The sequence below is a fragment of the Methylobacterium oryzae genome (genome assembly GCF_036441375.1).
GTDB lineage: Bacteria > Pseudomonadota > Alphaproteobacteria > Rhizobiales > Beijerinckiaceae > Methylobacterium > Methylobacterium oryzae_A.
In genome coordinates, this window is record NZ_MLCA01000001.1 from 1,152,573 (window position 1) to 1,207,076 (window position 54,504).

Sequence of the window (54,504 nt, forward strand, 5' to 3'; positions counted from 1 at the left end):
AGAGGCCGATGGGTCGGAACAGGCTCCGGAACCGGCGCCTCGTGACCGATCCTGTCTGGCCGAGTTCGGTTAACGGACGCTTGCGGGAAGCGGTCCGGGCGGGAGCCGCCGGGCGCGAGCCGCAATCAGGCCCGCTGGGCTGACGGGGAGAGAGACGTGTCGAAGCGCAAGCCGCTGGTGGTCGTGACGCGGCGCCTGCCGGATGCCGTCGAGACGAGGATGCGCGAGCTGTTCGACGTCCGGCTCAATTCCGAGGACGCGCCGATGGCGGCGGACGCGGTGGCGTCGGCCCTGCGCGAGGCCGACGTGCTCGTCCCCACCGTGACCGACGAGATCGATGCCGGGCTGATCGCCCAGGCCGGCCCGAACCTCCGCCTGATCGCCAATTTCGGCAACGGCGTCGACCACATCGACGTGGCGGCGGCGCTGGAGCGCGGCATCACGGTCACGAACACGCCCGGCGTGCTGACCGAGGACACCGCCGACATGACGATGGCGCTGATCCTCGCGGTGGCCCGCCGGGTCACCGAGGGCGCGCGCATCATCCCGGACGACGAGTGGACCACCGGCTGGTCGCCGACCTGGATGCTCGGCCGGCGCATCACCGGCAAGCGCCTCGGCATCGTCGGCATGGGCCGGATCGGCCAGGCGCTGGCCAAGCGCGCCCGCGCCTTCGGCCTTCAGGTCCACTACCACAACCGCCGCCGGGTGCCGGCCGCCATCGAGAGCGCGCTGGACGCGACCTACTGGGAATCCCTCGACCAGATGCTGGCGCGCGTCGACATCGTGTCGGTGAACTGTCCGCACACGCCCGCGACCTACCACCTGCTCTCGGCGCGTCGGCTCAAGCTGCTTAAGCCCGAGGCCATCGTGGTCAACACCGCCCGTGGCGAGGTGATCGACGAGAACGCCCTGGCGCGCCTGATCGAGGGCGGCGATGTCTCGGCGGCCGGACTCGACGTGTTCGAGCAGGAGCCCGCGGTCAGCCCGCGGCTGGTCAAGCTCGCCCGCCAGGGCAAGGTCGTCCTCCTGCCCCATATGGGCTCGGCGACCTACGAGAGCCGCACTGACATGGGCGAGAAGGTCATCATCAACATTAAGACCTTCATGGACGGCCACCGGCCGCCGGACCGCATCCTGCCGAGCATGCTCTGAGCGGCGGACGGCGGCGCCTCACAGCGCGTCGCCGGTCACCGCCTGGGGTTTGGCCATGCCCTGCACGCCCTGGAACAGGCGCTCGCTGGTCAGCTTGAGGAAGTAGAACCCGAATTCCGGGTTCTGGTAGTAGAGCTGCTTCACGTCCGAGTAGGACACGCACAGCGCGTGCCCCGCCTCGACGCAGACCAGCGAGGCGGTGCGGGCGTTGCCCGGCGACAGGAGGCCCAGCTCGCCGACGATGCCGCCCTGGCGCACCTCGAGATCGACTTCTGGGATCCGGAATACACCGCTCTCGATGTAGTACATCTCGTTGGCGAGATCCCCCTTGCGGAACACCACCTCGCCGATGCCGAACGGGCGTCGGGAGCCGAAGGGCCGCAGCCATTCCAGGGACAGGTCGTTGTCGGCGGCCGTCTCCACGTCGCGGACGAGGCGCAGCATCTGCCAGAGGCGGTAGGCGTTGAACGGCATCTGGATCAGCTCGGTCAGCACCACCGGCATGCTGCCGATCATGATGCCGTAGGTGATCACCGCGCAGCTCGCGCAGAGCGAGATGATCCGCAGCGGGATCATCGTGCTCATGGCCGTCGCCGAGATGGTCAGCGCCGTCCCGAGATAGCCGATGCCCTCGACCCAATCCATCGCCGCCCCCTGAAGCGTTTCGGCCGGGGGATGCCCGTCTTGTCCGGCGGCGGCAAGCGCCCGGGCCGATTCACCGGCCCGCCCGCCTCAGCCTGTGCCCGCCCGGATACGTTCCGCGGCGCCCCTCGGCACGAGGGCGGACACGGCCTCGGCGGCCCGGACGCCCTCCTCGTAGGCGCCGCCGACCGTGCCCCATTGCTCGCGGGACAGGGCTTCGCCGGCGAACCAGACCGTGTCGGCGACGGAGCCGCGGAGGGCTTGCCGCGCCGGCGCGTGGCCCGGCGGGACCACGGCCCACGAGCCGCGCGACCACCGGTCGTGGCGCCACGCGCTCACCGCCGGGATCGTGAGGTCGCGCAGCCGCGACCGGCCGAAATGCGCGGCGAGGACGGCGCGGACGTGGCGGCGCACGCCGTCCGCGCCGGACCCGGCGGCGTCGATCGCCGCGGCCTCGTGCAGGTCGAGCTCGTAATAGTGGAACGGCGTGTCGTCGATGCGGGTGAGAAGGCCCGGCGGCGCGTGCCGGCCGCCGTGGATCGCCGCCAGCCGGTCGCGGCCGCGGAACGGGCTCGACGGCCAGTGCAGCACCGCGTGCTCGTAGATGCCGGTGGTGAAGCCGTCGATGGCCGCGCGAATCGCGTCCGGCAGCGGCGGCGTGAAGGTCGGCCCGTCCCGGAGCACCATCATCGGCACCGTCACGATCACCGCCCGGGCCGCGTACTCGATCCCGTCCGCACCGGTCGCGCGGACGCGGCCGCCCGACCAGTCGACCCGCGTCACCGGCGTCGCCAGCGCAACCGGGAGCCCGTCCGCGAGGCGGGCGAGGTAGCTGCCGTAGCCGTCGGCGAGGAAATAGTTGTCGCCGTACTCCAGGCTGGGAAAATGATCCGGTAGAAAACGCGGCGTGGCATGTCTGAGTAATAGGCCAAAATCGGCGGCGTGATAAGATTGCTAACGATCTTTAAGCACCGCAACCAACCTTCGACCAACCCTTTTGTCGTGAGAGCAGGGTGTTGCGACGCGGGAGCGGCGGGCGCTAGGCTCGCCGCATCGGTCGAAGGCACGGCCGTTGGCCCGGACCTCTTCGGCACGGCCCGGCCGGCCCCCGACCCAGACATGGCTCTCCTGCGCCGCCCGGCGGAGCCGCTCGCCCCGCGCCCGTCCCAGCGCCACGAGGGGATTGATCGGCCCGGCATGCAGCCAGTGCGCCCCGAGATCGAGGGCGTGGCCGCGCAGAGCGACCGTCACGGCGCGGCCGCCGACGCGGTCCCGCGCCTCCAGCACCGCGATGGACACGCCCCGGGCCGCGAGGGTCCGGGCCGCGCCGATCCCGGCGGCGCCCGCGCCGATCACCAGAACCTCCGGCCGCTCGGGCAGCGGCGCGAGGCGCGGCCTGTAGGCGGGCCGGACGACCGGGTCGATCCAGCGGCGATCGGGCGCCCGCGGCCCTGAGACCTGTCGTGTCGTGTCCTGCACGCGTGCTCCCCGCACCCTCTGGCCCCTGCGGCGGATCCCGATCTTGCACCGGTCGCCGCACGGCCTCACAACGCGCCAGCGCCGCTTCCGGCGCAGGCCGGAACCCTCGCCAGATGCTCGTCGAGTCCGCCGCGGCGGCTTTGCGCCAGACCTTCTCGCCGCCGCTGCGCGCGATCCTGTGGAAATCCCTCGGCCTGACGGTCGGGCTCCTGCTCCTGATCTGGCTCGGCCTGACCCGCCTGATCCAGGCCTTCCAGGCGAGCCACCACATCTCCGCCCAGTACCCGATCCTCGACAGCCTCGCCTACTACCTGGCGGGTTTCGGGCTGGTCGTGGCCCTCGCCTACCTGATGCCGGCGGTCTCGATCCTGGTGGCGGGCTTCTTCCTCGACGACGCGGCCGAGATCGTCGAGCGCACCGATTTCCCGAACGAGCCGCCCGGGCGGGCCATGCCGTTCGGAACCGCCATGCTCTACGCGGTGCGCTTCGCCGGTGTGACGCTGCTGGTGAACCTCGCGGCGCTGGTGATCTTCTTCGTCCCGGTCATCGGGATCGCGGCGTTCTTCGCCGCGAACGCCTACCTGCTCTCCCGCGAGTATTTCGAGATGGCGGCGGCCCGGTTCCGTCCCCTCGCCGAGGCCGCCGAGATGCGCCGCGCCTTCTCGGTCCGCACGCTCGGCGCCGGTTGCCTGCTGGCCGCGCTGATGATCGTCCCGATCCTCAACCTGCTCACGCCCCTCTTCGGGATCGCCCTGATGGTCCACCTGCACAAGCGCCTCAGCCGGCGCCTGCTGGTGGCCGGCCCGCGGCCTTAGCCCGACGCGAAACGTCGATGCGGCCAATCCACACGCTGGCCGGCCCGGACGCCGGCCGCTACCTTCACAGTGACCCGGCCGGATGTCCGGGGCGGAGAGCCGATCGATGAAGGCGCACGACGCGGGCGCGGACGTCCCCCCGCCGCCCGGCAAGGCCCCGTTCCTGCTCGTCGGCCTCGCCGGACTCGGCCTGCTCGCCTGGGGCGCCTACGGCCACTGGCAGCGGGACGTGGAGGCGACCGCGACGCTGGAGCGGATTGAGACGCTCGTGCCGCAGGTGCGCACCGTCGTGGCCGCGCGGGCCGAGGGCCCCCTCGATCTCGTGCTCCCCGGCGAGATGCAGGCCTTCACCACGGCGGCGATCGCCGCGCGCGCCACCGGCTACATCGCCGAACGCCGGGTCGATATCGGATCACGGGTCAAGGCCGGCGACCTTCTCCTGCGCATCGCCGCACCGGATCTCGACCAGCAACTCGCCCAGGCCGAGGCGCAGGTCGGCCAGCTGAGGGCGCAGCTGCTCCAGGCGCAGGCGCAGGTCGAGCAGGCCCGGGCCAACGTCAACCTCGCCAACCTGACCAACAACCGCACCAGCACGCTGGCCGTCCAGGGCTGGGCCTCGCGGCAGAACGCCGACAACACCCAGGCCGGCGTGCTCAGCCAGGCCGCGGCGCTCGCGGCCGCCGAGGCCGGCGTGAAGGTCGCCACCGCCAACATCAAGGCGCAGGAGGCCGCGGTCGATCGCCTGAAGGCGCTCACCGCCTTCGAGCGGGTCGTGGCACCGTTCGACGGGGTCGTGACGGTGCGCAACGTCGATGTCGGGGATCTCGTCCGGGCGGATAACGGCGGCACGCCGCTCCTGAGCATGGATCAGGACAGCCTGCTGCGCATCACCGTCAACGTGCCGCAGAAGGACGCCGTCGGGGTCAAGCCGGGTGTTCAGGCCTCGATCACCGTCCCGCAGATGCCGGGACGCCGCTTCGAGGGCTTCGTGGAGCGCAGCTCCGTCGCGCTGAACGCGGCGTCGCGCACCCTGACCACCCAGGTGGATGTGCCCAATGCCGACCGGGCGCTGCGGGCCGGGCTCTACGCCTACGTGACCCTCAAGATACCCCGGACCGAGCCCGGCGTGACGATCCCAGCCGAGGCGACGGTCTTCAACGCCAACGGCCTGCAGGTCGCCGCGCTGAGCGACGACGACCGGGTGACGTGGCGGACGATCCGCGTGCGGCGCGATCTGGGGCGCGCGCTGGAGCTGGAATCGGGGCTGACTGCCGACAGCCGGATCATCTACAGCCCCGCCCCGGACCTGCGCGACGGCCAGTCGGTCGAGCCCCTGAAGTCCCCGCCGCTTGGGCCGCTCCGCTCGGCCCAGCGGTGACCGCCGGGCTCGGCCACGCGCGCCGGCCGCGCCTTCCGTGCTGAGGTCGTCCGAGTGCCCGGAAACGGCCGCTGGCGTGCCGGATACCGGTCGATGACCCGGTTCGAGCCGTCGACATGAGCATCGCGCCCGGGCGGCACGGTTAGGTCCGGCTCTGAAACGTGTATCGATCAAGATGAAAACCTTCGCCGGGTCGCGAGGATCTGTTCGCGCGCGGGAACGCGGTGGCGAGGATCTGTCGGGTCATGGCTTCGACCAGGCGTGATCTATCGACCGCTGCCTGATTGGCCTGGGGATCCGGTCCGAATGCTCGAGGCTGCCGGCTAAGCGCCTCTTAACATGTGCCATTTATCCCCGACGGCACGTGTGACGCGGCGACCGGTGCGATGCGAGATCCCGAAACGCCGACGGACGGCGGAGACCGAGCAGGGCGCTCCCGCGCGGCCGTGGCGCTCGCTCGGCGCGGCACTTCGCTTCCCGCCGCGATCGGCGTCGCGTTCCTCTGTGTCGGCGTGCTCCTGGGTGCGCTCGCACTCTCCGGGGGCTTGGCGATCAAGCAGATCGGCGCGCTCGTCACCCGCACCCACGACGAATCGCTGACGTCGATCAGCTTCGCCCGGGCGGCGGCGGCCGACTTCGCCAAGATGCGCGCCACCCTCATCCGGCGGATGCAGTCCCGCGACGGTGTCGAGGCGGCGAAGCGCGATTCGGACATCACCGATCTCTCGGCGCTTCTGGCCGAGGATCTCACCATCGCGGCCGAGCGGGCCCGGTCCGAACGGGCGGCGCGGACGATCGAGGCCGTCCAGGCGGCCGTGGCGTCCTGGGAGAACCTGCGCCGCGAACTCGATCCCGCGACGGTGCGGCCGGACCAAGCGGCGGCTCTCGATCGACAGGCTGACGCCGTCGACGGCCAGCTCGATCTGCTCGTCAATGTCGTGGCCGGCGACGGCTTCACCTTCAGGCAGGCTGCGCGGCAGCGCGTCATGGGCGCGATGCGGTGGCACGCCGCCGCGGCAATCCTCGCGGCCATCGCCTGCGGGCTGATCGCTTGGCTGCTCACCCGTCGCATCAACGGCACGGTGAGCGCGGTGGCGGAGGCGGCCGAACGGATCGCGGGCGGTCAGCGCGAGGATCGCGTTCCGGCCGCCGGTTGCGACGGACTGAGCAGGCTGCTGAACGCCCTGGCGGCGATGCGGTCGACCATCCGCGCGCTGACGCTGCGCGAGGTGAGCCAGCGCCGGGGCGCCGAAGCGCTGGTCACGGACGCTTTGCAGACGTCGCGGGAAGGCGTCGTGGTCGTGGATGCCGACGGCCGGATCGCCCTGGCCAACGCGCAGGCGTTGCGCTTCTTCGACGGTCTCGATGCCGCCATCCAGGCCGGTCTGTCCCTGACAGGGATTGCGGACGGGCCGCGGGGCCGCCGCCTGGACCTCCCGGAGGACTGCTTAAAAGCCCTGGCCGGGGACGGTGACGTCCGGCTGGCCGACGGCCGCTGGCTGCGGGTGAGTCGCAGCGCCACCCGGCAGGGCGGCTTCGTCGCGGTGTGCAGCGACATCAGCCTGCTCAAGGAGCAGGAGCACGGCCTCACCCAGACCAACCTGCGCCTCGACGCCGCCCTCGACACCATGTCCCAGGGGCTCTGCCTCTTCGACGCGCAGAGCCGGCTGATGGTGGTCAACCGTCGCTACAGCGAGATCTACGGCCTGCCGCCGGGCGCGGTCGTGCCCGGCATGACCGCGCACGAGGTCCTGAGCGCCAGCCTCGCGGCCGGCAACCATCCGGGCTGCGATCTCGAAGCCCTGCTGCGCCAGCAGCGGGACGCCTTCCGCAACGGCGCCTGGCAGACGCACTTCCAGGAGCTGAGCAACGGCCGCATCGTCGCCATCGACCGGCGCGAGGCCGCCTATGGCGGCTTCGTGGCCACCTACGAGGACGTCACCGAGCGCCACCGGGCCGAGGCCCGCATCGCCTTCATGGCCCATCACGACATGCTGACCGGCCTGCCCAACCGGGTGGCGGTGGGGCAGCAGATCGACATGGCCGTGGCCCAGGCCGGGCGCGACCAGGGCTTCGCGGTCTTCGCGATCGACCTCGACCATTTCCGACCGGTCAACGAGACCCTCGGCCACGGGATCGGCGACGAACTGCTCGTCGCGGTCGCGAATCGGCTGACCGCCTGCGTGCGCGAGATCGACTGCGTTGCCCGGCTGGGGGCCGACGAGTTCATCGTGGTCCAGCGCGGCGTGGAGCGGCCCGAGGATGCCGCCATCCTCGCGCGCCGCATCATCGAGGTCGTCAGCGCGCCCTACAGCCTCACCCATCACACGATCAGCGTCGGACTCACCATCGGCATCACCCTCGCCCCGGGCGACGGATCGAACGCGGACAAGCTCCTGAAGAACGCCGAGGTCGCCCTCGATCGCGGCAAGGCCGAGGCCCGCGGCGGGTTCCGCTTCTTCGAGCCCGCCATGGATGCCCGCCTTAAGGCGCGGCGGGTAATGGAGCGCGATCTGCGCGACGCCCTCGCCCGGGAGGCGTTCGAGGTCTATTACCAGCCGATCTACAGCCTCGAGACGGACCGGATCTGCGGGTTCGAGGCGCTGCTCCGCTGGAACCATCCGGTCCGCGGTTTCGTCTCGCCGGCGGAGTTCATCCCGATCGCCGAGGAGCTCGGGCTGATCGTGCCGCTCGGCGAGTGGGTGCTGCGCCGCGCCTGCGAGGAGGCCGCCCGCTGGCCGGACGAGCTCAAGGTCGCCGTCAACGTCTCCGCGGTGCAGTTCACGTCGGCGAGCCTCGTGACCGCCGTGCGCGAGGCGCTGCGGCGCACCGGATTGCCGGGCCGGCGGCTGGAGCTGGAGATCACCGAGACGGTCCTGGTGGCCAATCCCGGTGCCACGACGGCGATCCTGCACAGCCTCCGCGCGCTGGGCGTGCGCGTCGCGATGGACGATTTCGGCACCGGCTACTCGTCGCTCAGCTATCTCCGCTCGTTCCCCTTCGACAAGATCAAGATCGACCAGTCCTTCGTGCGCGACCTGTGCGTGAAGGACGGGACCGACTTCATCGTGCGGGCGGTGATCGGCCTCGGCGCCAGCCTCGGCATGACGACCACCGCGGAGGGGGTGGAGACGGAGGCGCAGCTCGCCCAGCTGCGCGCGGAGGGCTGCGACGAGGTGCAGGGCTACCTGTTCAGCCGTCCCGTCCCGGTCTCCGAGGTCGCCTCGGTCATCCGCCGCTGGAACGGCGCGCTCCGGGCGATCGCCTGACGCCGCCGCGCCCGGCGGTGCGCGCCGCCCCCGCGAGGGGACAGCGCGCGCCGTTGACAGGCCGGATGGCCGCCCTACTCGGCCGCGTCGAGGCGCGGGCGCTCCACGTGGCTGCGCTCGGCCTTCACCAGCTCGGCCGTGCGGAACGCCACCTCCAGCGCCTGCTCCGCGTTGAGGCGCGGGTCGCAGTAGGTGTGGTAGCGGTCCTGCAGGTCGTCGGCCGTCAGCGCCCGGGCGCCGCCCGTGCACTCGGTCACGTCCTTGCCGGTCATCTCCAGGTGGATGCCGCCCGCGAAGGTGCCCTGGGCCCGGTGCACGCCGAAGAAGCCCTCGATCTCCTGCATGACCCGCTCGAACGGTCGCGTCTTGTAGCGGCCGGCCGGGATCGTGTTGCCGTGCATCGGATCGCAGATCCACACGACCGAGCGCCCTTCCCGCTCGATCGCCCGGATCAGCGCCGGCAGGTGGTCGCCGACCTTGTCCGCGCCGAAGCGGCAGATCAGGCTGAGGCGACCCGGCTCGTTCTCCGGGTTGAGCAGGTCGATGAGCCGAATCAGACCGTCGGCCTTCATGGACGGGCCGCACTTGAGGCCGATCGGGTTCTTGATGCCGCGGGCGTACTCCACGTGGGCGTGGTCGGGCTGCCGAGTCCGATCGCCGATCCACAGCATGTGGCCGGAGGTGGCGTACCAGTCGCCGGTGGTCGAATCGACGCGGGTCAGCGCCTCCTCGTAGCCCAGCAGCAGGGCCTCGTGGCTGGTGTAGAAGTCGGTGGTCCGCACCTCCGGATGCGTCTCCGGGTTGATGCCGATCGCCCGCATGAAGTCGAGCGCGTCGGTCATGCGGCCGGCGACGTCCTGGTAGCGCGAGGATTGCGGCGAATCCTTCACGAAGCCGAGCATCCAGCGGTGCGCGTTCTCGAGGTTCGCGTAGCCACCGGTGGCGAAGGCGCGCAGCAGGTTCAGCGTCGCGGCGGACTGGCGGTAGGCCTCGAGCTGACGGCGCGGATCCGGAACCCGCGACTCCTCGCTGAATCCGATGCCATTGATGATGTCGCCGCGGTAGCTCGGCAGGCTCACGCCCTCGAGGGTCTCGGTAGGCGACGAGCGCGGCTTGGCGAACTGCCCGGCGATTCGCCCGACCTTCACGACCGGCGAGCCGCCCGCGAAGGTCAGCACCATCGCCATCTGCAGGAACACCCGGAAGAAGTCGCGGATGTTGTCGGCGGAGTGCTCGTCGAAGCTCTCGGCGCAGTCGCCGCCCTGGAGAAGGAAGGCCTCGCCCGCGGCGACGCGCCCGAGCGCGGCCTTCAGCTTGCGGGCCTCACCGGCAAAGACCAGCGGCGGAAAGCTCGCGATCTGCGACTCGACGGCACCCAGGGCGGCAGCGTCCGGATAGGTGGGGACCTGCTCGATCGGCAGATGTCTCCAGCTCTTCGGTGTCCAACGCTCGCCCATGGTCTCTCTCCGCGCACCTCTTCGTGCGATCGCGCTCGACGCGCGAAGCGCGGCTTATAGAGAGGTTCCCGCGGACATGCGAGTGCCGCCAGGAGGGGGGCAGGCGCGTCCCAAAGTCAGGCCTCGCCGTCCTCAACCTCGATCCCGTGCTCGGCGAGGATCCAGAAGATCGCCTCCAGATCCTCGGCCGAAACGTCCCGGGGCGGCAGCGCCGCCTCCAGATCGTCGTAGGTCAGGTTGCGGCTGCGCTGCGCCTCCGCCTTCGCGAGGAGGCGGTCGATGGCCTGCCGGATGTCCGGCGACAGGGCCTCGTGACTCGGAGGGCGGTGGAAGGCCGGCCGCAGGGCGTCCTCCAGCAGGCCGTCGATGACAGCCTGCCGCCGCGCGTGCGCGTCGTCCTCGCGTCGTCCCTTGCCGGTGCCCTGCTTGCCCATGACCCTGATATGGCTCGGTCGGGCACCGCGTCGAGGCCCCGGCCGCGTCGAGGCCTCAGCCGACGCCGACCGGGTGCTTGGTGACCTCCGGGACGCGCATGGTGACGAGTTCCTCGGCGGCGGTCGGGTGGACCGCGATGGTCCGGTCGAAATCCGCCTTCGTGGCGCCCATGGTCACGGCGATCCCGACCGCCTGGATCACTTCCCCGGCATCGTGGCCGAAGATGTGGACGCCCACGACCCGGTCGCTGGCGCAATCGACCAGCACCTTCATGAGGATGCGCTCCTCCCGGCCGGACAGGGTCGCCTTCATCGGGCGGAAGCGCGCCTTGTAGACGTCGATCTTGCCGTAGATCTCGCGGGCGGCCGCCTCGTTGTGGCCGACGACGCCGATCTCGGGGGTCGAGAACACCGCGGTCGGGATCAGGCGATGATCGACGCAGGCGGGCTTGCCGCCGTAGACCGTGTCGGCGAAGGCGTGGCCCTCGCGGATCGCCACCGGCGTGAGGTTGGCGCGGTTGGTCACGTCGCCCACCGCGTAGATCGACGGGACCCGGGTCTGCGAGTAGGCGTCGACCGGGATCGCCCCGGCCCCGTCGGTCGCGATGCCGACGCGGTCGAGGCCGAGGCCGGCGACGTTCGGCCGCCGGCCCGTGGCGACGAGCACCTGGTCCACCAGGATGTCGCTGCCGTCGTCGAGCTGCGCGCACAGGCCATCCTCCCGCCGCTCGATGCGCCGCAGCGTGCGCCCGAGCCGCAGGTCCATCCGCTGGCCGTAGGCCTCGGCCAGGGCGTCGCGGATCTCGTCGTCGAACCCGCGCAGCAGCTTGTCGCCCCGGTGCAGCAGCGTCGTGCGGCTACCGAGCGCCGCGAAGACGCCGGCGAACTCCACCGCGATGTAGCCGCCGCCGATCACGAGAATCCGCTCCGGCAGACTCTCCAGCTCGAACACCTCGTTCGAGGTGATCGCCAGGTCGATCCCCGGCACCGCCGGCTCCTTCACGGGATGCGCGCCGACCGCCACCAGGATCCGCTCGGCGCGGATGGTGCGGCCCGACGCGACGAGGCGGACCGTGTGGGGATCCTCGATCACCGCCCGCTCGGGCAGGATCTCGACGCCGGCGCGGATCAGGTTGGCGTCGTAGATGCCCTCGAGCCGGGTCACTTCCGCGTCGCGCCGCTTCTTGAGGGTGCCCCAGTCGAAGCGGGGCCTCTCCACCGTCCAGCCGAAGCCCGCGGCGTCCTCGAACTCGTCGGCGAAGCGGCCGGCATAGACCATCAGCTTCTTGGGGACGCAGCCGCGGATCACGCAGGTGCCGCCGACCCGGTATTCCTCCGCCAGCATCACCCGCGCGCCGTATCCGGCCGCGATCCGCGCCGCGCGGACGCCACCGGAGCCGCCGCCGATGACGAAGAGGTCGACGTCGAACGCGCTCATGCCGGACCGTCCATCTCGGGTGTCACGATCGCGCCGGCCGGCGAGGCCGCGCGCATCCAGGTGATGGCAGCGCCGAGCCCCGCCGTCCACCACGCGGCCCAGCCGTTGTGCTCGACGAAGGCGATCGCCGCCGCGCAGGCGACAAGGCCGAGGGCCGCGGCGCGGTCCGCCGGCGGCAGCCGCGCGATCCGGGCGAGCATCAGCATCAGCGTCAGGGCGGCGAGGACCGCGCCGGGCAGGCCGAGCTCGGCCCAGACCTGCAGGAAGCTGTTGTGCGGGTGCCCGACCCCGAGGAGGACGCGCATCGCGTCCGGCACCGTCCGCGCCACGGGTGTCTCGGCGAAGCGCGCGCTGGTGCCGACGCCCGCCCCGCGCCAGGGATCGGCCGCCACCGCGGCCCCGAAGCTGCGCGCGATCGCGACCCGGGCCCGGGACGAGGACTGGACGAGGCGCTCGTGCGCGGCCTCCGGCATGGCGCGGGCGAGGAGGTCGCCCTCCACCGGGGCGAGCGCCACGGCGAGACCGAGACCGAGTCCGGCGAGGCCGAGCCCGACCCGCTCGGGCAGCAGCCGGGCCAGGGCGGCCATCGCGGCGCCCGCCAGGAGGCCGAGCTGGGCGGCGCCGCTGATCGAGCGGAGCACGCCGAGACCCGCGAAGGCGAGCGCCMCCGCGGCGAGGCCGCGGGCGCGGCCCTTCCAGAGGACCAGGGCCAGCGGGCCGGCGACGAGGTCGAGGGTCAGGGCCGGCCGGTTGTGCACGAAGGCGGCGACCCGGCGCCCGAGCGCCCGCTCGAGGGCGAGATCGGAGGCGAGATCCGCCGCGATCAGGAGGCCCGCCAGCCCGATCGCGACGGCCCCGAGCCGCGGCGCGAAGGCCGGGATCCGGTCGGGCGCCAGGCAGGCCAGCAGGTAGGCGGCGAGCAGCGTCGGGAGGAACTCGCCCAGCACCCGCAGGGAGGCGGCGGGGAAGGGGCTCCAGGCGAGGGTGACCAGGGCCCAGGCCAGGAAGCCGAGCGCCGCGCCGGCGAGCGGCGTCCGCAGCGGCGCCAGCAGGACGCGGCGCAGGGCGGGCGCGTCCTCCGCCCAGCGCCCGGCCAGGAAGGCGAGTGCCGCCAGCCCGACGACCAGCGGGCTCGACCGGTTGGCGAGCACCATGGCGAGCGGCAGGGCCGCGAGGAGCGCGCCGCCCGCCGCGTACATGCGGCCGGCCGCGTTCATGGACGATCTCTCACGGCGATCCGCCCCCGGGAGTGGCCGCCGTCACTGCATCTGATGCCCGCGCTTGCCCATCTCGGCGCGGACGCGGACCATGACGTATTCCGAGACGTCCTGCGTCCAGTCCTGCATCTCCTGCACCATCTCGTCGAGGAGCTGCGGCTGCGCCTCGACGTAGTGCTTGCCGGCGGGCGAGCGGAAGAAGGTCGCGATCTCCTTCAGCTCGGCTTCCGAGAATTTGGACGCGTAGGTGCGCGCCGCGATGTCGATCATGCGCTGCTTCTGCAGCTCCATCTCCGGCTGCAGCGAGGCCAGGACCTCCTCGAGATCCTTGGACAGCTCGGGGCGGGTGACCGCCTGCTTGCGGATCTGGTCGGCGAAGGCGGGCAGCACCGAGTCGAACGACCGGGCGATGCCGGAGCTGAGCATCACCTCGCGGGCCAGGGCGAGGTGGCTCGGCGAGAAGGTGGCCGCGGCCGGGCTGTTGGCCGCGGGGGTGCCGACGCCCGGCTGCGCCGCCGGCTTGGCCGGCGCGGTCTTGTGCGGCTGCGCGGCCGCCGCGTGCGGGAGCGCCAGGAGCGCGAGGCCGAGCGCGAGGCCGGGCACGGCGGTGAGGCGACGGGACATGCTGGACTTTCTTGCGAGGATGGCCGGCGATGGAGGGCGGCGCCTCAGCTGAGGCTGCCGAGTACGGTGACCTCGGCCTGCCCGTCCCGCGCCGCCGCCAGGATCGCGGCGTCGGCGATGCCGAGGAACAGACCGTGCTCGACGACGCCCGGCACGGCCCACAGGGCGGCGCCCAGCGCCTCCGGATCGGGAATCGCGCCGAGACGCGCGTCGAGGATGTAATGGCCCCCGTCGGTGACCAGAGGCTTGCCATCGGGCAGGCCGCGCAGCCGGACGTCGCCGGAGCAGCCGGATCCCGCGACCGCCGCCTCGACGGCCCGGTGCGTGGCCCGGAGGCCGAAGGGATTGACCTCGATCGGGAGCGGGAAGGCGCCGAGCCGCGCCACGTGCTTGGCCGCGTCGGCGATCACCACCATACGGCGGCTCGCGCAGGCGACGATCTTCTCGCGCAGGAGCGCCGCGCCGCCGCCCTTGATCAGGCGCAGCTGGTCATCGACCTCGTCGGCGCCGTCGATCGTCAGGTCGAGTTCGGGCTGCTCGTCCAGAGTCGCGAGGCGGATGCCGAGGCTCTCGGCCTGCGCGCGCGTGGCCTCGGAGGTCGGTACGCCGACGATGTCGAGGCCGGCGCGGACCCGCTCGCCGAGGAGCGCCACGAAGGCCGCCGCCGTCGAGCCCGTGCCGAGGCCGAGCCGCATGCCCGGCTCGACGAGGTCGAGGGCGCGGGCGGCGGCGGCGCGCCGCAGGTCCGGCCCGCTCACCGGGACACCGCCCGGTCGGCGAGGAGGAGCGAGGAAGCGCGGGTCATGGGCAGCCGGTCTTTCCGAAAGTGTCGGTCGGCCCGTAGCACGGGACCGGGCCGACCGGAACGCCCGCGCCCACGCGGCCGTGTCACGGCCGGCCGCCCTGTGTCGGCGTGGCGCTGGCCCCGGCGCGACCGGGAGCGGGACCGGTGAGCGGCGCGTCGGTCGCGCCCTCGACGCCCGGCTTGCCCTGCTGGGTGCAGACGACCTGCTCCTTCTTCACCAGCACGAAGCAGATGCTCATCTCGCCGGTCCGGTAATTCACCCGGAAGACGCCGGCCTCGCGGGTGTGCCGGCTCGCCACCAGCCCGTATTCCGAAGGGGTCTGCGGCCCGGCGCCCTCGCCCGGACCGAAGCAGACCGTCTGGCCGATGCCGCCCGCCGATTCCTGGAGCCCGTACTGGCAGGAGGTCACCTCGCCGGTCACCTTGTCGACCCGGTACATCCGGTTCAGGTCGGTCTGGGGGGCGGGCACGAACTCGAAGGAGGTCGCGGCCGCCGGCAGGGCGTGCAGCGCGGCGCAAACGGCCAGGAGAGGCAGGGAGAGTTTCATCGCGGGTCCCGGGGCTGGTACGCCCTGCGTTTCGCTGCGCTTTCGGGCGAGTCTGGGGCGCCCGGTGAGACGATCCGCGCATCCGCGACGGCGCCTCGGCCGACTTGCCCCCGGTCCCCGGCCTCGATAGCGACGCCGCTCGAGATCTTGCCGCGCACGGAGCCCCTGACGCATGTCCACCGAACCGACGAGCAAGCCCCCGATCGCCGTGTTCGACCTGGACGGGACGCTGGCGGAGACCGCGGGTGACCTCATCGGCACCCTCAACGTGCTGATGAAGCGCGAGGGACTGGCCGAGCTGCCCCTCTCCCAGGCGCGCGGCCTGATCGGCGCGGGCGCCCGGGCGCTGATCCGGCGGGGCTTCGAGGCCGAGGGACGGCCGCTCACGCCGGAGGATCACGACCGGCTGTTCGACGCCTTCATCGCCCATTACGGCGCGCACCTCGCCGACACGTCCCACCTGTTCCCGGGCGTGGTCGAGGCCCTGGACGCCCTCGAGGCGGCGGGCTTCCGGCTCGCGGTGTGCACCAACAAGTACGAGGGCCAGTCGGTCGAGCTGCTGCGGCTCCTCGGCATCGGACACCGCTTCGCGGCGATCTGCGGGCGGGATACCTTCCCGCAATCCAAGCCCGACCCGCGCCACCTGACCGGCACCATCGCCCGCGCCGGCGGGGATCCGGCCCGCGCCGTCATGGTGGGCGATTCCCGGACCGACATCGACACCGCCAAGGCCGCCGGCATCCCGGTGGTGGCGGTGACCTTCGGCTACACCGATCGGCCGGTCGACGAGCTCGGGCCCGACCGGGTGATCGCGCACTTCTCGGAGCTGGTCGGGGCGGTGGGCGCGCTCGTGCCGGCGGCCTGACCGGTCAGCGCAGCCAGGCCTTCAGCCGCGCCGCTGCGTCGCGGCACTCGGCCTCCGAGCCCGCGAAGGAGAAGCGGACATGGTGGTTGCCGAGGTCCGGATCGAAGTCGAGGCCCGGCGTCGCCGCGACGTGGGCCTCGTCGAGCATCCGCCGGCAGAAGTCCGAGGCGTCGTTGGTGAGGTTCGAGACGTCCGCGTAGAGGTAGAAGGCGCCGTCGGCCGGGTGCACGCGGCCGAGGCCGAGGCCCGGCAGCGCGTCCAGAAGGATCGCGCGGTTGCGCGCGTAGCCGTCGCGGACGGCGTCGAGCTCCTCGGTGGCGTCGAAGGCCGCCAGCGCGCCGACCTGCGACAGGTACGGCGCCGAGATGTACAGGTTCTGCGCCAGCCGCTCGATCGGGCGGACCAGCGCCTCGGGCACGACCATCCAGCCGACGCGCCAGCCGGTCATGCAGTGGTACTTCGAGAACGAGTTGATCACGACGGCGTCGGGGTCGAAGCGCAGGGCCGTGACGGTCGGCTCGCCGTAGCTGAGGCCGTGATAGATCTCGTCGGAGATCAGCGGCAGGCCGAGGCCGCGCGCCGCCGCGCAGAGATCCTGCAGGGCGCCCTCCGTGATCACCGTGCCGGACGGGTTGGCCGGGCTCATCACCAGCGCCCCGGCGACCGGCGCGCGGGCGTGGGTCTCGCGCAGCAGGGCCGCGGTCGGCGCGAACCGGTCCTCGGCGCGCAGCACCATCGGCGCCGGCACGAGGTCGAGGGCGGCCAGGATACTGCGATAGGCCGGATAGCCCGGCTGCGGTACGGCGACCCGGGCGCCGGAATCGAACAGGCTCATGAAGGCGAGGACGAAGCCGGCCGAGGATCCGGTGGTGACCACCACCCGATCCGGGCTCACCGCGACGCCGTGCCGCTCCGCGTAGTCCCGGGCGATGCGGGCGCGCAGGGACGGCAGGCCGAGGGCCTCGGTGTAGGGCACGCGGCCGGTGGCGAGCGCCGCCTGCGCGGCCGCGATCACCGCNGCGATCACCGCGCGCGGCGCCGGCGCCGAGGGCTGGCCGACCTCCATCCGCACCACGTCGCCGCCGGCCCGCGCCTTCGCGGCGGCGGCGGCCATGACATCCATCGCGAGGAACGGCTGGACGGCGGCGGCCCGCCGGGAGATCGGGGTCATGGCATCCTTCCCTGCGCGCTTCTCCGCGCGGTCGTCTTCGCCCTCTGCCGCGGGGCCGGCGGGCCGGGGTAGACCCTCGCGGCCCGCGCCTCAACCGGACGGCACGGACCGATCCGTCCGGTCGGCGCCGGATTTGACCGGACGCCGCGAAAACGCCTAACCCAGCCCCTACCGCTCGCGCCACGCGCGGGCCGGCCCGCCGCGCAAGCGAGGATCCATGCCCTTCATCCGCCCCCTGCCCGCGCTGGTCCTGGCGCTCGGCCTCGTCGCCGTCCCGGCCCTCGCGCAGACCGCGACGCCCCCCGCCGCGCCGTTCACGGACGCGCAGCGCGCCGGCATCGAGGCGATCGTCAAGGACTACCTGATCAAGCATCCCGAGGTGCTTCAGGAGGCCCTCGCCGAGGCCGAGAAGCAGCAGGCCGAGACGCAGCGCCTCGCCCAGGCCGCCGCCCTCAAGGAAGCGCGCGAGGCCCTCGTCAACGGTCCCCACGACGTCGTCGCCGGCAACCCGTCGGGCGACGTCACGCTGGTCGAGTTCTTCGACTACAATTGCGGCTACTGCCGCAAGGCGCTGGGCGACGTCCAGGCTCTGATCAAGTCCGACCCGAAGCTGCGCGTGGTCATCAAGGACTTCCCGGTGCTCGGCCCGGAATCGCTGGAGGCCAGCCAGGTCGCCGTCGCGGTGCGCCAGCAGCTGAAGGGCGACAAGCTGTTCGAGTTCCACCAGAAGCTCCTGGAGACCAAGGGCCGGGTCAACGGCGCCCGGGCGATCCAGGTCGCCAAGGACATGGGCGTCGACACCGCGAAGCTGCAGAAGGACATGGCCTCCCCCGAGGTAAAGGCCGCGCTCAGCGAGAACCGCGGTCTCGGCGACCGGCTCGGCCTCTCGGGCACGCCGGCCTTCATCATCGGCGACGAGGTGATCCCCGGCGCGGTCGGCGTCGAGCCGATGCGCAAGACCATCGCCGACGTGCGCCAGTGCGGCCACGCCTCCTGCTGAGCTGACGGATCGAGCCGACGGACCCCGAAGGCGTTCCGCGCAGCCTTGTCGCGCCGGGGCGCCTTCGTCTAAGAGCCGCCAGCCGCAGGGCCGCGGTGGGGGTCCAGGGCCGAGCCCGGATGGACGCACCGACGTGCCGCGAGACGAAGTAGGCCGGATGCCAAAGAACGACGCCATCGATCCCGAGCTCGTGCGCGAGCTCGCCAACCTCGTGACCGAGACCGGCCTGTCCGAGATCGAGGTCGAGAAGGGCGACCTGCGCATCCGCGTCGCGCGGCGGCTCGAACCCGTGAGCGTGCAGGTCGCGGCGCCCGCGCCGCTCGCGGCCGTCGCCCCGCCCCCGGGGGCGCCCGCCGCGTCGTCTCCCCTCGCGCCGGCCGAGCCGGCCCGCGCGCAGCCCGGCACGGTGCCCTCGCCGATGGTCGGGACCGCCTATCTCCGACCCTCGCCCGACGCCAAGGCGTTCGTGGATGTCGGTTCGACGGTCGCGGTCGGCGACAAGCTGCTGCTCATCGAGGCGATGAAGACCTTCAACGAGATCGTGGCGCCCCGCGCCGGCACGATCAGCGCCATCTTCGTCGAGGACGGTCAGCCGGTCGAGTTCGGCGAGGCCCTGCTCGTCATCACCTAGGACGTCCGCCGGGCGCTCGCCGCCCAGTCCTGGACGACGCCGCAACACGAGAGGATAGAGCATCCTGCGCGGTCCGGGATCGCCAGGACGCCCTAACGGGTCCGATGTTCGACAAGATCCTGATCGCGAACCGCGGCGAGATCGCCCTGCGCATCCTGCGGGCGGCGAAGGAGCTCGGGATCGCCACCGTGGCGGTCCACTCGACCGCCGACGCCGACGCCATGCACGTGCGTCTGGCCGACGAGAGCGTCTGCATCGGGCCGCCGGCCGCCCGCGACAGCTACCTCAACATCCCGTCGATCATCGCGGCCTGCGAGATCACCGGGGCCGATGCCGTGCATCCCGGCTACGGCTTCCTGTCGGAGAATGCCCGCTTCGCCGAAGTGCTGGCCCATCACCAGATCGGCTTCATCGGCCCCAAGGCGCAGCACATCCGCACGATGGGCGACAAGATCGAGGCCAAGCGCACGGCGCTGAAGCTCGGCATCCCCTGCGTGCCGGGCTCGGAGGGCGGCGTCGAGGACGCCGACACCGCCAAGCGCGTGGCCGCCGAGATCGGCTACCCCGTCCTCGTCAAGGCGGCGGCCGGCGGCGGCGGCCGCGGCATGAAGGTGGCGCGCTCCGAGGCCGAACTCGAGCAGGCCATCGGCATGGCCAAGTCGGAGGCCAAGGCCGCTTTCGGCGACGACGCCGTCTATCTCGAGAAGTACCTGGAGAAGCCCCGGCACATCGAGGTGCAGGTGCTCGGCGACGGCCGCGGCGGCGCCGTGCACCTCGCCGAGCGCGACTGCTCCCTCCAGCGCCGCCACCAGAAGGTCTGGGAGGAAGGCGGATCGCCGGCGCTCAACGAGTCGATGCGCGCCGAGATCGGCGGCATCTGCGCCAACGCCATGAAGGAGCTGGGCTATCTCGGCGCCGGGACGATCGAGTTCCTGTACGAGGACGGCCGGTTCTACTTCATCGAGATGAACACCCGCATCCAGGTCGAGCATCCGGTGACCGAGATGATCACCGGGATCGACCTCGTGATCGAGCAGATCCAGGTCGCCTCGGGCGGCCCGCTCTCGGTGAGCCAGGCGGACATCAAGGTCGAGGGCCACGCCATCGAGTGCCGGATCAACGCCGAGCACCCGGAGACCTTCCGGCCGTCGCCCGGCGAGATCACCCATTACCACACGCCCGGCGGCCTCGGCGTCCGCGTCGATTCGGCCGCGTTCCAGGGCTACCGCATCCCGCCGAACTACGATTCGCTGATCGGCAAGCTGATCGTGCACGGCCGGACCCGCAACGAGTGCCTCATGCGCCTGCGCCGGGCCCTGGACGAGTTCGTCATCGACGGGATCGACACGACGCTGCCGCTGTTCCGGACGCTGGTTCGCAACCCGGACGTGCAGAACGGCCTTTACGACATCCACTGGCTGGAGCATTTCCTGGCAGACGGCGGCATGAAAGCCTGACCGGACCCGGGTGAGGCTGCGGCGAGAGCGGCGCGCGCGGGAGCTGGTCTTCGCGCCGGCCGCGCGCGACACTCACGGCATGCACGACTCCGCCCGCGTGGACATCACCCCCGAGATCCTGCTGAAGGCCTACGCGGCGGGCATCTTCCCGATGGCGGAGGATGCCGACGATCCCACGCTCTACTGGGTCGAGCCCAAAGCGCGCGGCGTGCTGCCCCTCGACGCCTTCCGCGTCCCCCGGCGACTCGCCCGGACGGTGCGGTCCGACCAGTTCGTGGTGCGCTGCGACACCGATTTCGACGGCGTGATCGACGGCTGCGCGGCGCCCCGCCGGGACAGCGAGCGCACCTGGATCAACGGCCGGATCCGCGAGCTCTACGGCGCCCTGTTCGATCTCGGCCATGTCCACACGGTCGAGGTCTACGCGGGTGCGGGCGGCCGGCTCATCGGCGGGCTCTACGGGGTGTCGCTGGGGGCGGCCTTCTTCGGCGAGAGCATGTTCCACGAGGTCCGCGACGCCTCGAAAGTCGCCCTCGTCCACCTGATGGCCCGCCTGCGCGCCGGGCGCTACCGGCTCGCCGATACCCAGTTCGTCACCGACCACCTGACGCAGTTCGGCGCCGAGGAGGTGCCGCGGCACGTCTACAAGCGCCGCCTCGCCGAAGCCCTCGATCAGGCCGCGGACTGGAACGTCTGGCCCGGGGACGGCTCTGTGCCGGGCACGCGAATCTTGGAAGCGCTCGAGACCCCGGATCGGGGCTAGGGCCGCAGGCCGCGCGCGTCGGCGCTAGCGCCGCCGCCGGTGGCGGTATCCGGTGGAAAACGAGGCATACTGCCGGCCGCGCGCGGACCGGTAGCGCCGACGGCGGCTGGTGCTGGCCTCGACGGTCTCCTCCACCTGCGGGATCGGCTCGGCCATGGCGGCCGCGGGGGTGGCCGCCGTGGCGACCGCCGTGTCGGCCGAGGCGTAGCCGCCGGCGACGTTCTTGGCCGCCGGGCCGAACATCGCGAGACACTGGTTGTAGGCGAGGTCGTTCTTCAGGCGCTCGCATTCGCCGATGGAGCGCGGTGTCCCCTGCGCCAGGGCCGGAAGGGGCGCGAGCAGCACGACGAGGGCAGCCAGCGTCTTGAGGCAGAGAGTCGGGCGATGCACGGAGGGGTCTCGAGCGGGGACGGCAGGCTTGTGATCCCCGAGTGCGGCAAAATCGAGGGTCGGCCTCAGCGATCGGGCCGCTCCATCCACCGGATCAGCGGCATCAGCGGGAAGATCCAGGCGATGCCGAGAACCGAGTAGATCACCGCCTGCACCGCCGCCGGCGTCTCCGAGATGCGGCTGTCGGCCAGGGTCATCGCCAGCGGGCCGTAGAGGCAGACGAAGGCCAGGATGGCGAGGGTGCCGATCAGGGTCCGGGTGCGGCGGCGCATTGCTGTGTTCCTGGACTGAGCCCCTGGCGCTGCGGCGGGCGCGGACGGGCGACGGCTACCGTTCCGGGATCCGGTTGGCAACGCGCCCGTCGACGCGGGCTGCGGCGCCGGTGCCGTTGCTGGCCGGTCGGACATCCCCTAACCCCGTCAGGGCGGGGGCCATCCCGGCATCCGCGGAAGGGACGTGCATGGACATGAGAGGCGCGGGCGACCGGCGGTCGGGGGCGGTGCGGACCTGGCTCTACGTGGTCGCGGCCCTGGTGGTCGCCATGGTGGCGGTCGGCGGCGCGACGCGGCTGACCGGCTCCGGCCTGTCGATCACGGAGTGGCGCCCGGTCACGGGCGCGATCCCGCCGCTCTCCGAGGCCGACTGGGCGGCCGAGTTCGCCAAGTACAAGGACACGCCGCAATACAACATCCTCAACCAGGGGATGGGGCTGTCCGCCTTCAAGGTGCTGTACGGCTGGGAATGGGGCCATCGCCTCCTCGGCCGGGTGATCGGCCTCGTGTTCTTCCTGCCGCTGATCGTGTTCTGGTGGCAGGGCCGGATCAGCCGTCGGCTCGGCCTGGGGCTGCTCGGTCTCGGCGTGCTCGGCGGCTTCCAGGGCGCCATCGGCTGGATCATGGTCGCCTCGGGTCTCCAGCCCGGCATGACCGCGGTGGCGCCGCTCAAGCTCGCCCTGCATCTCACCACCGCGAGCCTGATCCTGGCCGGGCTGGTCTGGCTGGCCGCGGGTGAGCGCCGCGGCGTCCTGGCGCCGGCCCCGGCGCGCCTGCGCATGACGGCCCTGGCGCTGCCGATCCTGGTGCTGGTGCAGATCTTCCTCGGCGGCCTCGTCGCCGGCTCCCATGCCGGCCTCGTCTACAACACGTGGCCGACCATGGACGGCCAGCTCGTCCCGCCCGTGGACAGCCTGTTCGCGATCCGGCCCTGGATCGAGAATTTCGTCGACAACCACGCCCTGGTCCAGTTCGATCACCGGGTGACCGCCTACCTCGTCTTCGTCGTGGCAATCCTCCACGCCGTCGACGCCCGGCTTACCGGCCCGAAGAGCGCGGCCGGGCGGGCCGTGGGCGTCGTGATCCTCGTCCTCGCCCAGATGGCGCTGGGCATCGCGACGCTGCTCCTCGCGGTTCCGCTCTGGGCGGCCCTGGCGCATCAGGTGCTCGCCATGGCGGTGCTGACGATGGCGACGGTCCACGCCCGGCTGAGCCGGGGTTCCGGCCAGGTCGCGCCCGCCGCCGCAGAGCCGCCGCTGGGCTTCGAGGGGCTGGCTGGAGGCCGGATCTAGGCTCTCGTGCGGTGCGGCGGTCTTGCTGCGCCGCACGAGACTTTTACCGCTTTCAGTGGAACCTTGGGATAACTCCCCATCAGCAATCTGCACATGGAACGACTAAGACTTCTCAAGCTTTAAGCTGCACGCGTTGCAGGAGGCTTCAAGATGTCTCTCGCGGAGGATGGTCGACCGCTCTCCCTGACCTGGCACTACACGCCGCGGGAGATCATGGCGGATGGCGTGATCCACGGCCTGGGCGTGATGCTCGGCCTCGCCGGTGCCGTCGCCCTGGTGGCGACCGCGGTCACGGCGCATCTCGGTCTCGGCGAGCGGGCGGCGGTGGTCGTCTACGCCACCGCGCTCGTCCTGATGCTTGGCGTCTCCGCCGTCTACAATCTCTACCCGGTGAGCCCGCGCAAGTGGCTGCTGCGCCGCGCCGACCACGCCCTGATCTACCTGATGATCGCCGGGACCTACACGCCGCTGGTCGCCCTCGTCGGGTCGGGAGCGCGGGCCTACGCGCTCCTGGCGATGATCTGGATCGTGGCGCTGGTCGGGATCGCGGTGAAGCTGTTCCTGCCGGGGCGGTTCGACCGTCTGTCGATCGGGCTGTACCTGCTGCTCGGCTGGAGCGGGCTGTTCGCCTACGAATCGGTGATCGCGGCGCTCCAGCCGACGGCCCTGTGGCTCCTGGCAATCGGCGGGGCGCTCTACTCGGTCGGCGTCGTGTTCCACATCTGGCGGACCCTGCCCTTCCAGAACGCGATCTGGCACGGCTTCGTCCTCGCCGCCACGGCTTGCCACTACGGGACGATCTGGGCCAGCCTGAACGGCTTGTCGATGACGTAGCGTCGGAATCGATTGCGACTGCGCGTGTAAAACTCCGGTTACCGTCTCGATGGAAAGGTCGAGCGCTGGGACCTGCCTTAAGTTTCCCGCGACCATAGGTGCACCACAACCTGAGGACTGATGTTCCCGGGAGCTGGACCGTGGTCCCGAAGACGATCGACTCTGGCGCCGCTCAGCGTTACCGGATCCTGCACGTGTTCCGGGCGCCCGTGGGCGGATTGTTTCGGCACGTGCTGGACCTCGCCCGCCTCCAGGCGGCCGCGGGACACCATGTCGGCCTCGTCTGCGACGCCAGCACCGGCGGCGACCGCGCCGCGGCCGCCCTGGCGGATCTGACGCCCAGCCTGGATCTCGGCGTCGTCCGCGTCCCCATGCGCCGGAACCCGCATCCGTCGGACTGGTCCTGCCTCAGGGCGGTGGCGCGGAGGTCGGCGGAGGTCGGCGCGGACGTGCTCCACGGACACGGCGCCAAGGGCGGCGCCTACGCCCGGCTCGCCGCGGCGGGTCGGACGATCCGCGCCTACACGCCGCACGGCGGCAGCTACAATTACCGGCCGGGCAGCCCGCTGCACCGCCTCTACATGGCGGCCGAGGCGGTTCTCGCCCGCCGCACCGACGCCTTCCTGTTCGAGAGCGAGTACGTCGCCGGGCGCCACCGGAGCTTCGTCGGCGGCCCCGAGCGGGTGACGCGGATCGTGCATAACGGCATCGCCGAGGCCGAGTTCGCGCCGCTGGATCGCGTCGCGGAGCCCTTCGACCTGCTCTATGTCGGCGAGTTGCGGGAGGCCAAGGGCCTGCCCTACCTGCTCGAGGCCCTGGTCCGGCTGCGGGTCGAGGGTCGGGCGCTGCGCCTGCTTCTGGTCGGGTCCGGTCCGGATGCCGAGATCCTGCGGGAGACCGTGGCGCGCCTCGGCCTGGCCGACGCGGTGGCGTTCGAGCCGCCGCAGGCGATCCGCTCCGTGCTCGCCCGCGGCCGGATCCTCGTGGTCCCGTCCCTGGCGGAGTCGCTGCCCTACGTCGTTCTGGAGGCGGCGGCGGCGGCGCAGCCCCTGGTCGCAACCCGGGTCGGCGGCATCCCTGAGATCTTCGGCGCGGCCGCGCACGACCTCGTCCCGTCCGCGGACCCGGCGGCGCTCGCCGAGGGTATCCGGCGCGTCCTCGACGCCGCGCCGGAGCGGCTGGCCGCGCGGACGCGGAGCTTGAGCGCCTCGATCCGGCAGCGCTTCTCCCTGGAACGCATGGGCAGCGAGGTGACCTCCGGCTACGCCGCGGCCTTCGAGGCCCGCGCGGAGCGCCGCGATCCCGCCCCGCGGGCGATCGCCGGAGCCCGGACGGCCTGAGGGCGCTGACGAGCACGGGACGATCGGGGGCCTGTGCGCCGCAGTGGAAAAGGCGGCGGCAACCGCGCCCTTAAGTTTTCCAACAACGCCCCGTGCCAAGCTCCCGCCGGGGCAGCGACCGCAGGGCTCGGGGGGAGCCGATCGATGAGCGCGTTCGACATTCGCGATCTTCTGGAAGCCGCCGTCCCCATGGAGGCGTCCGCGGCCCCGGTCGCCGGCGGCGTTCCCCTCGCCGAGACCGCCGCGCCCGGGCCCACCGCGATCTCGCCCGTCGTGGTGGCCGGGCTGGTGCGCGCGCTGGAATGCACCTTCATCTTCGGGCTGGGCGCGCTGCTGCACGTGCTGATGCTGCGCGGCCGCGTCCCGTTCGGGCTGACCTACGCGGGCGCGATCGGGATGATCGCGGTGATCTCCGTGACGCTGATCCAGGCCTCCGGCGGCTACCGGATCGCGGCGTTCCGGAGCTTCTTCAAGACCGCCATCCGGCTGATCGCGGCCTGGTCGATGACCTTCCTGATGGTCGCCGCCGGCCTCGTGCTGGCCAAGGTGGCCGACCATTACTCGCGCCTCTGGCTCGCGAGCTTCTTCGGCACCGGCCTCGCGACGCTCCTGGTCGGGCGCTTCGTCCTCTTCCGCATCATCGACGCGCAGACCCGCGCCGGACGGTTCGACCGGCGGACCGCGATCGTGGGCGGCGGCCAGCCCGCGGAGGACCTGATCGCCGCCCTGGAGACGCAGAGCGAGAGCGGCATCCGCATCGTCGGCGTGTTCGACGACCGCAACGCCGACCGCTCCTCGGACGTGGTGGCGGGGCACCCGAAGCTCGGCAACGTCGACGACCTCGTCGCCTACGCGCGGCACGCCCGGCTCGACCTGATCGTCTTCACCATCCCGATCACCGCGGAGGCCCGGATCCTCCAGATGCTCGCCAAGCTCTGGGTCCTGCCGATCGACATCCGGCTCTCGGCGCACGCCGCCAAGCTGCGCCTGCGCCCGCGCAGCTACTCGTATCTCGGGTCGGTCCCGGTGCTGGACGTGTTCGACCGCCCGATCGCCGATTGGGACGTCGTGGTGAAGGCGCTGTTCGACCGCTGCGTCGGCCTGATGATGCTGCTGGCGCTGTCGCCGCTCATGCTGGTGATCGCCCTCGCGGTGCGCCTGACCTCCCGCGGGCCGGTCCTGTTCCGGCAGAAGCGTCACGGCTTCAACAACGAGCTGATCGAGGTCTACAAGTTCCGCTCGATGTACGTCGATCAGTGCGACGCCGGCGCGGCCCGTATGGTCACGCGGGGCGACCCGCGCGTGACGCCGGTCGGGCGCTTCATCCGCAAGACCTCGCTGGACGAGCTGCCGCAGCTGTTCAACGTGCTGAAGGGCGACCTCTCACTGGTCGGGCCGCGGCCCCACGCCCTCCAGGCCAAGGCCGCCAACACGCTGTACGATCAGGTGGTCGACGGCTACTTCGCCCGCCACAAGGTCAAGCCCGGCATCACCGGCTGGGCGCAGGTCAACGGCTGGCGCGGCGAGACGGACACGTCCGAGAAGCTGCAGCGGCGCGTCGAGCACGACCTCTACTACATTGAGAACTGGTCGGTGCTGCTCGACCTGCAGATCCTGCTGACCACGCCGTTCGCGCTGTTCAAGACCGAGAACGCCTACTGAGTCGAGGGGCCGGCACCGGGGCGGCGCCGGCCGAGGGCGCCACTACGGCAGGGCGCCGGCCTTCTCCTTGGCCTTCAGGATGGTGTCGCGGCAGCCCTGGGCGTCGCCGGCCTTGTCCTGCTGGCGCGCCTGGGCGACCAGCTTCTTGGCCTCCTCCACGCCCGAGGCGGTCGGCTTCACGGCGGCATCCGACTTGGTGAGGCCCGGCGGCGTGTCGAGCGCCTTCGGCGAGTTGGACGACGTGGTGCCGCCGGGCGGCGTCGAGCCGGTCACCGCGGCGGCGCCGGCGCTGTCGAGCCGCCGCTGCAGCGTGTCGACCTCGTCGGAGCACGGGGTCGCCAGGGCCGGCGTCGCGACCGCCAGGGCCAGGGCTGCAACAGCGAAACGGATGATCATCGGGTCGAGACTCCACGGTGTCGGGATGCGACCGGCACGGCCATTCCGCTCGGGAGCGGGCGGTGGCGCGACGGTGCGGCTACCGGGGAGACTCCGGGCAGACGGGCCCGTTCCTGAGACAGGAGGCCGCATGGGGCCCCCGAAACGGGACGGNGGGCCGGCGTCGCGACCGCCAGGGCCAGGGCTGCAACAGCGAAACGGATGATCATCGGGTCGAGACTCCACGGTGTCGGGATGCGACCGGCACGGCCATTCCGCTCGGGAGCGGGCGGTGGCGCGACGGTGCGGCTACCGGGGAGACTCCGGGCAGACGGGCCCGTTCCTGAGACAGGAGGCCGCATGGGGCCCCCGAAACGGGACGGATCAGTACTTCCGGATGATCGGCTCCGGCGACATCGGCACGGGATCGGCGCCGAAGGCGTAGCGGATGCCGGCGTAGACCGAGAAGGGCTGCGCCAGGGTCGTGGTCCGCGGATCGCTGATCCGCAGGTTGCCGGCCACCGCGCCGGGCTCGGCGAAGGTGCCGAAAGTGGCGTAGCGGTTGTTGGTCAGGTTGGTGATGAGGCCGAAGACCTCGAGGTTCTTCGTCACCTGATACTTTGTCTGGAAGTTCAGCACGTAGTAGGGCGGCAGCTTGCGGTTCAGGTTCGATTCGTCGCCGCGGAAGTAGGACGAGGAGAAGGCCTGAAGGTAGAGGCCGAACTGCCAGTTCGGCGTCACGAAGTAGTCGAACCCGGCCTTGATCTGGTGGGTCGGCACCAGCGGCACGATGTTGCCCTTGCGGACCTGGATCGCGCCGTCATCCGCGAGCGGGTTGTTGGGCGAGGACAGGGTGCCGTTGAACTGGAAGGTGGCGTCGACCAGCGCGTAGTTGGCGTAGACCCGCAGGTAGTCGGCCGTGTACTCGCCGCCGACCTCGATACCCTGCCGCTGCGTCGACGGCACGTTGACGAAGTAGGCGCGGGCGGTGTTGCCGGGGGTGGCCAGCGAGAGGATGTCGTTGGCGAGGTCGGTGCGGAAGGCGCCGATCTTGTAGGTGATGATGCCGCCGTCATAGGTGTTCGGCAGCTGGCCGCGGAAGCCGACCTCGTAGGTCCGCCCGGTGACCTGCTTGAGCGGCGGGTCGGCCACCAGCGAGTTCGGCAGCAGGCACGGCCGGTCCGGGTTGGCGCAGGCCAGCTCCAGCGGGGTCGGGGCGCGGTTCGATTCCGAGTAGCTGCCGTAGAGGTTCAGCGCGTCGAAGAACCGGTAGGTGAGGCCGGCGACCGGGTTGATCTTGTTGAAGTAGTGCGTGCCGGTCACGTCCGGCGAGAAGCCGGTCAGATCCTCGCTCTGGATGCGCGCGAAGTTGAGCCGCGCGCCGGCGGTCAGCGACAGCCGGTCGGTCACGTCGAGCGTGTCGAGGGTGTAGAGGCCCATATAGAGGTTGGAGCCGTTGACGGAGCTCGGCGCGATGCCGAGCGCGCCCGCCGTCCGCAGCTGCGGCGTGCCGAGGCCCGGGACGTTGCCGTAGAACGGGTTGCTCGGATCGGTGGTGATCGACAGGTTCGGGTTGATCACGCCCAGGGTGCTGGACGACTTGAACCCGTAATTGGCCGCGTCGATGCTGCCGCCGATTACGAAGGTGTTCGACAGGCCGAAGATCCGGTCGCGGTTGGCCGCCTGGAGCGAGCCGCCGAAGCCGGTCGCCTCGGTCCGGGTCGTGTCCAGCGTGCCGTAGGGGATGCCCGACCGGAACGGGATGCGCTGGTTCTGCTGACCCAGGATCAGGAACTGGTTGCGGAACGCGTTCTGCGACTGGCCGGCCGCCGGGCTGAACCCGTCATCCTCGAAGCAGAGATTGCCGCGGAAGCTCGACCGCGAGCTGCAGTTCTCGAAGTTGCCGTCGTTGCCGTCGACGTAGGTCTGGCTGAAGCGGCGGAAATAGGCGTTGCCGGCGAGGTCCCAGGTCGGCGACAGGTCGACCCGGCCGGTCAGCTGGAGCGTGCCCACCTCGGTGGTGGTGGTCTGCGGATAGGTGAAGATCGCCCGCGGGTCGCGGTGGGTGAAGTCCACCGGCGTGGCGGCGGCCGCGCCGTAGAAGCTGCGGGCGGCGAGCCCGATCAGGTGGAACTCCGAATCCTGCGAGCGGTAGCCGATATCTCCGTAGAGCCGGCCGATCGTGCTCGGGCTCTCGTAGCGCCAGCCGCGGTCGTTCAGGCCGTCGCCGGTGAAGTAGACGCTCCAGGGACCCGAGACCTTGCCGTATTCGAGGTAGCCGGCGGTGCGCGCGTCCGAGCCGCCCCAGGCCGAGATCTCGGTGCCCTGCCAGGTGAAGCCGTTCTTCATCTGGATGTTGACCGCGCCGCCGAGCGCGTTGAGGCCGAAGACCGGATTGCCGGTGACGACGTCGATGCGCTGGATCGCCTGCGGGGGGATCAGGTCGAAATTGACGATGTCACCGAAGGCCTCGTTGATGCGCACGCCGTTCTGGTAGACGGCGAGGCCCTGCGGCACGCCCTGCACGGGCGAGGCCGTGAAGCCGCGATAGGTGATGTCGACGCGGTTGTTGTTGCCCTGCGAGTCGGAGACGTTGATGCCGGGCGTGCGCCGGGCCAGCGTCGTCGTCAGGTTGTCGTTGGCCCGATCGATCGTCAGATCGCTCGCCGTGACGGACTCGACGGTGCTGGGGATCTTGTAGAGGGGCTGCTCGGAGCCGCGCAGGCGCGTGCCGGCGCTCGGGCCCACCGAGCCGGCCGGGGGCACCGGGCCGGGACCGTTGAAGACCTGCGACTGGCTCGACGTGCCGCCGCCGGACCCGACCGGCGAGGTCGAGACGACGCTGATCTCGCCGAGCGTCACCGATTGCTGAGCCTGCACCGCGGCGGGAAGAACCGTCCCGGCCAGGACCGATGCCGACGCGACCAGGCTGCTCCGAAGCGCCCGAAGTGACATTCCCAACCCCCTCAAACCCGAACACATGCTCGTGACTGCCGAGCTTGAGTCTCTCTTGGCGGGTGCCGGGGGCGGGCACAATTGGTTCAACAACACGTGAGACGCGTTTCGGCCTCATTTCCGGTCCGCGCCGACCGAAGCCGCGCCCACGTGTTTAAACAGCAACAGTTTCGGTAAAGATCTCAGACACTTAGGGATATTTCGGCAACCCGCCCGGGATAGTTTGGCAAGGGCTGCCGGGGTGTCGTCAGAGCCGGGCCTGAATCAGGCGCGCGATCTCGCCGAGTCGCTGCTCCAGAAGCTGCGGAACCTCGCAGACATAGGTCAGCGATTGGCTCCGCTCCTGGAAGATCCGGCGATCCCAGGCGAACTTCGTCTCCAGCTCGGACTGGTCCTTCGGCAGCTCGGTGGCGTCGGAGGCGCTCGGCGCGTCCTTGACCTGACTGATCTTGTCGGCCTCGTCGCGGATCCGCTCGGCCATCCGGCGCTGGCCCTGCGCGTAGCGGGCGATGCCGCCGACCACCTTGTTGCGCTCGCCGTTGAGGACCTCGAACACGCCGGCATAGACGCGTGTCAGGGCCTTGTCCTTCGCGTCCTTGTCGGCGCCGAACTTCTCCGCGAACGTGTCGAGGAGCGGGCCGACCTGCGACAGGTCGGTGCGGCGGGACGCGATCTTCTGCGCCAAGACGGCGGCGTCGTTGTCGCTGCCCCAGTCGCCGGCCGCCTCCACGTCGGGCCCGGTCCAGAACTGGCCGGGGCTCAGGGTCGCGACCTTGCGCTGGACGCAGGGCCAGTCCGGATCCGTTCTGGGCTGGGCCAGGGCGGGACCGGCGAGGAGCGCGAGCCCCAGCGCCGGGCCGAGGATGCGGGTCAGGACGACGTTCATCGGGCGGACTCCATCAGGTATTGTCGCCGGCCGGGCCGCCGCGCCGGGCCATGATGCCGCGGCCGGGATCGTAGGCGACCACCGCCATGCCGAAGAAGGCGAGACCCACGCCCACCACCACGGCGCAGGCGACCGGCTCGAACTGGACGTAGAGCGCGTAGCGGACGAGCTGGACCGCGTGGCTGAACGGGTTCAGCTCGCAGATCCAGTACAGGGTCTCGGAGGATTCCCGAATCCGCCACAGGGGGTAGAGGGCCGACGAGGCGAAGAACATCGGGAAGATCACGAAGTTCATCACGCTGGCGAAGTTCTCGAGCTGGCGGACCAGCGAGGACAGGAACAGCCCGATCGCCCCGAGCATGAGGCCGGTCGCCAGGAAGGCCGGCAGCGCCGTCAGGTAGCCGAGCCACGGGATGTCGCTCTCCCAGAAATACGCCACGGCCAGGAACGCGTAGGCCTGCACGATCGAGACGGCGACGCCGGCGATCAGCTTGGCGAGCAGGAGCAGCCAGCGCGGATAGGGCGAGGTGAGCAGCACCTTCATCGAGCCGACCTCGCGGTCGTAGACCATCGACAGCGACGATTGCATGCCGTTGAACAGCTGGATCATCACGGCGAGCCCCGGCACCACGTAGACCTCGTAGAGCACGTAGGTCTGGTAGGGCGGCTCGATGGACACGCCGAGCGTGTTGCGGAAGCCCGCGGCGAAGATGAACAGCCAGACCAGCGGCCGGACCAGCGCCGAGAAGAACCGCTCCTTCTGATTGAAGAAGCGCAGGAGCTCGCGGCGGACGATGCCGCCGAGGCAGATCAGGTAGCCCACCGCGTCGAGGCGGCCGATCCGCTCGGACTGGCCGCGCGGCGGTGCGGTGCCGATCCGGGTGGCGAGGGGTGTCGGGTTCGTCATGCCGCCGCCCTCCCCGGCTCGGCCACGAGGCGTCGGAACGCGTCGGCGAGCGCCTCGCCGGGCCTGCCGATCCCGCCGGCCCGGCCCCGGGCGACGATCCGGCCCCGGTGCAGCACCACGGCGTCGTCGTCGTCCGCGATCTCCTCGAAGATGTGGGTCGCCCAGAGCACCGACAATCCCTCCTCCCGCACCAGAGCGCGGACGATCGCCACGATGTCGGCCCGGGATTCGAGGTCGAGGCCGACGGTCGGCTCGTCGAGGAGCAGCAGGTCCGGGCGGTGGATCAGCGAGCGGGCGATCTCGATGCGGCGCGACTGGCCGCCCGAGAGCGTGCGCACCTTGTCGTGGCGCCGGTCGGCCAGCCCGACGCGGTCGAGCAGCGCGCCGACGCGCGCCTTCGCGGCGGCGCGCGCGATGCCGTGCAGGCTCGCGTGGTAGAGGAGGTTCTGCTCGACGGTGAGATCGGTGTCGAGGGTCCGGGCCTGGAACACGACGCCGAGCCGCGCCAGCGCCCGGGACGGCTCGCGGTCGAGGGCGTGGCCGAAGATCGAGACCCGTCCGGTCTGGTTGTTGTAGAGGCGGGTGATGACCGAGAACAGCGTCGTCTTGCCGGCGCCGTTCGGCCCCAGCAGCGCGGCGAAGTGCCCGCGCTCCACCGTGATCGAGACGTCGTCCAGCGCGGCCCGGGCGCCGAACCGGTGACCGACATGCTCGATCAGGAGGGCCGCCGACTCGGATGCGCTCATCGGCCCAGGACCTTCCGGGCGTCGGCGACGGCGTCGAGGCACTCGTCGAACTCGCCCTCCTTCTGCTCCCGCTCGGCGACCCGCAGGGCCTTCCTGAGCTTCGGCACGGCCGTCTCGGGCGGGTTCAGCGCCAGCGCGTCGCGGATCATCGCGATGCCCTCGGCGCAAGAGGAGGCGTCGTCGGCCGCCACGGCCGGTCCGGCGGCGAGGAGGCAGGCGGAGAGCAGGAGGAGGCGCATCACTTCACCGTCAGCGTGCCGGTCATGCCCTTGGATTCCAGGCCGTGCGCCGACCAGGTGTAGGTGCCCGGCTTGATCGCGACGAACTCGATGGCGATCTCGCCGGGATCGTCGAACTCCAGGTGATCGGGCGGGCCGCCGCCATGGATCTCCTTGTGCTCGATCACGATCTGGTTGAACCAGATGTAGCGGAAGAACTCGGGCGCGTAGAACTTGTACTCCTGATGCGCCTTGGCGACGATCCGCAGCCGGTAGGCCTTGCCGGATTCCAGCGTGATGTCCTTGTTCTCGACCACGAAGTCGTTGCCCTGATCGTCGCCGAGGACGAGGTCGGGCAGGTTCTCCCGCTTCTTGGTCAGGTCCAGGGCGCTGGCCGGAGCCGCGGCGAGCAGCCCTGCCAGGCCCAGGGCCGCCGTTCGAAACATGCGCGTCATGTCGTGTTCCACCCTAGGGCCGCGTCGCGCGCGGCCGTCCTCGCAAGGCGCCCGGAGGTCGCGCGGATCAGTTCGGCGAGATCGCCACACCCCAGGGCAGGAGCCCGACCGGGATGCTCTTCACCACCTTCTCGGCGGCCACGTCGATCACCGAGACGTCGTTGGAAGTGCCGTTCGTGGTGAACAGCATCTTCTGGTCCGGCGTGAAGGCCAGCTGCCAGACGCGCTGGCCGACCGGCAGGTACTTCTCGACCTCGTAGGTCTTGGCGTCGATCACCGCCACCCGGTTCGCCGGGCCGAGGGCCACGAAGGCCTTGGTACCGTCCTTCGTGATCCGGATGCCCACCGGCTGGATCGCCTCGTCGTTCACGCTCGGGATCTTGAAGGTGATCTTCTTGATCACCCGGCGCTGCGCGACGTCGATCACGCTCACCGTGCCGCCGACTTCCGCCGACACCCACAGGAACTTGCCGTCGGCGGTGAACTCGGCGAAGCGCGGCCGGGCATCGACCAGCACGTTGTCGATGACCTGGAAGGTCTTCGTGTCGATGAAGTGGGCCATGTTGGTCGTCTCGGAGGTGTTGACCAGGATCTTCCCGTCCGGCGACAGGCCCATCCCCTCCGGCTCGACGCCGACCGGCACCTCGGCGAGCACCTTGTTCTTCTCGATGTCGATGATCGTGACCTGGCTGTCGTCCTCGTTCGCGACGTAGAGCGGGTTCCCGGAGGCGTCGAGGATGAACTGCTCCGGATCGGGCCCCGAGCGCAGCGAGCGCACGACCTTGCCGGAACTCGTGTCGAGCACGTCGATCCGGTCGTCGTCGCTGGCGCAGACGAACAGCTCCTTGCCGTCCTTGGAGACGGTCACCCCGCGCGGGCGACGCCCGACCTTCCAGGTCGCCGTCACCGCCATCGTGGTGGTGTCGATGACGCTGACCGAGTTGCCCTTCTCGTTCGTGACATAGGCGGTGAAGGCGGCGGCCGGGCCGCACAGGGCGAACCACGCACCGAGGGCGACTCCACTCAGACATGCCTCGACGCGGCGGCTCATACGACTTCCTTCCCTTGCGACGGCCCGGCGTCCTGGACGGACGTTCTCGGGAGACGTTTGTAGTGCGATTTCCGCGCGTTGCGAGGGCTTCGGCCGCTCGCCATCGCCGCAGGCCCCGGGCTCACTTGAACTTGCAGGTGGTCTCCGGGAGATCGACGCCCAGCGTGTCGAGGGGCGTGCGCTGGTGCAGGAATCCCTGCTCGGGCGCGACGGAGACCAGCGCCTTGGGCTGAACCACGATGATCGCCTGGCGCAGCTGGTGGTCCCAGGGCCGGAAGCTCAGCGGCACGCCCTTGTAGGCCGGCAACGTGAAGGCCGGCTCGACGAGGTAGGGGGCGATCACGGCCGGGTCGTTGGTCTTCTTGGCCGTCACGGCCTCGCCGACCGTCCGCACCGCGGCCCAGACCTGGTAGTCGAGCGGGCGCATCAGCCGCGAGGCGAGCCGCCGGAACCGATTCTGGGCCTGCGCGGCGCCCCAGGTCTCCAGCACGGGGGACCAGGTCGTGGGCGTCAGCGCCTGCGTGCCGCCGACGGGCCGCGGATCGACGGTGCGGTAGGGAACGTAGTCGCCCCAATCGCCCTCCTCGTCGGCCACGATGGCCATGTCGTAGTCGAGGCCCCGGGTGAAGACCATCGCCTCGGCGCGGGTCGGCGTGTCGCCGCGCGCCTTGGCGAGCGGGCCGAAGGTCCAGGGCTTCTCGGCGGTGATCTTCAGCGCGAATTTCCGCGCCGAGTTGCGCATCGCGTCGGCGTAGGCCTTGTCGGCGTCGGTCGGGCCGACGATCAGGAAGAGCTTCCGCCAGCGCATCACCGTGAGGTACTGCGCCAGGGCGTCCGTCAGCATCGCCCGCGATGGCAGGATGTGGAACACGTTGGCGCGGCACTCGGCGCCGCGCAGCCGGTCGTCGGGCGCGCCGGCGTTGAGGACGACCGCGCCCGTGTCCTTGACGGCGTCGGCCACCGCCAGGACGGCGTCGGCGGGGAGCGCCAGGACCAGATAGCGCACGCCCTTGCCGATCAGATCCTTGGCGGCCGCCACGGCGTCCGGCTTGTCGTCGGTCAGGGCGACCTCGTCGAGGGTGTAGGTCTGCTTCGTGAAGCGGCCGGTGGTGTTGTTGTCGGCGATGCCCATCTTGGCGCCGGCCAGCCCCTCGTCCTCCGGCGCCGCCTCGGCATCGTACGAGGAGGGGGCGGGCTGGGGCCGGTAGATCAGGCCGATAGGAGTCTCGAGCGCCTGCGGCGCGGTGGGCCGGGCCGGCTGCGCCGTCGCGGCCGGCGCCGCGTCCTCGGCCCGCGCCGCCGCCGGAGCGAGGGCCAGCGCGAGGACGGCCGCGCGCAGCCAGGACGGGCGGGTCTTGTGCCGGAGGGCCGTGTCGGGCGCAGGATGGTGCATGTGGGCGCCCTCTATCAGCTTCCGCTCGGGCCGCTCAACCGCGGGCCGTCGTCCCGACGTTCACGTTACCGTCGTGGGATAGGCGGGCGCGGAAGTACATTGCCAAATTGTCCCTTCGCCCGACCTATGGCGGGAAAGAGGCCGCCTCGGGCGGCCGGATGCCGCGAGAGGAAGCCCCCGCCGATGCGCCCCACGTCCCTCCGCGCCGCGATGGCCTGCAGCGTCGCGGCCCTGGCGGCCGTCCTGCCCTGCGCGGCCGGCGCCGCCGAGAAGGCCGCCGTGTTCCCGGTCGAGCTGTTTGATCCCGGCGCGTCCTACGGAACGCGGACGCGGCCGGTCGATGCCCGCAAACTTACCCTCGTCACCGATGAGTTGCGCAACGCCCTGCGCGACAAGGCCGGGCTGGAGATCGTCGACACCGCCCCCAAGGCGGCCGTCGTCGCCAAGGAGGGCCCGCTCTACAAATGCAACGGCTGCGCGGCCGACATCGCCAAGAGCCTGGGTGCGGACCTCGTCGTGACCGGCTATGTGGAGAAGGGGTCCGGCCAGATCTTCAACCTGAGCGTCTCGATCGCCGAGGCCGATACCGGCAAGGTGGTGCGCGGCGGGCAGGTGACGATCCGGGCCGACACCGACGATACCTGGGCGCACGCGATGCGTTGGGTGGTGAAGAACCGCCTGCTCGCCGAGCCGCTGCCCGGGAAGTCCTGAGACCGCCCGTTCAAGTCCGAGTGTTTCGTGTCCGCGTCTTTCAGCCCGCAAGATCCTCCGCCCCGGCTCCTCGTCAGCGTCCGCGACCCGGCCGAGGCCGAGGCCGCCCGCCTCGCGGGCGCCGACCTGATCGACGCCAAGGATCCGGAGCGCGGGGCGCTCGGCGCCCTGGACGAGGCGGTCGTGCGGGAGATCGTCGCCCGCGTGTCCGGCGGTGCCGCGACGAGCGCGGTGGCCGATCCGGCGGCCGCGTCGGTCGCGGCCCTGGCGCGGACCGGCGTCGACTGGGTGAAGGTCGGCCTCGCTCCGGCCGAGCTTCGGGACGCGGATCGCCGTCCTGTTCGCCGAGGACGGGCCGGCCGCGCCGCACGTGCCCGCGCTGGCCGCCGCCGGGTTCGCGGGCGCGATGATCGACACCGCCGGGAAGCGCGGCGCCCGCCTGCCGGATCTCGCCGCCCCCGCGGACCTCTCGGCCTTCACCGCCGCTTGCCGGGCGCACGGTCTGATGAGCGGCCTCGCCGGGTCGCTGCGGGTGATCGACATTCCGGGCCTGCGCGCGCATCGGCCGGACTACCTCGGCTTCCGCGGCGGCCTGTGCCGCGATTTCGATCGCCGCAGCGGCATCGATCCCCTGCGGGTGGCCGAGGCGCTGCGCGCCCTGCGGCCGAGCCGGCAGGACGCGGCGTGACCACCGTCATCAAGATCGGCGGCAGCCTCGAGGCGGATCCGCATCGCCGCCGCGCCCTCCTGGAGGCGATCGCCGACGGCGCGCACGGACGCTGCATCGTGGTGCCGGGCGGCGGCACCTTCGCGAACGCTGTGCGGGCCGCGCAGATGCGGGAGCGCTTCGGCGATGCCGAGGCGCATCGCCGCGCGCTCGACGCGATGAGCGACGCCGCCGGCATTTTCCGCGGGATCGAGCCACGGCTCGTGCAGAGCCTGGAGCCCTGGACCGAGACCGCGCCCGCGCGGCTCCGGGTGTGGAACCCGCGCGCTCTCCGGGCCGGCCATCCGGACATCCCGGAGACCTGGGACGTCACCTCGGACAGCCTCGCCCTGTGGCTCGCGACGCAGATCCGGGCGGAGCGCTGTGTCCTGGTGAAATCGGTCGACGCGCCGCCGGGCCTGGACCCCGCCGCGCTGGCGCGGGACGGGACCGTGGACGCCGCCTTCCCGGGCTTCGCGGCCGCTTTCGAGGGCGCGATCGAGATCTGGGGACCGCACCGCTGGGTCGCGGTCGAGACGAGGGCCGCCGCGTGAGCACCGCCGAGCACATCGTCTTCGTCACCGGTCGTCTCGCCCGGGCGCGGCTCGAGAAGGTCGCGGCGGGGCTGCCGCCGACCCTGCACTGGAGCATCGCCGATGCCGGTGTGAAGGTCGCGGCGCTGATGACCGAGGAGATCATCCGCCGACGGGTCGTCCTGCCCGAGGGGGCCACCCGGGTCATCCTGCCGGGCCGGTGCCGGGCCGATCCCGAGCATCTCGCGGCGCATTTCGGCGTTCCCGTGGAGCGCGGACCCGACGAGGTGGTCGACCTGCCGGCATGGCTCGGCCTGACCGCCCGCAAGGTCGACCTGTCCCGGCACGACCTCCGGATCTTCTCGGAGATCGTGGACGCGTCGAAGATGAGCGTCGCGCAGATCCTCGCCAAGGGCCTCGACCTCGCCCGGCGCGGCGCGGACGTGATCGATCTCGGCGGCCTGCCCGACACCCCGTTCCCGCATCTCGAGGATTCCGTGCGGGCGCTGAAGGGCGCCGGCCTGAAGGTCAGTGTCGATTCCTTCTCCCGCGAGGAGCTCGTCCGGGGCGCCGGGGCCGGCGCCGACTTCCTGCTGAGCCTGAACGAGGAGACCCTCGATCTCGCCTTCGAGACCGACGCGGTGCCGGTCCTCGTGCCGATGCGGCCCGACGACCTGCCCTCCCTCGACCGGGCGATCGAGCGCATGCTCAAGGCGGGGCGGCCGTTCCTGGCCGACCCGATCCTCGAGCCGATCCATCACGGCTTCGTCGACTCGATCGCGCGCTACCGCGACACCCGCGCCCGCTGGCCCGAGATCGACATGATGATGGGCACCGGCAACCTGACCGAGCTGACCGAGGCCGATTCCCTCGGCGTCACCGCGCTGCTCGTCGGCATGTGCTCGGAGCTGTCGATCCGCAACGTGCTGATCGTGCAGGTCTCCAACCACACCCGCCGCACCGTCGAGGAGCACGACGCGGCCCGGCGGGTCATGTACGCGGCCAAGGCCGATTCGGCGCTGCCGAAGGGCTACGGCCGGGCGCTGCTCGCCCTTCACGACAAGCGCCCGTTCGTGCAGACCGCCGACGAGATCGCCCAGGCGGCCGCCGAGGTGCGCGACCCGAATTACCGGATCGTGATCACCGAGGACGGAATCCACCTCTACAACCGCGACATCCACAGGGTCGGCACCGACGCGATGGCCTTCTTCCCCGAACTCGACGTGGCGAGCGACGGCGCCCACGCCTTCTACCTCGGCGCCGAGCTCGCCAAGGCCGAGACGGCGTGGCGGCTCGGCAAGCGCTACGTCCAGGACGAGGCGCTCGACTGGGGCTGCGCGGCCGACGCCGAGGTCGAGGACGCCACCGCCTTCAAGAAGGCCGGCCACACCCGCCATTCCGGGCCCGACGCGCCGCCGCCCGGCACGCGCGATGCCCGGCTGGTCGAACCCGAGGCCGGCGCCGCCCCGCCCGAGACGGTCCCGGACGCCGAGGCCCGCGCCGCGGTCGCCCCCGAGCGTCCGCAGGACCCGCCGGCGAAGCTGGTCTGCGGGCGCCTCGTCCCCGCCGACAAGGCGTGAGGCCATGCCGCTGATCCTCGAGACCATCGTCACGACCCTGTCCCCGGCGGGGGAGCTGCATCTCGTCCCGTTCGGGCTGATCGGCGAGGCGGAGGGCTACGTCCTCGCGCCGTTCCGGCCATCGCCGACCATCGCCAACCTGGAGGCGAATCCCTGCTTCGCGGCCTCGAGCCCGCGCGACATCCGGGTGATCGCCGGCGCGGTGACCGGCCGGCGCGAGTGGCCGACGCTGCCCTGCGCGGCGATCGAGGGCCGCCGCCTCGCCGACAGTTTCGGGCACGCGGAGTTCGCTGTCGCCGCCGTAGAGGCGCACGAGACCCGGCCGCGCTTCCGCGGCCGGATGGTCCACAGCGCCGCGCACGAACCGTTCATCGGCTACAACCGCGCGCAGGCGGCCGTTCTGGAGGCCGCCATTCTTTCGACCCGGCTCCACATGCTGGAGCCCGACAAGGTGTTGACGGAGATGGCCTACCTCGCCATCGCCATCGGCAAGACCGCCGGACCCCGCGAGCGCGAGGCCTGGGGTTGGATCGAGGACAAGGTCGCGGCGGCGCTCGGCCCCGAGGCGCGCGTCCTCGATCGCGACGACCGCTGAGGGCGGGAGGAGAAGGACAAGATGAAGAAAATCACCCTGGCCCTGGCGGCCACGGCCGCCCTGGTGGCGGCGACCGCGCAGGCCCACGGCCCGACCCGGCGCAAGATCACCGAGTCGATCGAGATCAACGCCCCCGCCGACAAGGTCTGGGCCGTGGTCGGCGACCTGAAGAACGCCGACTGGATGCAGAACGTGACCAAGACCGAGCTCACCGGCGACCCGGCCGGCAAGTTCAAGCGCGTGCTGACCCTCAAGAACGGCAATCAGATCTCCGAAACCAGCAACAAGTACAAGCCGGAGGACAAGCTGTTCTCCTACTACATCGACAAGGTCGACGTGAAGGATCTTCCGGCGAACGACTACTCGGCGACGATCACGGTCGAGCCCGAGGGCAACGCCAAGTCGAAGGTCGAGTGGAAGGCCGCCTTCTATCGCGGCTACATGAACAACGACCCGCCGCCGGACCTGAACGACGAGGCCTCCGAGAAGGGCGTCGGCGACTGGATCAAGGCGAGCCTCGCCAACCTCAAGGCCAAGGTCGAGAAGGGCTCGTGAGCCCGGCTCGGGGCCGCGCGGCCCTCGCCGCCGGCCTCGTCCTCGTCGCGACCGCCTCCCGCGCCGAACCGGCCCGGGAGGCCATCGTCACCGCCCAGCTCGGCGGCGCGGTCGAGATCGTCGACCTGTCCGCCGGGAAGGTGGTGCGCCGCATCCCCGTCGACGGGGCCCCGGCCGGGATCGCCCTGTCGCCCGATCGCCGGCGCGCCTACGTCACGCGCCCGGAGGGGCACGGTCTCGCCATCCTCGACCTCGACGCCGGCAAGGTCCTGTCCGAGGTCCCGCTGCCCGGCGGCCCGCTCGGCGTCGCGGCCGACCCGCGCGGCGGCACGGTCTACGTCGCCGACTGGTACGGGCACCGCCTGTTCGTGCTGACCGAGCGCGACGGCGCCCTGGTCCCGGACGGCGAGATCGCGGTCGGCGCCTCGCCCTCGGGGATCGCCGTCTGCCCCGACGGGGCGACGCTCTACGTCGCCAACCGCGAGGCCGACACGGTCTCGGTCGTGGACGCCGCGACCCGGCGGGAGACCAGGGTCATCCCGGTGGGGCAGCATCCGTTCGGCATCACGCTCGATGCCGCGGCGGCGCGCGCCTACACGGCCAACGTGACCGGCGATGACGTCTCGGTCCTCGATCTCAAGGCGGGGCGCGAGATCGGCCGCGTCCCGACCGGCCGCCGACCCTACGTGATCGCCCTCGCCGGCGGGCGCGGCTTCGTGACGGACCAGTATGCCGGCAGCGTCACGGCGTTCGACCTCGCCACGCTCAAGCCGATCGCGGATGTCGATGTCGGCGACCATCCGGAGGGGATCGCCGCGGATCCCGACGGTCGCCTCTACGTCGCCAACTGGGGCGACAACACGCTGAGCGTCCTCGATTCCAGGACGCTCAAGGTGACGGCGACCATCGCCACCGGCAACGGCCCCCGCTCGTTCGGTGCCTTCCTGCGCTGAGCGTCAGCCCGGGCGGCGCTCGGGCGCCCGACGATAGGCCGCCCGCGCCATCAGGAGCGCGCCGACGATCTGCAGGAAGCCGGTCTCGCCGAGATCCGCGGGGGCGACATGCGCCTGGATCAGCAGCCGTGTCAGCGCGTTCAGCACGAGCAGCGTCAGGCAGAAGGCCGCGGCGGCGAGCAGGCTGGCGACGAACTCGGGCATGATCTCCCTCCGGTGTCGAACCGGTGGAGATTAGCAAGGCTCGCGCCAGGGCCAAGCTGCCGCGACGGCCGAACTCAGCGCTTGCGGTTGGCGGGGGCGGCCGTGGGCGTCCCCGCCTGCGCGGCCGGCGCGGGCCGCGGCGTCTCGACGGCGAGCCGCTTCACCGGCCAGCCGTCGCTCCAGCGTTCCATGTCGGCGAGCCGCGGATTGTTCTTCAGCGCCGTCGCGTCCGACCCGGCGAAGGCCGCGGCGGCGGCGAGGTCGAAGGTCTTCCAGAAACCGAGGTAGTCCAGGGCGTCGACGCGGGCGAGATTGATCTGCGAGACCAGGGTCTGCTGCTCGCCGGTCAGCGCCATGTCGGCGGACCAGCGGAACGGCGGCGGCTTCGCCGCGTCCTTGGGGGCGTCCTTCGGCTCCGGGCCCGGCTTGATGGCGCCGCCGTCATAGGCGGTGTCGACCCCCGCCGGGGCCGCCAGGGTCGCCGTCAGGGCCGGGAAACCGTGATCGTCCGAGAGAGCCCGCACGAACAGCTTGCGCTCCAGCGGCACCGCGCTCGCCTCGCGCAGGAGGCGCTTGGCCGCGAGATCGGCGGCCCGGGTATCCTTGTCGCCGACCATCGTCACGAGCATCGTGGCGGGATCGATCGCCGCCAGGTCGGTGAGGGCGATGCCGCGGGATTTCGGGCCGCTCGCGATGCCGCCCGGCGTCACCGCGAAGATCAGCTTCGGCACCGGCAGGCCCTGCGCCTTGGCGGCGGCCGCCAGGTCCATGGCGAGCGGCGCCCCGGCCAAGTGGCCGATCATCGCGACGCGGCCGAGGTCCGGCTTCGCCTCGCCGTCGCTCGCGACCTCGGCGAGCGCCGCCTTGACGAGGGATTCCGCGAGGGCCGGAGCGTCGGCCGGACGGGTCCGGTTCACCTCCTGGAAGCGGGGATAGAGGACGAGCCAGCCCTGGCGGGCGAGGTGATCGATCCAGCCGCCGTAGCTCTGCGGATTGACCGCGCCCCACCCGTGCAGAACGATCGCGACCGGTCGACCCGCCTCCGGGGCCGGAGCCGCCGCGTAGAACGCGTAGGTCGAGGCCGTGCCGCGCCCGAGCAGCCGCTTGGTCACCGCGGCCTTGCGATCGCCCACTCCCCCCGCGCCGTCGGCGGGCTGGGCCGGCGGCGTCGCCGCCTGAACCGACGCGAGACCGGCCAGGGTCATGATCGCGGCGGCGGTGAGCGATCCGCGAAGAACTGTGAGACGCATCCAGGACTCGACTGAGAGACGCACTGCGTCGGCAGGTCAGAACGCGCTGAATAGCAGATTCTTTCGCCTTGGCGACCCGCCGACCCAGTCTCCCGTCGAGCTTCGGCGATGGACTCTAGGCAAGGCTGCAGCGCGCCGAGCCCGGACGGTCGAGCCGCCGCGCCAGGGCCGCCAGCTCCGCCGGCACGTCGCGCTCCGCCGCGCCGTAGACGCTGAGCAGACCCGCGCGGACCGTGTCGAGAACGGCGGATTCCGCCGTATCCCGCGCGCCGGGACGGCGGAGCGAATCGGCATGGTTGGCTGAGACGATGTGCATGGCGGTGTCGGATCGAGCGGACTGCGTGAGCCCGGGCGCGGCGCGCTCCGGAGTGCCGTACAACCGGGCGGCCGCCTCAGGTTTCCAGGCCGGTCGGGATTATTTTGCCGCCCGGTCCGATAACGGACGGTCCCGAACCGGTGGATGGCCGGCCCGCGGCCTGCTCCACCCAGGCCAGGATGTCCTCGGCGCGCCAGGGCTTCGGGATGAAGGTCGCCGAGACGCGCAGGTCGCTCGGCTGGTCGCCGGCATCGCCCGAGGTGAGGAGGACCCGCACGCGCGGCCAGGTCACGCCGATGATCCGCGCGAGCTCGAAGCCGCCGATCGGGCCGGGCGTGCGGACATCCGAGAACACGACGCTGACTTCGTCCGCGCGATCGTTGAGAATGGCCAGGGCGCGATCGGCGGTCTCGGCCTCGATCACCGTGAAACCGGTATCCTCCAGCAACGTGGCCGCGAGGAACCGCTCGTCGGGCTGGTCCTCCACGACGAGGATCACGGGCTTCTGGCCAGGCTGTACCGAATCGCTCATGGACCAGGACACTCTACAGGGGCTGAACGGCGGTCGCTTCGATCGGTTCAACGCCCGAGCGCCGCGAAGGGCCAGACCCGCGCGGGCACAGATCCTCCTTGGATCCTTGCACAATCGTGAAGTTGTGGCCGTGTCTTGGGTAACACAGCCGACGCGGAACGCGCCCGACCCGCCGTCCTGAGGCGTCTATTCAGCCGACGCCGTGCGATGTCAGGAATTCCAGCGCGCGCTTCCAGCCATCCTCCGCGGCTTCGCGGCGGTAGCTCGGACGGTAATCCGCGTGGAAGCCGTGCGGCGCCTCCGGGTAGATCACGAGCTCCACGCTCTTGCCCGCCGCCTTCGCCCGGTCGCGCGCCTCCTCGACGGCCGCCACGGGGATGCCGGTATCGGCCCCGCCGTACAGGGCCAGGAGCGGCGCGTGGATCTCGGCCGCCACGTCGCCGGCGGTGCGCGGCTGGATGTCGGTCCGCTCGCCGCCGATCGGCCCGTACCAGGCGACGGCGGCCTTCAGGTCGCGACGATGCGCCGCGTAGAGCCACGCGTCGCGACCGCCGCGGCACCAGCCCATGACCCCGAGGCGGCTCGGGTCGCCCTTCGCGGCCGAGGCCGCCCAGGCCACCGTCGCGTCGAGGTCGCCGATCCACTGCGCGTCCGGCGTCTTCGCGATGACGTCCCGGATGATCTGCTTGGGATCCGACATGGTCGAGAGGTCGCCCTGTCGGGCGTAGAGCTCGGGGGCCACGGCGCAGTAACCGGCCTTCGCGAGCCGGCGACAGATGTCCTTGATGTACTCGTGGACGCCGAAGATCTCCTCGATCACCAGGACGATCGGGAACGGGCCCGCGCCGTCCGGAACCGCCCGGTAGGCCGGCATCGGTCCGTCCGCGGCCGGGATCTTCACCTCGCCGGCCTCAATGCCCGCACTGTCCGTGTGGATCACCTGGGCCTCGACGCGGGTGGTCGCGAGCGTCAGGCCGCTCATCAGGCTCGTCATCACGAAGCCCCGCCGCGACAGGGGCGGCGCGATCAGCCCGTCGAGTCCGGCCCGGTCGTGATCCGCCATGGTGCTCTCTCCCTCGCTTCGAGGACGAGCGCTATCCGCGCGCGGTGGCCCAGGTCAAATCGGCCGTCGGCGCGCCCTCAGGCGCCGGCGGCCGCAAGGGCCCGGACCGGCCGCGAGGCCGGCGCGCGGACCGGCTCGGCGATCTCGCGCGGCTTCAGCATGTCGCCCAGGCTGACGAAGGTCTCGGCGGCCGGCGAGACCACCGCGCGGATGCCGTAGCCCAGCGCGAAGGACCGGATCAGCTCGGCGTCCCGCGGGATGCCGAAGCGGTCCAGGGCGGCGAGGAACGCCTCGCGGAACAGGCTCGGCCGGCACCAGCGCTTCTCGGCCATCTGCAGCGGCCAGTCCCACAGACCCTCGGCCCGGCGCATCGCCAGCGCGGTGCGGGCGATGAAGTAGCCGGTCTCGCGGTGCTCGATCCCGTCCGCCTGCACCGACCAGTCGTCGTTGCCGAACAGTTCGACCTCAGCCGCGTTGCCCATCGGGTCCTCCGCCCTGAACCAGCCTTCCGGCGCACCGGAACATTGCCGGAACACTGGCGCGGAATTCGGCGGCGGTCAAGGCGCTTGTTCCCGGTGCGTTCGCGAAAACCCGGAAGCTGGACTCAGCGGGCCTTGAACATACCGTGCTCGATCCGGTCGCCGGGCGCGATCCCGAGCTTCGCCGCGGTCCCCGCGTTCAGTTCCAGGACCGCCAGGACGGGGCCGCCCGAGGGGATGATGGCGGTGGAGAGCGGCTCGGTGTCGGCGGCGATCCGGCTGATCGTCCCGTCGGGGCGGATGAACACCATGTCGAGCGGCAGATAGGTGTTCTTCATCCACATGGTCACCGGCTGATCCTGCTCGAAATCGAACAGCATGCCGTGATCGGCGGCCATGTGCCGGCGGAACATCAGGCCGCGGGCGCGGGCCGCATCGTCGCGCATCACCTCGACGTCGAAGCGCTTCGGCCCGGCCTTCGTGACGATCGTCAGCGGCTCGGACTTGGCCGTGGCGGCCCGGGCGGCCGCCTGCGCCACGACGGCGGGGGCCGGCGCGATCGCGGTCAGGGCGAGGCAGGCGATGGCGGCCGCCCGGGCTGTGCGGAAGAGGGATCTCACAGGCTCATGCCTCTCGTGGGAGGGTGCGCGGACCGTGGGGGCCGCCGCCCGGTGATAGACCAGGATGCGTGCGAGGGGAATCCGGTTCCGGATTTTCCTAGCCCTGCCAAGAGGATAGGGCGGCCTATGCTTGGCAGGGAAACGCGGCCTCAATGGGACGTGGGCATCGCCCCGTCGATCAGCCGCACCTCGGCGGCCATCACGCCCTTCGAGCCGTCGCCGTAGCGGACCAGAACGGATTCGCCGGGCTTCAGCTCGGCGATTCCGTAGCGCCGGAGGGTCTCCATGTGCACGAAGATGTCCGGCGTCCCGTCGCCTCGCGTCAGGAATCCGAAGCCGCGCAGGCGGTTGAACCACTTCACCACCGCGGTCTCGAGCCCGCTCGTGGGTGTCACCGTGACGTGCGTGCGCGGCATCGGCAGCTCGGACGGATGCACCGCGGTCGCTTGGTCGAGGGAGATCACCCGGAAGGCCTGCCAGCCCCGAGGCCGCTCCACGGCCTCCACCACGATGCGCGCGCCCTCGCTCGCGGCCTGATAGCCGTCGCGCCGCAGGCAGGTGACGTGGAGCAGGATGTCGGGCGCGCCGTCGTCGGGCACGATGAAGCCGAAGCCCTTCGAGACGTCGAACCACTTGATGCGGCCGGCCACCTCGACGAGGTCGAGCGCCTCATCCTCGTGCTGACCCGTTTCGCCGGCACGGGCGATCATCCCTCGCTCGGGGTTCTCCGGCCCGGATCCGCGTTCGTCAGACATGGCCGAGCAACCTACACCGAATCACGCCGCGCGCTCTCCCGGCAAGATTAACGAAGTCCTGATATCCGGGAAGCCCATTTGGCCGGCAGAACAGCGCGGCCAAGTTGCAATCTTGGCGCCGGGAGGCGGGACCGCAACAGTCGATCGGTCGCAGGCTCCGGCGAAGCTGGCGTTTAAGCGTCGGGGCTGCCGAGGGGTTTTCCGGGAGCTGCGGCCCCGTCCGCGGCCTCGCGCGTGCGCCCTCGCGAAGTTCACGTTTCCGAGAGCCGGGGCGCCCGCGTCGCGGCCGGCCGGGGCGCTCCGCGCAGGCCGCGATGGAAAGGTCGGCCCCGACATGGTTTGGGTGGACCACCATGCCCGTTGACGCCACCCTCGACCGCCCCGTCGCCGCGCCGCCGGTCGCGCCCCGCGCAGAGCGGCGGCGCCTGCCGATCATCGACGCGGCCCGCGCCACCGCCCTGCTGGCGATGGCGAGCTATCACACGCTCTGGGATCTCGGCCATCTGCGTCTCACCGCGGAGAACTACGCCCTGACCCCGACCGGGCGGCACGCCGCCGAGGCGATCGCCGGCAGCTTCCTGATCCTCGTCGGAGTCGGCCTCGTGCTGATGAATGGCCGCGGTGTCCGGCCCCGACCGACTCTCGCGCGGCTCGCGCGGATCGGCGGGGCGGCGCTGCTCGTGACCCTCGGCACCTGGGCCGTGTTCCCCGACGCCTTCGTGTTCTTCGGCGTGCTGCACTGCATCGCCGTCTCGAGCCTGCTCGGGCTGCCGTTCCTGTTCCTGCCGGTGCCGGTCACCGCCCTCGCGGCCGCGGCCGTGCTCGCGGCGCCGCACCTCGTGCACGCGCCCGCCCTCGACGCACCGGCCCTGTTCTTCCTCGGCCTCGGCTCGGTCGCGCCGCGCACCAACGATTACGTGCCGCTCTTCCCCTGGTTCGGTCTGGTTCTGGCCGGGATCGTCCTGGGCCGGCTGGCTCTGCCGCGGCTCGCGCGCTCGCGGCCGGGAGCCTGGGCGCCGCGCACGCGGCTCGGCKGCGCCGCCACCTTGGCGGGCCGCCACANGGCTCGGCCGCGCCGCCACCTTGGCGGGCCGCCCCAGCCTCGCGGTCTACCTGATCCACCAGCCCGTGCTGCTGGCGCTGCTGACCGGACTCGTGGCGGTGGTCGGCGCCAATCCGCGCGCCGGGCTGCGGGCGTTCCGCGCCGATTACGTCACGATCTGCGCGCGCACCGGCGGGGAGCCGCCGCTCTGCCGGATCGCGGCCCGCTGCACCTCGGAGGCGCTGCTCCGCGAGGACCTGTTCCGGGAGGATGGCCGGCCCTTCAGCGGGACGGAGCGCCTGCGCGCGCAGGCGATCTCGCAGGGCTGCTACGGCGCCGTGGAGGCCGCTGCCCGGTCCGGGCGCTGACGCCGGCGGCCGGGCCGCCCGGGCCCCGCCGCCGGCGCGGACCCGATCAGTCCTTGGCGCGCTCCACGTAGGAGCCGTCGGCCGTCATGACGACGACGCGCGTGCCGGCCGCGATGTGGGGCGGCACGGTCGTGCGCACGCCGTTCGACAGGGTCGCGGGCTTGTAGGACGACGAGGCGGTCTGGCCCTTGAGCACCGGCTCGGTTTCGGCGACCTCCAGGGTCACGCGCTGGGGCAGCTCGATCGTCAGCGGGACGCCGTTGTGGACCGAGAGCATCACCGCCATGCCCTCCTGGAGATACGGGGCGGCGTCGCCGACCACGTCCTCCGGCACGGCGATCTGCTCGTAGTTCTCGGGGTTCATGAAGTGGAACCCCTCGCCGTCGCTGTAGAGGAAGGTGTGCTCGCGGTCCTCCACGAAGGCGCGCTCGACCTGCTCGGTCGTCCGGTAGCGCTCGGACACCTTCACGCCGTCCGTGATCCGGCGCATGTCGAGCTGGGTCACCGGGGTGCCCTTGCCGGGGTGGATGTTCTCGGCGAACAGGATGACGTAGAGCTTGCCGTCCTTCTCGACGACGTTGCCCTTGCGGAGCGTTGAGGCGATCACCTTCACGGAATAGCGTCCTGCATTGACATGGGGGCCGGCACGCGCCAAGCGCGGGCGCTGCATCTCGGACCCCGCCACTATCGCATCTGCGCCGCGGTTGCCAGCGGGCGGGCGGCAACCGTCGATGGCAACCAGCGCCGAACGCGGCGCGTCCCGCGGGCCGGAGCCAGTCAGGGCCGAGGATGAGAGTGCTCCAGAACGCGACGCGGCCCGGTCTGAACCGGCCGATCTCGCCCGGGCGCGGAGGCCGGTCGTGACGGGGTCTCCCTGGTGGTCGACCGGGCGCCACGCCGACCGGCGCCCCGCCCTGATCCTGCGCAACCGCATCCTCGCGGCGTTCCGCGCGTGGTTCGCGGACCGCGACTTCGTCGAGGCCGAGGCCGCCTGCCTCCAGGTCTCGCCCGGCAACGAGGCGCACCTGTCGGCCTTCGCCACCGAGGCCGTCGGCGCGAGCGGCGCCCGCACCCCGCTCTACCTGCACACCTCGCCGGAATTCGCCTGCAAGAAGCTCCTGGCCGCGGGGGAGACGCGGCTGTTCAGCGTCGCCCGCGTGTTCCGCAACCGCGAGCGCGGGCCGCTGCACCATCCCGAGTTCACGATGCTCGAGTGGTACCGGGCCGGCGCCCCCTACACGGCGCTCATGGCGGATTGCGCCGACCTGCTCGCCGGCGCGGCCGAGATCGCGGGCGCCCGCCGCTTCACCTTCCGCGACCGGGAGACGGACCCCTTCGCCGAGCCGGAGCGCCTGACCCTGGCCGCGGCCTTCGACCGCTTCGCGGGGATCGACCTCCTGGCGAGCGTCGCGCCGGGCGGCGGGACCGACCGCGAGGCCCTGGCCGCCGCGGTCGCGGGGGCCGGGCTCCGGGTCGCCGCGGACGATACCTGGGCCGACCTGTTCTCCCGCGTCCTCGTCGCGCGGATCGAGCCGCATCTCGGCCTCGGCCGCCCGACCATCCTGTGCGAGTACCCGGTCAGCGAGGCCGCCCTCGCCCGGCCGGCGCCGCACGACCCGCGCGTGGCCGAGCGCTTCGAGCTCTACGCCTGCGGCGTCGAGCTGGCCAACGCCTTCGGCGAGCTGACCGACCCGGCCGAGCAGCGCCGCCGGTTCGAGGCGGAGATGGACGAGAAGCAGCGCGTCTACGGCGAGCGCTACCCGATCGACGACGACTTCCTCGCGGCGCTCGCCGCGATGCCGGAGGCGTCCGGGATCGCCCTCGGCTTCGACCGGCTCGCGATGCTGGCCTGCGGGGCGACCCGGATCGAGGACGTGATCTGGACACCGGTGGCGGAGACGCGGCCATGAACCGGGTCCTGCGCAGCGCGGACGACCTTCTCACCGCCGGCCTCATCTCCGCGACGGAGGCCGAGGCCCTCGGCGCCGTCCTCGCGCGCTACGCGGTCTCGGTGACGCCCGACATGGCCGAGCTGATCGATCCGCATGATCCCGACGATCCGATCGGGCGCCAGTTCGTGCCGCGGGCCGCGGAGGCCGTGGCGACGCCGGAGGAGCGCGCCGACCCGATCGGCGACTCCGCCCACGCCCCGGTGACCGGGATCGTGCACCGCTACCCGGACCGCGTGCTGCTGAAGCCGCTCCACGTCTGCCCGGTCTACTGCCGCTTCTGCTTCCGCCGGGAGATGGTCGGGCCCGACGGGCTCGGCACGCTCACCGACGCCGAGCTCGACGCCGCCCTCGCCTACATCGCGCAGGATCCGCGGATCTGGGAGGTGGTGCTCACCGGCGGCGACCCGTTCGCGCTCTCCCCGCGCCGCCTTGGGGCGATCGCGCAGCGCCTCGCCGCCATCCCGCACGTGCGCGTGATGCGGGTCCACACCCGCGTGCCCGTGGTGAAGCCCGATCTCGTCTCCGACGCCCTCGTCCAGGCGCTCAGGCGCTTCGGGCGGGCGGTCTTCGTCGCCGTCCACGCCAACCATCCGCGGGAATTCACCGCCGCCGCCAGCGCCGCCTGCGCCCGGCTGGTCGATGCCGGCATCCCGCTGGTCAGCCAGTCGGTGCTCCTGCGCGGCGTCAACGACGAGGCCGGGATTCTCGAGGCGCTGATGCGCGTCCTCGTCGAGAACCGGATCAAGCCGTACTATCTCCACCACGGCGATCTGGCGCCCGGGACGGGCCACCTGCGGACCGGCGTGCCGGAGGGCCAGGCGCTGATGCGCAGCCTGCGCGGGCGCCTCTCCGGCCTCGCCCAGCCGACCTACGTGCTCGACATTCCCGGCGGCCACGGCAAGGTGCCGATCGGACCGGGCTACCTGCGCGACACCCCCGACGGGGTGCGCGTGACCGATCCGGGCGGGCAGGACCACGCCTACCCGCCGAAGGCGTGACGGAGAATCTTCGATTATGCGCAGGCTTTGGGGCCGCCTCACCTCGGTGAACGTGCAGAAGGCGGTGTGGGGGCTCGACGAGGCGGGCCTGCCCTACGAGCGGGTCGAGGCCGGCGGCGCCCACGGGGTCGTCGACGATCCCGGCTACCGCACGATGAACCCGAACGGCCTCGTTCCGACCCTGGAGGAGGACGGCTTCGTGCTCTGGGAGTCGAACGCGATCCTCCGCTACCTCGCGGCGGTGAGCCCCGCCCTGGCCCTGCCGGCGGATCCCCGGGCGCGCGCCCACGCGGAGCAGTGGCTCGACTGGCAGGCCACGAGCTTCACGCCGGCCATGCGCGACGCCTTCTGGCAGCTCTACCGCTCGGCCGATCCGGACCGCGCCCTGATCGCCGCCTCCCTGAAGAAGAGCGAGGCCATGGCCGAGATCCTCGACCAGCATCTCGCGGACCGGACCTACGTGGTCGGCGACAGCTTCGGCATCGCCGACATCGCCCTCGGCTGCGCGGCGCATCGCTGGCTGAACCTCCCGGCCGAGCGGATCGAGCGCCCGGCGCTGCGTCGCTGGTACGAGCGGGTCGCGGCCCGGCCCGCCGCCGCCCGGGCGCTCGGCGAGCCGATCGCCTGACCTCGTCCGCCGGCATCCGCGAGCCTTGCCGGCGCGCCGGCGCGATCCACCTTTCCCGACCGCGCCGCCCGGACCGGGGCCGGCCTTTCACGGAGTCCCCGATGGCGATCGACCCGACCCTGCGCGACGCGCTCTCCGCCGTGACCCCGGCGAGCCTCGCCCGCGCCCTGACGCGGGCGGGGGTGAAGGCCTTCAGCCCGCACGGCCTCGCGGCGCGCGGGAGCGGCACCGCGGTCGGACCGGCCTACACGATGCGGATGATCCCGGCCCGCGACGACGCGGTCGGCGACCTCGCCGCCGCCATCGACGCCGTGCCGGACGGGGCCGTCGTGGTGATCGACGCCGCCGGATCCGGCCTCGCGCTGCCGTTCGGGGCGATCCTGGCGGCGCGGCTCGCGCAGCGCGGCGCCCTCGGCCTCGTGACAGACGCGGCCCTGACGGACGAGGTCGGCGTGCCGGCCTGGTCCCGTCCGGAGGCGGCCGCGGGGGCCCTCGCCCTCGTCGGCACCCAGGAGCGCGTCGCCTGCGGCGGCGCGGCGATCCACCCGGGCGACATCCTCGTCTGCGCGTCCAGCGGACTCGTCGCGGTGCCGGCCGCGCTCGCCGAGCGCGTCGCCCTCGAGGCCGTGGAGCAGCAGCGTCTCGACCTCTGGATCCAGCGGGAGGCGGAGCGCGGCGCGACCCTCGCGAGCCTGCTTCCGCCGGATGCCGCCGCGCTCGCCCGGTTCGAGGCCGAGACCAAGCCGGCCTGACGCGCGTGTTCTTCCCGGCCTCGAAGCTGATCTTCTTCCTGATCACGCCCAGCAATCTCTGCATCTCCGCCATCCTGCTCGGCCTCGTCCTCGCGGCGATGACCCGGTGGCGGAGGACCGGCTTCGGCGTCGCGCTCTCCGGCGCGCTCCTCCTGGCCGCGGCCGGCCTGTCGCCGCTGTCCGAGATCGCGCTGCTGCCCCTCGAGCAGCGCTTCCCAGCCTATCCGGCCGACGGGCCGGCGCCGGCCGGGATCATCGTGCTGGGCGGCGGGATCGAGGCGGGCCTCTCGGAGGCGCGGGATCAGGTCGTCGTCAACGATGCCGGCGAGCGGCCGATCTACCTCGCCGACCTCGCCCGGCGCTTTCCCGCGGCGCGGCTGGTCTTCTCCGGCGGCAGCGGCTTCACCGCCGGCGGCATCGCGGAGGCCGACATCGTCAGCCGGCAGGCGGACGCGATCGGCGTGCCGCGGACGCGCCTCATCCTGGAGAACCGCTCACGCAACACGCACGAGAACGCGGCCTTCTCGGCCGCCCTGGTGCATCCGAAACCCGGCGAGCGCTGGCTGCTCGTGACCTCGGCGTGGCACATGCCGCGGGCGATCGGCTGCTTCCGTCAGGCCGGCTTCGCGGTGGACGCCTTCCCGGTGGATTACCGGACCCGCGGCTGGGGTGACGTGACCCACCTCCACGGTTTCGCCTCGGACGGGCTTCTCCAGTTCGACCTCGCGATCAAGGAGTGGATCGGCCTCGCCGCCTACCGCTGGTCCGGCTACACGCCGGACTGGCTGCCGGCGCCCGAGCCCGGCAACGAGAGCCGGTAGACGCCCCGGAAATCGTCCGGATCGACGGGCTTTCCCTTCCGCAGGATCGCGACGCGCCCCGCATGGGCGAGCCGGACCGCGACCCGCCGCACGGGCTGCATCAGCGGGCCCCAGCCGTCCGGGTGCGGGCCGCCCAGAGCGCGCGCGACCTCCGAGGGGCAGACGGTCTTGTCGGCGCCGCGCTCGGCCACGAGGCGCAGCATCGTCGTCTCGATGGCGTGGTCGTCGGGTCGTGGGTCGGTCATGTGCGGGCTTCCTCGGCGGGCGACAGGAGCGGAGCCTCGAGCGGCCCCTCGTGAGGTCCCTCCCCCGCTTCCAGGAGCGCCTTGCGGATCTCCGAGGCGAATTGGCGGCGCCACATGATGATCACGACGGCCGTCGTCGAGACGAACAGCACGTAGGGGCTGATGAACCAGCCGAGATAGGCGAGCGCGAAGAAGAACGCCCGCTGCCCGCGGGCGAAGTGACGCCCGGCGCTGACGTTCATGGCCGCGAGCCGCCGCACGGCCCGCAGCATCTCGACGTCGCTCGTGCCGGAGCCCTTGTGCGGCACGGCGCCGAGCAGGATAGCCGTGTAGTTGAACAGCCTGTAGGCCCAGGCGAACTTGAAGAAGGCGTAGACGAAGATCAGCGCCAGGCCGGCGACCTTCAGCTCCCAGGTCAGGCGGTTGGCCACCGTGCCGAAGGGCAGCGTCGCGAACAGGTTCAGGACATCGTCCCCGGAGCGCGACAGGGTCAGGACCGAGCCCAGGGCGATCAGCGAGGTCGAGGCGAAGAACGCCGTGCCGTTCTGCAGCGACGCGTTGATCTGCGTGTCGACCACCCGGTTGTCGCGGCCGATGACCTGGCGCGCCCAGTTGGCCCGGTGGCCGTTCATGATCTGGCTGAGGGAGACCGCCCGTCCGCGAAGCCGGCCCACCGAGAGGCCGTAAGCGATCCAGGCGACGATGAAGTAGACCAGCGCGGCGAGGTCGAGGTGCGAGAAGGCGGCGCTGCCGGTGGACAGGTCGGTCATGGTCTCCGGACGGCGGATACGCGAGGGGGCGACCCGGCATACCAGCCCGCGGGCCCGCGCTGAACCCGCGCCGCCGCGTCAGTCGCGCAGGATCCGGAACGCGCCGCCGGCCGGCACCGCGCCGCCCGCGCGCACGGCGATGTCGGTCACGC

57 protein-coding genes and 2 pseudogenes (1 of these 59 cut by a window edge) are annotated in these 54,504 nt (G+C 71.8%); 26 read left to right on the top strand and 33 right to left on the bottom strand.

What is annotated here, in order from left to right:
• The first annotated feature begins 156 nt into the window (after positions 1–156).
• Entirely contained in the window at positions 157–1,155 is a 999-nt protein-coding gene (locus MOTC310_RS05500; RefSeq protein ID WP_331290461.1) for a 2-hydroxyacid dehydrogenase, read from the top strand.
• A gap of 18 nt (positions 1,156–1,173) precedes the next feature.
• Here MOTC310_RS05500 and MOTC310_RS05505 read toward each other — a convergent pair whose 3' ends face one another.
• Together MOTC310_RS05505 and MOTC310_RS05510 are read right to left on the bottom strand one after the other, a co-directional pair.
• Entirely contained in the window at positions 1,174–1,800 is a 627-nt protein-coding gene (locus MOTC310_RS05505) for a Crp/Fnr family transcriptional regulator (RefSeq protein ID WP_331290462.1), read from the bottom strand.
• 87 nt (positions 1,801–1,887) lie between these two features.
• Positions 1,888–3,222 (bottom strand): annotated as a pseudogene (locus MOTC310_RS05510) (flavin monoamine oxidase family protein).
• 167 nt (positions 3,223–3,389) lie between these two features.
• Between MOTC310_RS05510 and MOTC310_RS05515 the strand changes: the two are divergent.
• The 3 genes from MOTC310_RS05515 to MOTC310_RS05525 all read left to right on the top strand — a co-directional run bounded on the left by MOTC310_RS05515 (position 3,390) and on the right by MOTC310_RS05525 (position 8,738).
• Positions 3,390–4,091, top strand: coding sequence for a sulfate transporter family protein (locus MOTC310_RS05515; protein WP_331301065.1), 702 nt, complete (start codon positions 3,390–3,392; stop codon positions 4,089–4,091).
• 106 nt (positions 4,092–4,197) lie between these two features.
• Positions 4,198–5,469 carry an efflux RND transporter periplasmic adaptor subunit gene (locus MOTC310_RS05520; protein WP_331301066.1) on the top strand — a complete coding sequence of 424 codons (1,272 nt, stop codon included), beginning with the start codon at positions 4,198–4,200 and terminating at the stop codon, positions 5,467–5,469.
• 386 nt (positions 5,470–5,855) lie between these two features.
• Complete coding sequence (locus MOTC310_RS05525; RefSeq protein ID WP_331301067.1) at positions 5,856–8,738, top strand: EAL domain-containing protein; 2,883 nt, start codon at positions 5,856–5,858, stop codon at positions 8,736–8,738.
• 74 nt (positions 8,739–8,812) lie between these two features.
• On the opposite strand, the gene MOTC310_RS05530 is transcribed toward MOTC310_RS05525, so the two are convergent.
• From MOTC310_RS05530 to MOTC310_RS05560, 7 genes are all read right to left on the bottom strand, one after another.
• Entirely contained in the window at positions 8,813–10,195 is a 1,383-nt protein-coding gene (locus MOTC310_RS05530) for a class II 3-deoxy-7-phosphoheptulonate synthase (RefSeq protein ID WP_331301068.1), read from the bottom strand.
• A 116-nt stretch (positions 10,196–10,311) separates the two neighbouring features.
• A complete protein-coding gene (locus MOTC310_RS05535) occupies positions 10,312–10,629 on the bottom strand; it encodes an RNA polymerase sigma factor region1.1 domain-containing protein (protein WP_331290468.1) in 318 nt (105 codons plus the stop codon).
• Positions 10,630–10,684: 55 nt separating this feature from the next.
• Positions 10,685–12,067 carry a glutathione-disulfide reductase gene (gor, locus tag MOTC310_RS05540; RefSeq protein ID WP_331301069.1) on the bottom strand — a complete coding sequence of 461 codons (1,383 nt, stop codon included), beginning with the start codon at positions 12,065–12,067 and terminating at the stop codon, positions 10,685–10,687.
• Positions 12,064–13,284: an O-antigen ligase family protein gene (locus tag MOTC310_RS05545; RefSeq protein ID WP_331301070.1), complete on the bottom strand. Its 1,221-nt coding sequence runs from the start codon at positions 13,282–13,284 to the stop codon at positions 12,064–12,066. Before MOTC310_RS05545 ends, gor begins: the two co-directional genes overlap by 4 nt.
• Positions 13,285–13,326: 42 nt before the next feature.
• Complete coding sequence (locus MOTC310_RS05550) at positions 13,327–13,908, bottom strand: DUF2059 domain-containing protein (protein ID WP_331301071.1); 582 nt, start codon at positions 13,906–13,908, stop codon at positions 13,327–13,329.
• A 44-nt stretch (positions 13,909–13,952) separates the two neighbouring features.
• Positions 13,953–14,666: a ribose-5-phosphate isomerase RpiA gene (gene rpiA, locus MOTC310_RS05555; RefSeq protein ID WP_331301072.1), complete on the bottom strand. Its 714-nt coding sequence runs from the start codon at positions 14,664–14,666 to the stop codon at positions 13,953–13,955.
• Between the two features lie 130 nt (positions 14,667–14,796).
• Positions 14,797–15,261, bottom strand: a complete 465-nt coding sequence (locus MOTC310_RS05560) for a hypothetical protein (protein WP_331290471.1) — start codon at positions 15,259–15,261, stop codon at positions 14,797–14,799.
• A 172-nt stretch (positions 15,262–15,433) separates the two neighbouring features.
• Here MOTC310_RS05560 and gph point away from each other — a divergent pair, with 172 nt between their 5' ends.
• A complete protein-coding gene (gph, locus tag MOTC310_RS05565) occupies positions 15,434–16,126 on the top strand; it encodes a phosphoglycolate phosphatase (protein WP_331301073.1) in 693 nt (230 codons plus the stop codon).
• 4 nt (positions 16,127–16,130) lie between these two features.
• Here gph and MOTC310_RS05570 read toward each other — a convergent pair whose 3' ends face one another.
• Positions 16,131–17,297, bottom strand: coding sequence for a pyridoxal phosphate-dependent aminotransferase (locus MOTC310_RS05570; RefSeq protein WP_331301074.1), 1,167 nt, complete (start codon positions 17,295–17,297; stop codon positions 16,131–16,133).
• Between the two features lie 217 nt (positions 17,298–17,514).
• On the opposite strand from MOTC310_RS05570, the gene MOTC310_RS05575 reads away from it, so the two are divergent.
• The 4 genes from MOTC310_RS05575 to aat all read left to right on the top strand — a co-directional run bounded on the left by MOTC310_RS05575 (position 17,515) and on the right by aat (position 21,148).
• Positions 17,515–18,297: a DsbA family protein gene (locus MOTC310_RS05575; protein WP_331290473.1), complete on the top strand. Its 783-nt coding sequence runs from the start codon at positions 17,515–17,517 to the stop codon at positions 18,295–18,297.
• A gap of 157 nt (positions 18,298–18,454) precedes the next feature.
• Entirely contained in the window at positions 18,455–18,928 is a 474-nt protein-coding gene (gene accB, locus MOTC310_RS05580) for an acetyl-CoA carboxylase biotin carboxyl carrier protein (RefSeq protein ID WP_331301075.1), read from the top strand.
• A 104-nt stretch (positions 18,929–19,032) separates the two neighbouring features.
• The gene (gene accC, locus MOTC310_RS05585; RefSeq protein ID WP_331290484.1) at positions 19,033–20,385 is read left to right on the top strand and encodes an acetyl-CoA carboxylase biotin carboxylase subunit; all 1,353 of its coding nucleotides are present in this window, start codon (positions 19,033–19,035) and stop codon (positions 20,383–20,385) included.
• A 79-nt stretch (positions 20,386–20,464) separates the two neighbouring features.
• Positions 20,465–21,148: a leucyl/phenylalanyl-tRNA--protein transferase gene (gene aat / locus MOTC310_RS05590; RefSeq protein ID WP_331301076.1), complete on the top strand. Its 684-nt coding sequence runs from the start codon at positions 20,465–20,467 to the stop codon at positions 21,146–21,148.
• A 24-nt stretch (positions 21,149–21,172) separates the two neighbouring features.
• Here aat and MOTC310_RS05595 read toward each other — a convergent pair whose 3' ends face one another.
• On the bottom strand, positions 21,173–21,538 hold the full coding sequence (locus MOTC310_RS05595; RefSeq protein WP_331290487.1) for a hypothetical protein: 366 nt from the start codon (positions 21,536–21,538) through the stop codon (positions 21,173–21,175).
• 65 nt (positions 21,539–21,603) lie between these two features.
• On the bottom strand, positions 21,604–21,810 hold the full coding sequence (locus MOTC310_RS05600; protein WP_331301077.1) for a DUF2842 domain-containing protein: 207 nt from the start codon (positions 21,808–21,810) through the stop codon (positions 21,604–21,606).
• A gap of 188 nt (positions 21,811–21,998) precedes the next feature.
• Here MOTC310_RS05600 and MOTC310_RS05605 point away from each other — a divergent pair, with 188 nt between their 5' ends.
• The 4 genes from MOTC310_RS05605 (at position 21,999) to MOTC310_RS05620 (ending at position 26,938) form a co-directional block, all read left to right on the top strand.
• Positions 21,999–23,102 carry a COX15/CtaA family protein gene (locus MOTC310_RS05605; protein ID WP_331301078.1) on the top strand — a complete coding sequence of 368 codons (1,104 nt, stop codon included), beginning with the start codon at positions 21,999–22,001 and terminating at the stop codon, positions 23,100–23,102.
• 150 nt (positions 23,103–23,252) lie between these two features.
• A complete protein-coding gene (gene trhA, locus MOTC310_RS05610) occupies positions 23,253–23,936 on the top strand; it encodes a PAQR family membrane homeostasis protein TrhA (protein ID WP_331290490.1) in 684 nt (227 codons plus the stop codon).
• A 140-nt stretch (positions 23,937–24,076) separates the two neighbouring features.
• Positions 24,077–25,276 carry a glycosyltransferase family 4 protein gene (locus tag MOTC310_RS05615; protein WP_331301079.1) on the top strand — a complete coding sequence of 400 codons (1,200 nt, stop codon included), beginning with the start codon at positions 24,077–24,079 and terminating at the stop codon, positions 25,274–25,276.
• Between the two features lie 144 nt (positions 25,277–25,420).
• The gene (locus MOTC310_RS05620; RefSeq protein WP_331290492.1) at positions 25,421–26,938 is read left to right on the top strand and encodes an undecaprenyl-phosphate glucose phosphotransferase; all 1,518 of its coding nucleotides are present in this window, start codon (positions 25,421–25,423) and stop codon (positions 26,936–26,938) included.
• Positions 26,939–26,980: 42 nt separating this feature from the next.
• Here the strand turns inward: MOTC310_RS05620 and MOTC310_RS05625 are convergent, their stop codons facing one another.
• The 9 genes from MOTC310_RS05625 to MOTC310_RS05665 form a co-directional block, all read right to left on the bottom strand.
• A complete protein-coding gene (locus MOTC310_RS05625) occupies positions 26,981–27,334 on the bottom strand; it encodes a hypothetical protein (RefSeq protein WP_331290494.1) in 354 nt (117 codons plus the stop codon).
• A 363-nt stretch (positions 27,335–27,697) separates the two neighbouring features.
• The gene (locus MOTC310_RS05630; RefSeq protein WP_331301080.1) at positions 27,698–30,268 is read right to left on the bottom strand and encodes a TonB-dependent receptor; all 2,571 of its coding nucleotides are present in this window, start codon (positions 30,266–30,268) and stop codon (positions 27,698–27,700) included.
• A gap of 247 nt (positions 30,269–30,515) precedes the next feature.
• Positions 30,516–31,154 (bottom strand): hypothetical protein, encoded by a 639-nt coding sequence (locus MOTC310_RS05635; RefSeq protein ID WP_331301081.1) that lies wholly within the window; start codon positions 31,152–31,154, stop codon positions 30,516–30,518.
• Between the two features lie 13 nt (positions 31,155–31,167).
• On the bottom strand, positions 31,168–32,061 hold the full coding sequence (locus MOTC310_RS05640; RefSeq protein WP_331301082.1) for an ABC transporter permease: 894 nt from the start codon (positions 32,059–32,061) through the stop codon (positions 31,168–31,170).
• Positions 32,058–32,807 carry an ABC transporter ATP-binding protein gene (locus MOTC310_RS05645; protein WP_331290478.1) on the bottom strand — a complete coding sequence of 250 codons (750 nt, stop codon included), beginning with the start codon at positions 32,805–32,807 and terminating at the stop codon, positions 32,058–32,060. Before MOTC310_RS05645 ends, MOTC310_RS05640 begins: the two co-directional genes overlap by 4 nt.
• Positions 32,804–33,046: a hypothetical protein gene (locus MOTC310_RS05650; RefSeq protein WP_331290480.1), complete on the bottom strand. Its 243-nt coding sequence runs from the start codon at positions 33,044–33,046 to the stop codon at positions 32,804–32,806. Before MOTC310_RS05650 ends, MOTC310_RS05645 begins: the two co-directional genes overlap by 4 nt.
• Positions 33,046–33,480 (bottom strand): cupredoxin domain-containing protein, encoded by a 435-nt coding sequence (locus MOTC310_RS05655; protein WP_331301083.1) that lies wholly within the window; start codon positions 33,478–33,480, stop codon positions 33,046–33,048. Before MOTC310_RS05655 ends, MOTC310_RS05650 begins: the two co-directional genes overlap by 1 nt.
• A gap of 67 nt (positions 33,481–33,547) precedes the next feature.
• A complete protein-coding gene (locus tag MOTC310_RS05660) occupies positions 33,548–34,531 on the bottom strand; it encodes a YVTN family beta-propeller repeat protein (protein WP_331301084.1) in 984 nt (327 codons plus the stop codon).
• A 121-nt stretch (positions 34,532–34,652) separates the two neighbouring features.
• Positions 34,653–35,924, bottom strand: coding sequence for an ABC transporter substrate-binding protein (locus MOTC310_RS05665; RefSeq protein ID WP_331301085.1), 1,272 nt, complete (start codon positions 35,922–35,924; stop codon positions 34,653–34,655).
• Between the two features lie 183 nt (positions 35,925–36,107).
• On the opposite strand from MOTC310_RS05665, the gene MOTC310_RS05670 reads away from it, so the two are divergent.
• The 7 genes and pseudogenes from MOTC310_RS05670 to MOTC310_RS05700 all read left to right on the top strand — a co-directional run bounded on the left by MOTC310_RS05670 (position 36,108) and on the right by MOTC310_RS05700 (position 41,557).
• On the top strand, positions 36,108–36,635 hold the full coding sequence (locus tag MOTC310_RS05670; RefSeq protein WP_331301086.1) for a DUF3280 domain-containing protein: 528 nt from the start codon (positions 36,108–36,110) through the stop codon (positions 36,633–36,635).
• A 27-nt stretch (positions 36,636–36,662) separates the two neighbouring features.
• Positions 36,663–37,323: pseudogene (locus MOTC310_RS05675) on the top strand ((5-formylfuran-3-yl)methyl phosphate synthase).
• Positions 37,320–37,895 (top strand): amino acid kinase family protein, encoded by a 576-nt coding sequence (locus MOTC310_RS05680; RefSeq protein WP_331301087.1) that lies wholly within the window; start codon positions 37,320–37,322, stop codon positions 37,893–37,895. Before MOTC310_RS05675 ends, MOTC310_RS05680 begins: the two are co-directional and overlap by 4 nt.
• Positions 37,892–39,454 (top strand): DUF6513 domain-containing protein, encoded by a 1,563-nt coding sequence (locus MOTC310_RS05685; protein ID WP_331301088.1) that lies wholly within the window; start codon positions 37,892–37,894, stop codon positions 39,452–39,454. The genes MOTC310_RS05680 and MOTC310_RS05685 overlap by 4 nt, the downstream gene beginning before the upstream one ends.
• A 4-nt stretch (positions 39,455–39,458) precedes the next feature.
• Entirely contained in the window at positions 39,459–40,049 is a 591-nt protein-coding gene (locus tag MOTC310_RS05690; protein ID WP_331290503.1) for a DUF447 domain-containing protein, read from the top strand.
• Positions 40,050–40,070: 21 nt separating this feature from the next.
• Positions 40,071–40,604, top strand: coding sequence for an SRPBCC family protein (locus tag MOTC310_RS05695; protein ID WP_331290504.1), 534 nt, complete (start codon positions 40,071–40,073; stop codon positions 40,602–40,604).
• Entirely contained in the window at positions 40,601–41,557 is a 957-nt protein-coding gene (locus MOTC310_RS05700; protein WP_331301089.1) for a YncE family protein, read from the top strand. The genes MOTC310_RS05695 and MOTC310_RS05700 overlap by 4 nt, the downstream gene beginning before the upstream one ends.
• Before the next feature lie 3 nt (positions 41,558–41,560).
• Here MOTC310_RS05700 and MOTC310_RS05705 read toward each other — a convergent pair whose 3' ends face one another.
• The 8 genes from MOTC310_RS05705 to MOTC310_RS05740 all read right to left on the bottom strand — a co-directional run bounded on the left by MOTC310_RS05705 (position 41,561) and on the right by MOTC310_RS05740 (position 46,731).
• Entirely contained in the window at positions 41,561–41,761 is a 201-nt protein-coding gene (locus MOTC310_RS05705) for a hypothetical protein (protein ID WP_331301090.1), read from the bottom strand.
• A 74-nt stretch (positions 41,762–41,835) separates the two neighbouring features.
• Positions 41,836–43,011, bottom strand: a complete 1,176-nt coding sequence (locus MOTC310_RS05710; RefSeq protein WP_331301091.1) for an alpha/beta hydrolase family protein — start codon at positions 43,009–43,011, stop codon at positions 41,836–41,838.
• Positions 43,012–43,126: 115 nt separating this feature from the next.
• The gene (locus MOTC310_RS05715) at positions 43,127–43,327 is read right to left on the bottom strand and encodes a hypothetical protein (protein WP_331301092.1); all 201 of its coding nucleotides are present in this window, start codon (positions 43,325–43,327) and stop codon (positions 43,127–43,129) included.
• 76 nt (positions 43,328–43,403) lie between these two features.
• A complete protein-coding gene (locus MOTC310_RS05720; protein WP_331290509.1) occupies positions 43,404–43,859 on the bottom strand; it encodes a response regulator in 456 nt (151 codons plus the stop codon).
• Positions 43,860–44,049: 190 nt separating this feature from the next.
• Complete coding sequence (locus MOTC310_RS05725; protein WP_331301093.1) at positions 44,050–44,922, bottom strand: dienelactone hydrolase family protein; 873 nt, start codon at positions 44,920–44,922, stop codon at positions 44,050–44,052.
• Positions 44,923–44,999: 77 nt separating this feature from the next.
• On the bottom strand, positions 45,000–45,404 hold the full coding sequence (locus tag MOTC310_RS05730; protein WP_331301094.1) for a hypothetical protein: 405 nt from the start codon (positions 45,402–45,404) through the stop codon (positions 45,000–45,002).
• 122 nt (positions 45,405–45,526) lie between these two features.
• A complete protein-coding gene (locus tag MOTC310_RS05735; protein ID WP_331301095.1) occupies positions 45,527–46,021 on the bottom strand; it encodes a DUF192 domain-containing protein in 495 nt (164 codons plus the stop codon).
• Between the two features lie 149 nt (positions 46,022–46,170).
• The gene (locus tag MOTC310_RS05740) at positions 46,171–46,731 is read right to left on the bottom strand and encodes a cold-shock protein (RefSeq protein ID WP_331301096.1); all 561 of its coding nucleotides are present in this window, start codon (positions 46,729–46,731) and stop codon (positions 46,171–46,173) included.
• A gap of 512 nt (positions 46,732–47,243) precedes the next feature.
• On the opposite strand from MOTC310_RS05740, the gene MOTC310_RS05745 reads away from it, so the two are divergent.
• Complete coding sequence (locus MOTC310_RS05745) at positions 47,244–48,257, top strand: heparan-alpha-glucosaminide N-acetyltransferase (protein ID WP_473753794.1); 1,014 nt, start codon at positions 47,244–47,246, stop codon at positions 48,255–48,257.
• Here the strand turns inward: MOTC310_RS05745 and efp are convergent.
• Positions 48,233–48,856: an elongation factor P gene (gene efp / locus MOTC310_RS05750; protein WP_331290911.1), complete on the bottom strand. Its 624-nt coding sequence runs from the start codon at positions 48,854–48,856 to the stop codon at positions 48,233–48,235. The two genes, MOTC310_RS05745 and efp, sit on opposite strands and share 25 nt — an antisense overlap.
• Before the next feature lie 190 nt (positions 48,857–49,046).
• On the opposite strand from efp, the gene epmA reads away from it, so the two are divergent.
• From epmA to MOTC310_RS05775, 5 genes are all read left to right on the top strand, one after another.
• Positions 49,047–50,096, top strand: a complete 1,050-nt coding sequence (epmA, locus tag MOTC310_RS05755) for an EF-P lysine aminoacylase EpmA (protein WP_331301098.1) — start codon at positions 49,047–49,049, stop codon at positions 50,094–50,096.
• Entirely contained in the window at positions 50,093–51,136 is a 1,044-nt protein-coding gene (locus MOTC310_RS05760) for a lysine-2,3-aminomutase-like protein (protein ID WP_331301099.1), read from the top strand. The genes epmA and MOTC310_RS05760 overlap by 4 nt, the downstream gene beginning before the upstream one ends.
• A gap of 16 nt (positions 51,137–51,152) precedes the next feature.
• Positions 51,153–51,764, top strand: coding sequence for a glutathione S-transferase family protein (locus MOTC310_RS05765; RefSeq protein ID WP_331301100.1), 612 nt, complete (start codon positions 51,153–51,155; stop codon positions 51,762–51,764).
• Positions 51,765–51,865: 101 nt separating this feature from the next.
• Positions 51,866–52,516: an RraA family protein gene (locus MOTC310_RS05770; RefSeq protein ID WP_331301101.1), complete on the top strand. Its 651-nt coding sequence runs from the start codon at positions 51,866–51,868 to the stop codon at positions 52,514–52,516.
• Positions 52,517–52,521: 5 nt separating this feature from the next.
• Entirely contained in the window at positions 52,522–53,337 is an 816-nt protein-coding gene (locus tag MOTC310_RS05775) for a YdcF family protein (protein WP_331301102.1), read from the top strand.
• On the opposite strand, the gene MOTC310_RS05780 is transcribed toward MOTC310_RS05775, so the two are convergent.
• The 3 genes from MOTC310_RS05780 to MOTC310_RS05790 all read right to left on the bottom strand — a co-directional run.
• Positions 53,286–53,582, bottom strand: coding sequence for a DUF3253 domain-containing protein (locus tag MOTC310_RS05780; RefSeq protein WP_331301103.1), 297 nt, complete (start codon positions 53,580–53,582; stop codon positions 53,286–53,288). The two genes, MOTC310_RS05775 and MOTC310_RS05780, sit on opposite strands and share 52 nt — an antisense overlap.
• Positions 53,579–54,352 carry a DUF599 domain-containing protein gene (locus tag MOTC310_RS05785; protein ID WP_331290516.1) on the bottom strand — a complete coding sequence of 258 codons (774 nt, stop codon included), beginning with the start codon at positions 54,350–54,352 and terminating at the stop codon, positions 53,579–53,581. The genes MOTC310_RS05780 and MOTC310_RS05785 overlap by 4 nt, the downstream gene beginning before the upstream one ends.
• A gap of 78 nt (positions 54,353–54,430) precedes the next feature.
• A protein-coding gene (locus MOTC310_RS05790; RefSeq protein ID WP_331301104.1) for an acylphosphatase crosses the window boundary here: on the bottom strand, positions 54,431–54,504 show its end. Its footprint extends 211 nt past the window's final position; only the last 74 of its 285 coding nucleotides appear in the window; its start codon lies off the right edge, out of view; the stop codon is at positions 54,431–54,433.

What these genes read in the sequence shown, in the direction of transcription:
- MOTC310_RS05505 (WP_331290462.1), bottom strand. Translation starts at nt 1,800, where the DNA reads ATGGATTGGGTCGAGGGCATCGGCTATCTCGGGACGGCGCTGACCATC.
- MOTC310_RS05515 (WP_331301065.1), top strand. Translation starts at nt 3,390, where the DNA reads ATGCTCGTCGAGTCCGCCGCGGCGGCTTTGCGCCAGACCTTCTCGCCG.
- MOTC310_RS05520 (WP_331301066.1), top strand. Translation starts at nt 4,198, where the DNA reads ATGAAGGCGCACGACGCGGGCGCGGACGTCCCCCCGCCGCCCGGCAAG.
- MOTC310_RS05525 (WP_331301067.1), top strand. Translation starts at nt 5,856, where the DNA reads ATGCGAGATCCCGAAACGCCGACGGACGGCGGAGACCGAGCAGGGCGC.
- MOTC310_RS05530 (WP_331301068.1), bottom strand. Translation starts at nt 10,195, where the DNA reads ATGGGCGAGCGTTGGACACCGAAGAGCTGGAGACATCTGCCGATCGAG.
- MOTC310_RS05535 (WP_331290468.1), bottom strand. Translation starts at nt 10,629, where the DNA reads ATGGGCAAGCAGGGCACCGGCAAGGGACGACGCGAGGACGACGCGCAC.
- gor (WP_331301069.1), bottom strand. Translation starts at nt 12,067, where the DNA reads ATGAGCGCGTTCGACGTCGACCTCTTCGTCATCGGCGGCGGCTCCGGT.
- MOTC310_RS05550 (WP_331301071.1), bottom strand. Translation starts at nt 13,908, where the DNA reads ATGTCCCGTCGCCTCACCGCCGTGCCCGGCCTCGCGCTCGGCCTCGCG.
- MOTC310_RS05560 (WP_331290471.1), bottom strand. Translation starts at nt 15,261, where the DNA reads ATGAAACTCTCCCTGCCTCTCCTGGCCGTTTGCGCCGCGCTGCACGCC.
- gph (WP_331301073.1), top strand. Translation starts at nt 15,434, where the DNA reads ATGTCCACCGAACCGACGAGCAAGCCCCCGATCGCCGTGTTCGACCTG.
- MOTC310_RS05575 (WP_331290473.1), top strand. Translation starts at nt 17,515, where the DNA reads ATGCCCTTCATCCGCCCCCTGCCCGCGCTGGTCCTGGCGCTCGGCCTC.
- accB (WP_331301075.1), top strand. Translation starts at nt 18,455, where the DNA reads ATGCCAAAGAACGACGCCATCGATCCCGAGCTCGTGCGCGAGCTCGCC.
- accC (WP_331290484.1), top strand. Translation starts at nt 19,033, where the DNA reads ATGTTCGACAAGATCCTGATCGCGAACCGCGGCGAGATCGCCCTGCGC.
- aat (WP_331301076.1), top strand. Translation starts at nt 20,465, where the DNA reads ATGCACGACTCCGCCCGCGTGGACATCACCCCCGAGATCCTGCTGAAG.
- MOTC310_RS05600 (WP_331301077.1), bottom strand. Translation starts at nt 21,810, where the DNA reads ATGCGCCGCCGCACCCGGACCCTGATCGGCACCCTCGCCATCCTGGCC.
- MOTC310_RS05605 (WP_331301078.1), top strand. Translation starts at nt 21,999, where the DNA reads ATGGACATGAGAGGCGCGGGCGACCGGCGGTCGGGGGCGGTGCGGACC.
- trhA (WP_331290490.1), top strand. Translation starts at nt 23,253, where the DNA reads ATGTCTCTCGCGGAGGATGGTCGACCGCTCTCCCTGACCTGGCACTAC.
- MOTC310_RS05620 (WP_331290492.1), top strand. Translation starts at nt 25,421, where the DNA reads ATGAGCGCGTTCGACATTCGCGATCTTCTGGAAGCCGCCGTCCCCATG.
- MOTC310_RS05625 (WP_331290494.1), bottom strand. Translation starts at nt 27,334, where the DNA reads ATGATCATCCGTTTCGCTGTTGCAGCCCTGGCCCTGGCGGTCGCGACG.
- MOTC310_RS05630 (WP_331301080.1), bottom strand. Translation starts at nt 30,268, where the DNA reads ATGTCACTTCGGGCGCTTCGGAGCAGCCTGGTCGCGTCGGCATCGGTC.
- MOTC310_RS05635 (WP_331301081.1), bottom strand. Translation starts at nt 31,154, where the DNA reads ATGAACGTCGTCCTGACCCGCATCCTCGGCCCGGCGCTGGGGCTCGCG.
- MOTC310_RS05640 (WP_331301082.1), bottom strand. Translation starts at nt 32,061, where the DNA reads ATGACGAACCCGACACCCCTCGCCACCCGGATCGGCACCGCACCGCCG.
- MOTC310_RS05645 (WP_331290478.1), bottom strand. Translation starts at nt 32,807, where the DNA reads ATGAGCGCATCCGAGTCGGCGGCCCTCCTGATCGAGCATGTCGGTCAC.
- MOTC310_RS05650 (WP_331290480.1), bottom strand. Translation starts at nt 33,046, where the DNA reads ATGCGCCTCCTCCTGCTCTCCGCCTGCCTCCTCGCCGCCGGACCGGCC.
- MOTC310_RS05655 (WP_331301083.1), bottom strand. Translation starts at nt 33,480, where the DNA reads ATGACGCGCATGTTTCGAACGGCGGCCCTGGGCCTGGCAGGGCTGCTC.
- MOTC310_RS05660 (WP_331301084.1), bottom strand. Translation starts at nt 34,531, where the DNA reads ATGAGCCGCCGCGTCGAGGCATGTCTGAGTGGAGTCGCCCTCGGTGCG.
- MOTC310_RS05665 (WP_331301085.1), bottom strand. Translation starts at nt 35,924, where the DNA reads ATGCACCATCCTGCGCCCGACACGGCCCTCCGGCACAAGACCCGCCCG.
- MOTC310_RS05670 (WP_331301086.1), top strand. Translation starts at nt 36,108, where the DNA reads ATGCGCCCCACGTCCCTCCGCGCCGCGATGGCCTGCAGCGTCGCGGCC.
- MOTC310_RS05690 (WP_331290503.1), top strand. Translation starts at nt 39,459, where the DNA reads ATGCCGCTGATCCTCGAGACCATCGTCACGACCCTGTCCCCGGCGGGG.
- MOTC310_RS05695 (WP_331290504.1), top strand. Translation starts at nt 40,071, where the DNA reads ATGAAGAAAATCACCCTGGCCCTGGCGGCCACGGCCGCCCTGGTGGCG.
- MOTC310_RS05705 (WP_331301090.1), bottom strand. Translation starts at nt 41,761, where the DNA reads ATGCCCGAGTTCGTCGCCAGCCTGCTCGCCGCCGCGGCCTTCTGCCTG.
- MOTC310_RS05710 (WP_331301091.1), bottom strand. Translation starts at nt 43,011, where the DNA reads ATGCGTCTCACAGTTCTTCGCGGATCGCTCACCGCCGCCGCGATCATG.
- MOTC310_RS05715 (WP_331301092.1), bottom strand. Translation starts at nt 43,327, where the DNA reads ATGCACATCGTCTCAGCCAACCATGCCGATTCGCTCCGCCGTCCCGGC.
- MOTC310_RS05720 (WP_331290509.1), bottom strand. Translation starts at nt 43,859, where the DNA reads ATGAGCGATTCGGTACAGCCTGGCCAGAAGCCCGTGATCCTCGTCGTG.
- MOTC310_RS05725 (WP_331301093.1), bottom strand. Translation starts at nt 44,922, where the DNA reads ATGGCGGATCACGACCGGGCCGGACTCGACGGGCTGATCGCGCCGCCC.
- MOTC310_RS05730 (WP_331301094.1), bottom strand. Translation starts at nt 45,404, where the DNA reads ATGGGCAACGCGGCTGAGGTCGAACTGTTCGGCAACGACGACTGGTCG.
- MOTC310_RS05740 (WP_331301096.1), bottom strand. Translation starts at nt 46,731, where the DNA reads ATGATCGCCCGTGCCGGCGAAACGGGTCAGCACGAGGATGAGGCGCTC.
- efp (WP_331290911.1), bottom strand. Translation starts at nt 48,856, where the DNA reads ATGCAGCGCCCGCGCTTGGCGCGTGCCGGCCCCCATGTCAATGCAGGA.
- MOTC310_RS05760 (WP_331301099.1), top strand. Translation starts at nt 50,093, where the DNA reads ATGAACCGGGTCCTGCGCAGCGCGGACGACCTTCTCACCGCCGGCCTC.
- MOTC310_RS05765 (WP_331301100.1), top strand. Translation starts at nt 51,153, where the DNA reads ATGCGCAGGCTTTGGGGCCGCCTCACCTCGGTGAACGTGCAGAAGGCG.
- MOTC310_RS05770 (WP_331301101.1), top strand. Translation starts at nt 51,866, where the DNA reads ATGGCGATCGACCCGACCCTGCGCGACGCGCTCTCCGCCGTGACCCCG.
- MOTC310_RS05780 (WP_331301103.1), bottom strand. Translation starts at nt 53,582, where the DNA reads ATGACCGACCCACGACCCGACGACCACGCCATCGAGACGACGATGCTG.
- MOTC310_RS05785 (WP_331290516.1), bottom strand. Translation starts at nt 54,352, where the DNA reads ATGACCGACCTGTCCACCGGCAGCGCCGCCTTCTCGCACCTCGACCTC.